Origin of the sequence: Tardiphaga sp. OK246 (genome assembly GCF_900188215.1) — a bacterium.
In the GTDB taxonomy this organism is placed as follows: Bacteria; Pseudomonadota; Alphaproteobacteria; order Rhizobiales; family Xanthobacteraceae; genus Tardiphaga; species Tardiphaga robiniae.
Window position 1 is genome coordinate 1 of sequence record NZ_FZOX01000013.1, and the last position, 46,375, is coordinate 46,375.

Genomic DNA, 46,375 nt, shown 5'->3' on the forward strand with positions numbered 1-46,375 from the left:
ATCGCCATGGAAGTGCACCTGATCGTGCCGATCGCGATGGAAGAGAAGCTGCGCTTCGCCATCCGTGAAGGCGGCCGCACCGTCGGTGCAGGCGTCGTCGCTAGCATCATCGAGTAAGGACGCGAACAGGAAGTCGTGAGTAGCGGGTCTCGCTACTCGCTACTCGCAACAACCATTCGCTTTCAAAGAAAGACACGGCAATGAACGGCCAGAATATCCGCATTCGTCTCAAGGCGTTCGATCATCGTATCCTCGATGCATCAACCCGTGAGATCGTAAGCACCGCGAAGCGCACGGGTGCACAGGTCCGTGGACCCATCCCGCTGCCGACGCGCATCGAGAAGTTCACGGTCAACCGTTCGCCGCACGTCGACAAGAAGAGCCGCGAGCAGTTCGAGATGCGCACTCATAAGCGTCTTCTCGATATCGTCGATCCGACCCCGCAGACAGTCGATGCTTTGATGAAGCTCGACCTGGCCGCCGGTGTCGACGTCGAGATCAAGCTCTAAGTATTTAGGTCCCGTCCGGTCAAACGGACAGAAAGAACAGGAAGCACGCCGATGCGCTCCGGAGTGATCGCACAAAAGGTCGGGATGACCCGGGTCTTCACAGACGCCGGTGAACATATCCCTGTGACCGTGCTCAAGCTGGGTAACTGCCAGGTGGTTGGCCACCTCACCAGCGAGAAGAACGGTTACGTCGCGCTGCAGCTCGGATCGGGCTCGCGCAAGACCGTGTATTTGCCCAAGGCTGAACGCGGCCAGTTCGCGGTCGCCAAGGTTGAACCCAAGCGGAAGGTCGCGGAATTCCGCGTGTCGGAAGACGCGCTGATCCCGGTCGGCGCCGAGATCCAGGCAGACCACTTCGTGGTTGGCCAGTTCGTCGATGTCACCGGCACCTCGGTCGGTAAGGGCTTCGCCGGTGGTATGAAGCGCTGGAATTTCGGCGGTCTTCGCGCCACGCACGGTGTGTCGGTTTCGCATCGTTCGATCGGTTCGACCGGTGGTCGTCAGGATCCCGGCAAGACCTTCAAGAACAAGAAGATGCCCGGTCACATGGGTGTCGATCGTATCACCACGCTCAACCTGCGCGTCGTGCAGCTTGATGTCGAGCGCGGCCTGATCCTCGTCGAAGGTGCCGTTCCCGGCTCCAAGGGCGGTTGGATTTCGGTTCGCGATGCGGTGAAGAAGGCTCTGCCGAAGGACGCGCCGAAGCCCGGCAAGTTCAAGCTGGCAGGAGAGGGTGCGACCGTTGAAGCACCTGCGGCCGAGCAGGAAGGAGCGTGAGATGAAACTGAACGTCACCACGCTTGAGGGCAAGGACGCCGGCTCGATCGAGCTGTCGGATGCCATCTTCGGTCTCGATCCGCGCGCCGACATCATCCAGCGTTGCGTCAACTGGCAGCTCGCAAAGCGCCAGTCGGGCAACCACAAGGCTAAGGGCCGCGCCGAAATCTGGCGCACCGGCAAGAAGATGTACAAGCAGAAGGGCACCGGCGGTGCTCGTCACGGTTCGGCTCGCGTTCCGCAGTTCCGCGGCGGTGGTCGTGCCTTCGGTCCGGTCGTTCGCTCCCATGCGTTCGATCTGCCGAAGAAGGTCCGTGCACTCGCGCTGAAGCATGCTCTGTCGGCGAAGGCCAAGGACGGCGGCTTGATCGTGATCGAGAACGCCAATTTGGAAGCCGCCAAGACCAAGGCTCTGCTCGGTCACTTCACGGGTCTCGGCCTGACCAACGCGTTGATCATCGATGGCGCCGAGGTTCATGTCGGTTTCGCTCAGGCGGCCCGTAACATTCCGAACATTGACGTGCTGCCGATCCAGGGCATCAACGTCTATGACATTCTGCGTCGTCAGAAGCTGGTTCTGACCAAGGCGGCGCTTGATGCGTTGGAGGCGCGCTTCAAATGAAGAATATCGACCCGCGCCATTACGACGTGATCGTTGCCCCTGTGGTGACGGAAAAGGCCACTGTCGCTTCTGAATTCAACAAGGTTGTTTTCAAGGTCGACGGCAAGGCCACCAAGCCGCAGATCAAGGAAGCCGTCGAAAAGCTGTTCGACGTCAAGGTAAAGAGCGTGAACACGCTGGTTCGCAAGGGCAAGACGAAGATCTTCCGTGGCAACCTCGGTTCACAGTCGAACGTCAAGCGTGCGATCGTGACCCTCGAAGAGGGCCACCGCATCGACGTTACGACCGGACTGTAAGGGCGATCAACGATGGCACTTAAGACATTCAACCCAACGACACCCGGCCAGCGTCAGCTGGTCATGGTGGATCGTTCCGCGCTGTACAAGGGCAAGCCTGTCAAGGCTCTGACCGAAGGCAAGCACTCGGCTGGCGGTCGTAACAACACCGGTCGCATCACGGTGCGCTTCCGTGGCGGTGGCCACAAGAAGTCCTATCGTATCGTCGACTTCAAGCGTTCCAAGGTCGACGTTCCGGCCGTGGTCGAGCGTCTGGAATACGATCCGAACCGCACCGCGTTCATCGCGCTGATCAAGTATACCGATGGCGAGCAGGCTTATATCCTGGCGCCGCAGCGTCTGGCCGTTGGCGATACCGTCATCGCCGGCAGCTATGTCGACGTGAAGCCGGGCAATGTCATGCCGCTCGGCAACATGCCGATCGGCACGATCATCCACAACGTCGAGATGAAGATCGGGAAGGGCGGCCAGATCGCTCGTTCCGCCGGCACCTATGCCCAGCTCGTCGGTCGTGACCATGATTACGTGATCATCCGTCTGAACTCGGGCGAACAGCGCCTGGTTCACGGTCGTTGCACCGCCACCATCGGCGCTGTGTCGAACCCGGATCACATGAACATCTCGATCGGCAAGGCCGGTCGTACCCGCTGGCTCGGCTGGCGTCCGCATAACCGCGGCGTCGTCATGAACCCGATCGACCATCCGCACGGTGGTGGTGAAGGTCGTACCTCGGGTGGTCGTCACCCGGTTACGCCCTGGGGCAAGCCGACCAAGGGCAAGAAGACCCGGTCGAACAAGTCGACCAACAAGTTCATTCTCATCAGCCGCCACAAGCGGAAGAAGTAAGGATCGCCGGACATGGTTCGTTCAGTCTGGAAAGGCCCGTTCGTCGAGGGTTCGCTGCTCAAGAAGGCAGATGCCGCTCGTTCGTCTGGTCGTCATGATGTGATCAAGATCTGGAGCCGTCGCTCGACGATCTTGCCGCAGTTCGTGGGTCTCACCTTCGGCGTTTACAACGGCCAGAAGCATGTACCTGTCGCTGTGAACGAGGAAATGGTTGGTCACAAGTTCGGCGAGTTCTCGCCGACCCGTACCTTCCATGGCCACGCCGGCGACAAGAAAGCCAAGAAGGGCTGAGGACTAAGTCATGAGCAAGCCAAAGCGCGAACGGAGCCTCCCGGATAACGAGGCCAAGGCGATCGCCCGCATGTTGCGCGTGAGCCCGCAGAAGCTGAACCTGGTTGCGCAGATGATCCGCGGCCGCAAGGCTTCGGCTGCACTCGCCGACCTGCAGTTCTCGCGCAAGCGGATCGCGGTCGACGTGAAGAAGTGCCTGGAATCGGCGATCGCTAACGCCGAGAACAACCATGACCTCGACGTTGACGCACTGATCGTCTCCGAGGCGCATGTCGGCAAGGGCATCGTGATGAAGCGTTTCAGTCCGCGCGGCCGTGGCCGTTCGGGCCGTATCTTTAAACCGTTTGCGCAGCTGACGATTGTCGTTCGTCAGGTCGAAGCAGAAGCAGCAGCGTAAGCAGGCGCAGGAGAATAAGATGGGTCAGAAGATCAATCCAATCGGTCTGCGTCTTGGCATCAACCGTACGTGGGATTCACGTTGGTATGCCGGCAAGAACGAATACGGCAAGTTGTTGCACGAAGACGTCAAGATCCGCGAGATCCTGCATAAGGAGCTCAAGCAGGCTGCCGTCGCCAAGATCATCATCGAGCGCCCGCATAAGAAGTGCCGCGTGACCATTCAGTCGGCTCGTCCGGGTGTTGTCATCGGCAAGAAGGGCGCCGACATCGACAAGCTTCGCAAGAAGGTTGCCGACATCACCTCTTCGGACGTGGTGATCAACATCGTCGAAATCCGCAAGCCGGAGCTCGATGCGACCCTGGTCGCCGAGTCGATCGCACAGCAGCTCGAGCGCCGCGTTGCGTTCCGCCGTGCGATGAAGCGGGCAGTGCAGTCGGCCATGCGTCTCGGCGCCGAAGGCATTCGTATCAACTGCTCGGGTCGTCTGGGCGGTGCGGAAATCGCGCGTATGGAATGGTATCGCGAAGGTCGCGTGCCGCTGCACACGCTGCGTGCGGATATCGATTACGGCGTAGCCACCGCGTTTACGACGTTCGGCACCTGCGGCGTCAAGGTCTGGATCTTCAAGGGCGAAATCCTCGAGCACGATCCGATGGCTCAGGACAAGCGCATGGCCGAGGGTGACAATTCCCGGCCGCGTCGCGACGCTGCTTGAGCGTTTAATTAGAAGGTTTGAGGGCGTAAGCCATGATGCAACCAAAGAAGACCAAGTTCCGGAAGGCGCATAAGGGCCGGATCCACGGCGTTGCGACTTCGGGCGCCACGCTGGCTTTCGGTCAGTTCGGCCTGAAGGCAATGGCGCCGGAGCGTCTGACCGCGCGTCAGATCGAAGCTGCCCGTCGCGCGCTGACCCGTCACATGAAGCGTGCCGGCCGCGTCTGGATCCGGGTGTTCCCGGATCTTCCGGTTTCGAAGAAGCCCGCTGAAGTCCGAATGGGCTCCGGCAAGGGTACCCCGGAACTGTGGGTTGCGCGCGTCAAGCCAGGCCGAGTGATCTTCGAGATCGACGGTGTCACCACGCAGATTGCCAAGGAAGCGATGACCCTCGCTGCCGCCAAGCTGCCGATCAAGACGCGTTTCGTTACGCGCATTGCGGAGTAGAGCCATGGCCGAAATGAAAACCAGCGATATCCGCGCAATGAGCCCCGATCAGATGGACGACGCCGTCCTCAATCTGAAGAAGGAGCGTTTCAACTTGCGCTTCCAGCGCGCCACCGGGCAGCTGGAAAACACCTCTCGCCTTCGTGAGGCGCGTCGTGATATTGCACGAATCAAGACCATCGCCGCGCAGAAGCGCGACGGTAAGTCGAAGTAAGGGGCCGAACATGCCGAAACGTACTCTGCAGGGCGTGGTCGTCAGCGACAAGCAAGCCAAGACGGTTGTTGTTCGCGTTGACCGTCGCTTTACGCACCCGATCTACAAGAAGACCATTCGCCGTTCGAAAAACTACCATGCCCACGACGAGAACAACGAGTTCAAGCCGGGCGACATGGTGTGGATCGAAGAGAGCAAGCCGATGTCGAAGCTGAAGCACTGGACGGTTGTCCGGGGCGAACAGAAGAAGACTGCCTAAAAACGCGCAATAGCGCATAATCAGAGGACGAGGTGCATCAATGATTCAGATGCAGACCAACCTCGACGTGGCCGATAATTCAGGCGCACGCCGTGTCATGTGCATTAAGGTGATTGGTGGATCCAAGCGCCGTTATGCATCCGTTGGCGACGTAATTGTCGTATCGATCAAGGAAGCCATCCCACGCGGGAAGGTGAAGAAGGGCGACGTCATGAAGGCGGTCGTCGTGCGCGTCCGCAAGGACATTCGCCGCCCGGATGGCTCTGTCATCCGCTTCGATCGCAACGCTGCCGTGCTGATCAACAATCAGTCCGAGCCGATCGGTACCCGTATCTTCGGGCCCGTGCCGCGTGAGCTGCGCGCCAAGAACCACATGAAAATCATCTCGCTTGCGCCGGAGGTGCTGTAATGGCTGCCAAAATTCGCAAGGGTGACAAGGTCATCGTGCTGAACGGTCGCGACAAGGGCCGTACCGGCGAAGTGTTTGAAGTGCGCCCGACCGAGGGCAAGGCGCTGGTTCGCGGCGTCAACCTGGTCAAGCGTCACCAGAAGCAGACCCAGGCACAGGAAGGCGGCATCATCTCGAAAGAGGCGCCGATCCAACTGTCCAACATCGCGATCGTCGGCAAGGACGGCAAGCCGACTCGCGTTGGTTTCAAGATCCAGGCTGATGGCACCAAGGTGCGCATCGCCAAGCGTTCGGGAGCAGAGATCGATGTCTGAGACCGTCTACATTCCGCGCCTGCGCGTCGAATACGACAAGTCCATTCGTGCCAAGCTGACTGAACAGTTCGGCTACGAAAACGTCATGCAGGTTCCGCGCCTCGACAAGATCGTCCTGAACATGGGCGTTGGCGAAGCTGTGAACGACCGCAAGAAGGCCGAAACCGCTGCCGGCGACCTGTCGCTGATCGCCGGTCAGAAGGCCATCGTGACCTATTCGCGCGTTGCTATCGCGACCTTCAAGCTGCGTGAAAACCAGCCAATCGGCGCCAAGGTGACTCTCCGCAAGACGAAGATGTACGAGTTCATCGATCGTCTGGTGAACGTCGCTCTGCCGCGCGTGCGAGATTTCCGTGGCCTGAACGCCAAGAGCTTCGACGGCCGTGGCAACTACTCGCTCGGTCTCAAAGAGCACATCATTTTCCCGGAAATCGATTTCGACAAGGCCGGGGATACGCCGCTGGGCATGGACATCACGGTGTGCACCACTGCGCGCACCGACGACGAGGCCCGCGCTTTGTTGACCGCTTTCAATTTCCCGTTCCGGCAGTGAGTAGCTGAAAAGCTTCTCAAACGCGGTAACCCAGGAGCCAAGCATGGCAAAGAAGAGTTCGATCGAGAAGAACAACCGTCGGAAGAAGATGTCCGCGAACGCTGCGCCGAAGCGCGCGCGTCTCAAGGCCATCATCGCCGACAAGACCAAGCCGATGGAAGAGCGGTTCGCCGCAACGTTGAAGCTCGCCGAGCTTCCGCGCAATTCATCGCCCGTTCGGATCATGAACCGTTGCGAAATCACCGGTCGTCCGCATTCGGTCTATCGTATCAACAAGCTCAGCCGTATCGCGCTGCGTGAACTCGGCTCGAAGGGCCTGGTTCCCGGGCTCGTGAAGTCCAGCTGGTAAGGGGGGCGGAACATGTCGACCCACGATCCAATCAGCGATCTCATCACCCGTATCCGCAATGCGCAGATGCGTACCAAGTCCAAGGTTTCGACCCCGGGCTCCAAGATGCGCGCCAACGTGCTCGAAGTGCTGAAGAACGAAGGCTACATCCGTGGCTTCGCCAGCGTCGAGCATTCGTCGGGCCGTTCGGAACTCGAGATCGAACTCAAGTATTTCGATGGCGAACCGGTCATCCGCGAAATCGAGCGTGTTTCGAAGCCAGGACGTCGCGTTTACGTCTCGGTGAAGAACCTGCCGCGCGTGAAGAACGGCCTCGGTATCTCCGTTTTGTCGACGCCCAAGGGAATTATGGCCGACCACGACGCGCGCGACGCGAATGTGGGCGGTGAAGTTCTCTTCACGGTGTTCTGAGGAAGGATCAGTCATGTCACGAGTTGGCAAGAAGCCAGTGGCGGTGACCGCGGGAGTTACCGCGTCCGTCGAAGGCCAGACCGTCAAGATGAAGGGCCCCAAGGGCGCTCTTCAGTTCGTCGTGCACGACGACGTGGTGGTGAAGATGGAAGAGGGCGCAATCAAGGTTGCTCCTCGCGTCGAAACCAATCGCGCCCGTGCACTGTACGGTACTGCTCGCGCGCAGATCGCGAATCTGCTCGAAGGCGTTACCAAGGGTTTCGAGAAGAAGCTCGAGATCACCGGCGTCGGTTATCGTGCGGCCCTGCAGGGCAAGAACCTGCAGCTGGCGCTCGGTTACAGCCACGATGTCGTCTACGCGATCCCGGAAGGCATCACCATCACGGTGCCGAAGCCGACCGAGATCAACGTCGCCGGCAACGACTCGCAGCGCGTCGGTCAGGTAGCAGCGGAGATCCGCAGCTATCGTCCGCCAGAGCCCTATAAGGGCAAGGGCGTACGTTATTCCGACGAGTTTATCTTCCGCAAGGAAGGCAAGAAGAAGTAACGGAGCCGGTCATGTCGAAACTCAAGATTACGAATGCCCGGCGCAAGCAACGCGTGCGGCTGTCGCTCCGCCGGACTGCCAATGGCCGTCCGCGCCTGTCAATCTTCCGCTCGTCGAAGCACATCTACGCGCAGGTCATCGACGACCTGAAGGGCGAGACGCTCGCTTCCGCGTCGTCGCTGGAGAAGGCGATGCGCGAAACCGGGAAGACCGGTGCGGACGTCGATGCGGCGCAGGCTGTCGGCAAGCTGCTGGCAGAGCGCGCGGTCAAGAATGGCGTCAAGGAAGTGGTGTTCGACCGTGGTCAGTATCTGTACCACGGCCGCGTCAAGGCGCTGGCAGATGCAGCTCGCGAAGGCGGGCTCAGCTTCTAAGCGATTTCACTTTCGTTGATTTGCAAGTTGCAGATTTGAACGGACACAGGGTTAGAAGCGAAAGCTTCGCAAGGATTGGAAAACACCATGGCAGGTGAACGCGAACGCGGCGGACGCGACCGGGGCCCCCGGGAAGAGCGTGATAGTGAGTTCGTCGACAAGCTCGTCCACATCAATCGTGTGGCGAAGGTCGTCAAGGGCGGTAAGCGCTTCGGCTTTGCAGCTCTGGTCGTCATTGGCGATCAGAAGGGCAGGGTCGGGTTCGGTCACGGTAAGGCCCGTGAAGTTCCGGAAGCAATCCGCAAGGCAACCGAGTCGGCCAAGCGCAACCTGACGCGCGTCGCTCTGCGCGAAGGTCGCACGCTGCATCACGACATCGCTGGCCGTCATGGCGCGGGTCGCGTGTATCTGCGTGCCGCTCCGGCTGGTACCGGCATCATCGCCGGCGGTCCGATGCGCGCTGTGTTCGAAACGCTGGGTATCCAGGACGTGGTGGCCAAGTCGATCGGTTCGTCGAATCCCTACAACATGGTTCGCGCCACTTTCGACGCGCTGAAGCATCAGGATTCGCCGCGTTCGGTTGCTGCTCGCCGCAACATCAAGGTGTCCACCCTGCAGTCGCGCCGCGTTGGCGGTGACGCCGAGCTGGTTGCCGAATAACAGGCATGATTCGGAAAAGTGGATCTCCACTTTTCTGATAAGGATCATGCCCTCTAAAAAGACTTTTTGGAGTTATCACGATGGCCAAGGCCGCAAAGATGATCAAGGTCGAGCAGGTCGCCAGCGCAATTCGCCGGCACCACTCGCAGCGTTCTACGCTGATCGGCCTCAAGCTCAACAAGATCGGTCGCGTTAGCGAATTGCAGGACACTCCTGAAGTTCGCGGCATGATCACCAAAGTGCAGCACCTCGTCCGCGTGGTCGAGGATAAGTAAGTTCACGTCGTCTCACTGCGGCCGCCAGGTTGCCGCAGGGATGACACTGTTGACCTTCGAGGTCCGGATCTGCCGGTAAGCCTCGGGAAGACAGGGCGAAACAGGGAAAAGAACGATGAAGCTCAGCGATATCGCCGATAACGCCGGCTCCCGTAAGAAGCGTATGCGCGTCGGCCGTGGCATCGGCTCCGGCAAGGGCAAGACCGCGGGCCGCGGCGGCAAGGGCCAGACCGCACGTTCGGGCGTCCGCATCAAGGGCTTCGAGGGCGGCCAGATGCCGTTGCATCGTCGTCTGCCGAAGCGCGGCTTCAACAACATCTTCCGTCTCGATTACGCCGAGATCAACCTGGACCGCCTCCAGGACGCGATCGATGCGAAGACCATCGACATCAAGGCCGTGATCAATGCTGAATCGCTGGTGAAGGCTGGCGTTCTGCGCCGCTTGAAGGCTGGTGTGCGTGTTCTCGGCCGTGGCGAGATCAAGGCCAAGATCAACATCGAAGTGCACGGCGCCACCAAGACGGCGATCGAAGCCATCGAGAAGGCTGGCGGTTCGGTGAAGATCATCGCGCCGAAGAAGGCCGACGGCGAAGCTGCGTAACATCTGCGGCATCGCCTGCGTCTGTGGGCGGCCTTGCGTGATGTGGCAGTAGATTTTATCAATGCCGAGCACCAAATAATGTCCGGCCTCCGCTGCATGCCCCGCTCTTTCGGGGCATGATGGCGAAAGGGGCGCGGGAGAAAGCCAAACATGGTCTCTGCAGCAGAGCAATTAGCAGCAAACCTCAACTTTTCGGCCCTCGGCAAGGCCGATGAACTGAAGAAGCGCATCTGGTTCACACTGGGTGCGCTGCTTGTTTATCGGCTCGGCACCTATATTCCGCTGCCCGGCATCGATCCGGCCGCGTGGGAGCAGGTGTTCAAGCAGCAGGCCGGCGGCATCCTCGGCATGTTCAACATGTTCGCGGGCGGCGGCATCAACCGCATGGCGATTTTCGCGCTGAACATCATGCCGTATATTTCGGCATCGATTATCATTCAGCTGCTGACCACTGTGTCGCCCCAGCTCGAAGCTCTCAAGAAAGAGGGTGAGGCGGGCCGCAAGACGCTGAACCAGTATACCCGTTACCTGACTGTCATCCTCGCCGCGTTCCAGTCCTATGCCATTGCGGCGGGTCTGCAGGGCGCCGGCAATGTCGTCAGCGAACCCGGCATGTTCTTCCTGATCTCGACCTCGGTCACGCTGACCGGCGGCACGATGTTCCTGATGTGGCTGGGTGAGCAGATCACCTCGCGCGGCATCGGCAACGGCATCTCGCTGATCATTCTTGCCGGCATCGTGGCCGAGCTTCCGTCGGCGATCGCCAATATGCTCGAACTGGGTCGTCAGGGCGCACTGTCGACCGGTCTGATCCTGGTCGTCATCGTGATGGCCGTGGTCGTGATCGCCTTCATCGTGTTCATGGAGCGCGCCCAGCGCCGCCTGCTGATCCAGTATCCGAAGCGCCAGGTCGGCAACAAGATGTTCGAGGGCCAGTCCTCGCATCTGCCGCTGAAGCTCAACACCTCGGGCGTGATCCCGCCGATCTTCGCGTCATCGCTGCTGTTGCTGCCAGCGACCATCGCGAGCTTCAACGCAGGCAAGGGGCCGGAATGGTTCCAGTGGCTGACCACGCAGCTCAGCCATGGTCGTCCGCTGTTCCTGATCATGTATGTGTCATTGATCGTGTTCTTCGCGTTCTTCTACACGGCGATCGTGTTCAACCCGACCGAGACTGCCGACAATCTGAAGAAGCACGGCGGCTTCATCCCGGGCATTCGCCCGGGTGAGCGGACCGCAGAATACATCGACTATGTGCTCTCGCGCATCACTGTACTCGGCGCTGCCTATCTCGCCGTGGTCTGCTTGATCCCCGAGATCCTGATTTCCTACGCCTCGGTGCCGTTCTACTTCGGCGGCACGTCGCTGCTGATCGTGGTCAGTGTCACCATGGACACTGTGGCGCAGGTGCAGGGCTATCTGCTGGCGCACCAGTATGAAGGTTTGATCCGCAAGTCGAAGCTGAGGGGCCGGCGCAAATGAGGTTGATTCTTCTCGGGCCGCCGGGGGCGGGCAAGGGAACTCAGGCACATCGTCTTGTCGAACGTCACAACATCGTTCAGCTGTCCACCGGTGACATGCTGCGTGCTGCCGTGGCTGCCGAGACCGAAGTTGGCCTCAAGGCCAAGGACATCATGGCCGCTGGCGGCCTGGTGCCCGATGATATTGTGATCGGGATCATCTCGGATCGCATCGAGGTGCCGGATGCCGCCAACGGCTTCATCCTCGACGGCTTCCCGCGTACCGTGCCGCAGGCTGAAGCGCTGGATGCACTGCTGAAGTCCAAGGGGCTTCATCTCGATGCTGCCGTTGAGCTCCGCGTCAATGAGAGCGCGCTGTTGCAGCGTGTCGAAGCCCGTGTCGCGCAGATGATGGAGCGCGGCGAGACCGTGCGCATCGATGATACGCCGGAAGTGCTGTCGAAGCGTTTGGCGAGCTACCGCACCTCGACCGAGCCGCTGGTGCATTATTATTCGGAGAAGCGGAAGCTGGTGACCATCGATGGCATGATGACCATCGAAGAGGTGACGGCTGAGATCAACCGCGTGCTGGCAGCGATTCTCGCCGCCGATGAGTCGGCGAAGAAGTCGGCCCGCAAGCCCGCCAAGAAGGCTGCTGCCGCCAAGCGTGGATCTGCTCCGGCCAAGAAAGCGGCCAAATCGGCCAAAAAAGCTGCGAAGGCAGTCAAGAAGGCCAAGAAGGCGCCAGTAAAGGCCGCCAAGAAGGCAAAGGCGGCCAAGAAAGCCGTAAAGAAGACTGTCAAGAAAACGGTCAAAAAGGCGGTAAAAGCGGCCAAAAAGGCTGTAAAATCGGCTTCGAAGGCCAAAACCAGCAAGTCGGCCAAAAAGCCAGCCAAGAAAGCCGGTAAAGTGGCCAAGAAAGCCGGCAAAAAGCGCGTCAAACGCTAGAGCAGGTTGACGAAACGAAGTCGAATACTTTAATAAGGCCCTCATCCAGTCGGAAGATTCCAACGATGCCGGGCCCCACTGAAATCCAGGGGACGGGCGTCGTGTTCGCGTTTGTGAATACCCGCCCGACAAATGATGATAATGCCGGTTCGTGATGGACTGGTGACAGGAGAGAAGTTGTGGCCCGTATCGCCGGTGTAAACATCCCGACCAACAAGCGCGTGCTGATCGCGCTGCAGTACATTCATGGCATCGGCCAGAAGAACGCCGCCGATATCATCGAGAAGGTGAAGATCACTCCGGAACGCCGCGTCAATCAGCTCAGCGACGCGGAAGTTCTGCAGATCCGTGAAGTCATCGACCGCGACTATCTGGTCGAGGGCGATCTTCGTCGCGAGACGGGCATGAACATCAAGCGTCTGATGGACCTCGGCTGCTATCGCGGCCTGCGTCATCGTCGCGGTCTGCCGGTTCGTGGCCAGCGCACGCATACCAATGCGCGCACCCGCAAGGGTCCGGCCAAGTCGATCGCCGGCAAGAAGAAGTAAGCTTTCGAATACGAGTTTGCGGAAGCGGATGATCATCCGCTTCTGCAATTATTTTTGGTGTAGCCGCTGGCATTACGGCGGCGTTGAGATCCTCAGAAAGGTTAGAGATGGCAAAGGAAGCCGGACGTATTCGTCGCCGCGAGCGCAAGAACATTGCATCGGGCATCGCGCACGTGAATTCGTCGTTCAACAACACGACCATCACCATCACCGACGCGCAGGGCAACACGATTGCCTGGTCGTCCGCTGGCACGATGGGCTTCAAGGGCTCGCGCAAGTCGACACCGTACGCAGCGCAGGTTGCTGCTGAAGACGTGTCGAAGAAGGCGCAAGAACACGGCATGCGCACGCTGGAAGTCGAAGTCGGCGGTCCGGGCTCGGGTCGTGAATCGGCTCTCCGCGCTCTGCAGGCCGCGGGCTTCACGGTCACCTCGATCCGCGACGTGACCTCGATCCCGCACAACGGTTGCCGCCCGCGCAAGCGTCGGCGCGTTTGATACTTTTTGATCGCGGGTGGCTCGGCTGCCCGCGATCGCTTTTGCGATGCGACTTACGCGGACTGATCCGCGATCTCCAACGCCAGTGAGTTTGATGGCATGGGTGACACAGTGACGATCCAGAAAAATTGGCAAGAACTTATCCGGCCGAACAAGCTGCAGGTAACCCCTGGCAGCGATCCAACCCGTTTTGCGACCCTGGTCGCCGAACCGCTCGAGCGCGGTTTCGGCCAGACCCTCGGTAACGCACTCCGCCGCATCCTGCTGTCCTCGCTGCAGGGCGCTGCCGTGCAGTCGGTGCACATCGACGGCGTGCTGCATGAATTCTCCTCGATTGCCGGCGTGCGTGAAGACGTCACCGACATCGTGCTGAACGTGAAGGACATCTCGATCAAGATGCTGGGCGAAGGCCCGAAGCGCATGGTCGTGAAGAAGCAGGGCCCGGGCGTCGTGACAGCCGGCGACATTCAGACTGTCGGCGATGTGACCGTTCTCAATCCCGACCTGCAGATCTGCACCCTCGACGAGGGCGCCGAGATCCGCATGGAATTCACCGTTGCCGGCGGCAAGGGCTACGTCGCTGCCGAGCATAACCGTCCGGAAGACGCGCCGATCGGCCTGATCCCGATCGACAGCCTGTACTCGCCGGTTCGCAAGGTGTCGTACAAGGTCGAGAACACCCGTGAGGGCCAGATCCTCGATTACGACAAGCTGACGATGACCATCGAGACCAACGGCGCGCTCACGCCGGATGACGCGGTCGCTTATGCCGCGCGCATCCTGCAGGACCAGCTCAACGTGTTCGTGAACTTCGAAGAGCCCCGCAAGGAAGTTGCTCAGGAAGTCATTCCGGATCTCGCTTTCAACCCGGCTTTCCTCAAGAAGGTCGACGAACTCGAGCTCTCGGTGCGTTCGGCAAACTGCCTGAAGAACGACAACATCGTTTACATCGGCGACCTCGTTCAGAAGTCGGAAGCAGAAATGCTCCGCACTCCGAACTTCGGCCGCAAGTCGCTGAACGAAATCAAGGAAGTGCTCGCCCAGATGGGTCTGCACCTCGGCATGGAAGTGCCCGGTTGGCCGCCGGAAAATATCGACGAGTTGGCCAAGCGCTTCGAAGATCACTACTGAGCATAACGAGCGGCGTGGCCGGGGTCTAACCCGGCCATGGCGTTATGGGCGAACGCAGGCAGCCCACCTGCAACATGATGTCCGACGAACCGTCGCGGCAAACTGAAATATAAGGAATATTCCAATGCGTCACGGCAAGGTTCATCGCAAGCTCAACCGCACCGCAGAACATCGCAAGGCGATGTTCGCCAACATGTGCGCGTCGCTGATCAAGCACGAGCAGATCATCACCACGCTTCCGAAGGCCAAGGAGCTCCGCCCGATCGTGGAGAAGCTCGTCACCCTCGGCAAGAAGGGCGGCCTCCACATGCGCCGCCAGGCCATCAGCGAGATGAAGGACCAGGATCAGGTCCGCAAGCTGTTCGACGTGCTGGCCAAGCGCTACGCTGATCGCCAGGGCGGTTACACCCGCATCATCAAGGCCGGCTTCCGCTACGGCGACAACGCCCCGATGGCGCTGATCGAATTCGTCGATCGCGACGAAGATGCCAAGGGCAAGGATTCGGGTCCGGTGCAGGGCGCTTCCGAAGCGGCGTAAGCCACGTCATATCAGAATTCGGAAAAGCGGCGCCTTGAGCGCCGCTTTTTTGTTGTGCTTCGTCTTTTGGATGCAGTTGCATCTTTCAATCCGCGTTCCGATATCAGCTCCGTCATTCAAACGGGAGTACGCATATGAAAATCGATCTGACGGGCAAGACAGCACTCGTGACGGGCTCGACCTCGGGCATTGGTCACGCCATTGCCAAAGGACTAGCTGCAACCGGCGCTCAGGTTGTTGTGAATGGCCGCAGTCAGGGCAAGGTGGACGCGGCAATCGCCGCGATCACCAAGGCCGTGCCCGGGGCCAAGGTGAAAGGCGTCGTTGCCGACGTGTCGACAGTCGAGGGCTGCAACGTGCTCGCTTCGGCACTCCCCGAGGTCGATATCCTCATCAACAATGCCGGTATCTTCGAGCCCAAGGGCTTCTTCGACATTCCCGATGAGGACTGGACGCGCTTCTTCGAGGTCAATGTCATGTCGGGCATCCGTCTGTCGCGCGCCTACATGCAGGGTATGTTGAAGCGCAACTGGGGCCGCATCGTTTTCATCTCATCGGAGTCCGGACTGAACATTCCCGGCGAGATGATTCACTACGGGATGACGAAGACAGCACAGCTCGCGATCTCGCGTGGCCTCGCGGAGCTCACCAAGGGCACGGCCGTGACGGTCAATTCCGTGCTGCCGGGACCGACCATGTCGGAAGGCGTGGAGACCTTCGTCAAGGATCTCGCCAAACAGAATGGGCAATCGGTCCAAGAGGCTGCTTCCAACTTCGTCAAGCAGCACCGCTCGACATCGCTGATCCAGCGCTTCGCCACCGTCGAGGAGATCGCGAACATGGTCGTCTATGTCTCGTCGAAGGAGGCGGCCGTGACCAACGGTGCAGCGCTGCGTGCAGAGGGCGGGATCGTCCAGACCATCGCATAAGCGTACGCCCCGCAAAGATAAAAAGGCGGCGCCGAAGCGCCGCCTTTGTTCGTTGTGGGACCGTGGGCATGCAGCCCCGAACCTGGAGGATTACAGAAGCGTTTTGCGCTTAGAAGGCTACCTGGGTGCGCATCGCGAACACGTCGTAGTCAGCACCGGTGTTCACGTTGCTGTTGACGGCGAACTTGTCGACGGTGCCGTGGATCCAGTTGAACATGAAGCGCATGTTCTGGTTCACATACCAGTTCACGCCGACCGTGGTGTTCTTCAGCTCACCGCCGCGAATGACACCGTCATTCAGGCTGGCATAGCTGTAGCGCACCGCGAGTTCCCACGCACCGAGATCGCCGGTCGCGAAGTTGACCGGGCGAGCCGGGTTGATGCCGCCGAAGGCACCGGCCGATGTGTTGTACTTGTGCTGTTCGCCGGTGATGACGTAGCTGGCCTGGCCGTAACCGCCGTTGAAGCTCAGGTCGGACAGACCGTTGCTGCGCTGGATGTTGTAGTCGAAGTATTCGCCCGATGCCATGAAGCTGCCGAACTTGGCGGCGGCTTCACCGCTCAGCACGCGGGCATTGTTCACGAAGTTCATGGTGCCGGTGTTGAGCAATGCGTTAGTCGCCGGATCGACGCGAACTTCGATGCGATCGGACACGCCGAGTGTGTTGTTGGTCACTCCACCGGTCTGGGCGAGATACAGCGCGTCGAAACCGACGAGGACGGTGCCGACTTCGTTGTTGATCGGCAGACCGACGGCGCGGAAGGTGGCGCCGAGCGGCTGCGGCTGGCTGTGATTGACGTTGAGGCCGGTCGTCGGACCGGTCACGTAAGCGCCGACCCAGTATTGATCGCCGAATACCTGACCACCGAACGCGGCGCGGTTGTCGCCTGCCGCGAGGCTGGTCGCGAGAACCTGCGAAGCTGCGCGTTCCATGAACATGATGTTGTTCGAGCTGGTCGCTTCGTCCAGCGTATAAGGGACGTCGATGTAACCGCCCTGGATCAACAGGCCCTTGATGCCCTTATAGGCGACATAGGCGTTGTTGAGCGTGACGTCGCCATCGGTGGTGCCGCCGGCATCGACGATCACGCCGTATTCCCAATCCTTGTTGAAGGTGCCGATCAGGCCGAGACGTGCGCGACGGGCATTGATGCCGTCATTCACGCTCTGCGGGCTGGTTCCGGCTGACTTCGGCGAGAACGAATATGCGGCGGTGTCGAGGTGCAGACGGCCGGTGATGGCGATGCAGTTCAGACCGTCGTCGGTGCAGAAGGTCGGACGGTTGCCGGGCATCGTCAGGTTCGCGTTGATGAAGGGCACAGCCTTCTTGTGCATGGCAGCGTTGGCGTTCGCAAAGTTCTGCTTGACGGTTTCCGTCTGCTTTTGCGTGGTGTTGGCCTGCTTCTGAACGTTATCGAGCTTCTTTTCCAGCGCGCGGAGCTGCGCTTTCAATACGGCAATCTCATCATTCGATGACTGCGCATGCGCCGGGCCTGCGGCCAGCGCGCCGATCACGCCGAGCGTGCCCAGGATTTTGTGTGTCGTGAAAGACATGGAGTACCCCTGTAGAAGACACAATCCGACACGCCCCGCGAATTGCTCCGCAGGTGATGGACGCGTATGGATCTGTGTTTGTGATCTTGCGAAAGAGAACGTCCGGAGGCTCTCGCCAGGCGCCGTTCACATTTAACAAGCGAGCTACCGTTGAGCTCGCGGGCAAACTAGGCAAGCTTTGCGACAGTTCTGTAAAACCCGCATCGCATTGTAGTGAACGACACCGCGGTGTCGCTTTTCGATCACAAGCGATTTAGATAATTAGCTATCTTAATTAGCTATTATATGAGAAGAGCGCATCCATGGATGCGCTCTGTTATCGTAGGTGTCTCCAGGCGGGAATTTCGTGGGTAGCAGTTCCGTGATCACCAGCCTTCGAGCACGATCTTGCCGTGCGACTTGCCGGATTCGAGCAACGCATGCGCGCGCTTGAGATTCGCGGCATTGATGGTGCCGAAGGTCTTGTCGAGCGTGGTGCGCAGCACGCCCTTGTCGATGAGATCTGCGACGTCGTTGAGGAGGTAATGCTGCGCGATCATGTCAGGCGTCTGGAATGACGATCGCGTGAACATGGATTCCCAGTGCACCGAGACGGCCTTGCCCTTGAACGCGGACATGTTGAATTCAACGGGATCGTCGATCAGCCCCAACTTGCCCTGCGGTGCGATCAGGTCGGCAAGCGCCTTGTAGTGCTGTTCCGTCCCCGTGAGGCTGGCGACGAGTGAGACCGGCGGCAGTTTCAATGCGTCGATCTGCTCCTTCAGCGGCTTGCTGTGATCGATCACCGCATGTGCGCCGAGATCCTGGCACCACTTGATCGTCTCGGGCCGCGATGCCGTTGCCACAACGGTGAGGCCGGTGAGGCGGCGTGCAAGCTGGATGAGAATGGAACCGACACCGCCGGCGCCACCCATGATGAGCAGCGTGCGTGGATCGTGGCTCTTGCCAGGCGCGACGCCGAGTCGGTCAAACAGCAATTCCCACGCCGTGATCGTGGTGAGCGGCAGCGCCGCAGACTGTGCGAAGGAGAGCGAGGAGGGCTTGCGGCCGACAATGCGCTCATCGACCAGATGGAACTCGGCATTAGTGCCCTGGCGCTGGATCGAGCCGGCATAGAACACCTCGTCGCCCGGCTTGAACATCGTGACGTCGGGGCCGACAGCATCGACGACACCGGCAGCGTCATAGCCGAGGATCTTGGTTTCGCCGGCGGTTGGCGCCGCGCGCTTGCGCACCTTGAAATCGACGGGGTTGGCCGAGATCGCCTTCACCGATACGCGGATGTCGCGACCGGTAGGTTCTGGCTTCGGAGCCTCAAAATCGACCAGTGCGTCAGTTGCGTCGATCGGGAGGGATTTGGTGTAGCCGACTGCCTTCATTGGGTGCGCTCCATGCTCCTGGCGGGAATGTCCCGAAGAGGTGTCCCGAGGCGACAATAATTGCAAGTACTGTCATTTCAGGGATATAGTCACCGAATGGATACTATTGGGTATTTGCGATGAAACGGCGTGATTTCGGCAATGGGCCGGGCTGTCCGGTCGAGGTGACGCTCGATCTGATCGACGGCAAATGGAAGGGCGTGATCCTGTATCATCTGCAGCAGGGGCGGCTGCGTTTCGGCGAGCTGCGCAAGCTGATGCCACGGATCACCCAACGCATGCTGACCAAACAGCTGCGCGCGCTCGAGGAGGATGGGCTGATCGTCCGGACGGTCTATGCCGAGGTCCCGCCGCGGGTCGAATATGCACTGTCGGAAACCGGGCTCGGATTGCGCCCGGTCATCGATGCCCTCAAGGCGTGGGGTGACGCGCACAAGATGCGCCAGAAGTCGGTCGCTGCCGCATCGCCCCAGCCGCGCAAAAAAGCGCCGGTGGAGAAGGATGTGCCGGCGGACGCAAGCTAGCTCCTGCCCTTCTATTGCCCCGCTCAGCAGCCTATATTCGCCGCGATTTCCTCAAAGAGGCCCCGATGATCCCATTTTTCCGCAACGCTGCGACCGCTTCCGCTCTGTGCGTCATTGTCCTGTCGTCCGCACTCGCGCCGGCTGTTGCACAAGATCGCCGGGTCCCGACATCGCCGACGGAAATGAAGCTGTCCTACGCGCCGATCGTGCAGCGGGTGCAGCCAGCCGTGGTGAACGTCTATGCAGCCAAGACGGTGCAGAACCGCAATCCGCTGCTGGACGATCCGGTGTTCCGCCGCTTCTTCGGCGGCCAGGGCATGCAGCCGGAGCAGATGCAGCGTTCGCTCGGTTCGGGTGTGATGGTCGACGCATCGGGCCTCGTCGTTACGAACAACCACGTCATCGAAGGCGCCGACCAGGTGAAGGTGTCACTGGCGGACAAGCGTGAGTTCGAGGCCGAGATCGTGCTCAAGGACAGCCGCACCGATCTGGCGGTGCTGCGCATCAAGGACAGCAAGGAGAAATTCCCGACGCTGGACTTCTCCAACTCCGACGATCTGTTGGTTGGTGATGTCGTTCTCGCCATCGGCAACCCGTTCGGCGTCGGCCAGACAGTGACCCACGGTATCGTGTCGGCGCTCGCGCGCACGCAGGTCGGTATCACCGACTATCAGTTCTTCATCCAGACTGACGCTGCGATCAATCCCGGCAATTCCGGCGGCGCGCTGGTCGACATGACCGGCAAGCTGGTCGGCGTGAACACCGCGATCTTCTCGCGCTCCGGCGGCTCGCAGGGCATCGGCTTTGCGATCCCGGCGAACATGGTGCGCGTCGTCGTTGCCTCCGCCAAGAGCGGTGGCAAGGCCGTGAAGCGTCCGTGGCTCGGCGCGCGGCTGCAGAACATCACGCCTGAAATTGCCGAGACGCTCGGGCTCAAGACACCGTCTGGCGCGCTGGTCGTCAATGTCACGGCGAACAGCCCGGCTGCGAAGGCCGGTCTCAAGGTCTCCGATCTCGTGACTGCCATCGATGGCCAGACCATCGAGGATCCAAATGCGTTCGAATATCGCTTCGCGACGCGGCCGCTCGGCGGCACTGCGCAGCTCGATGCACAACGCAGCGGCAAGCCGGTGAAGCTGACCGTTGCGCTCGAGGCGGCCCCTGACACGGGCCGTGACGAGATCACGCTGACGGCGCGTTCGCCATTCCAGGGCGCCAAGGTCGCCAATATCTCGCCGGCTGTTGCCGACGAGTTGCGGCTGGATTCCAGCACCGAAGGCGTTGTCATTACAGAGCTGACCGATACGGCTACAGCGGCTGGCGTCGGTTTCCAGAAGGGCGACCTGATCATCGCGGTCAACGGCACCAAGATCGGCAAGACCAGCGATCTCGACAAGGTGACGCGCGAGGGCGCGCGGCTGTGGCGCATCGTGGTGGTACGCGGCGGTCAGCAGATCAACGTTACACTCGGCGGATGAGCCCGAAACAACCCACGCCTTCTGCAAACCTGTTTGCCGCAGCCGGGCTGGAGCAGGACGCGCCGCGTCCGCTCCCGGAACGGCTGCGGCCGCGCGTGCTGTCCGATGTGGTCGGGCAGGATCACATCCTCGGGCCCGATGGTGCGCTGACGCGCATGCTGGAAACCCGCACGCTGGGTTCGCTGGTGTTCTGGGGGCCGCCCGGCACCGGCAAGACCACCGTCGCGCGCCTGCTGGCCGATGCCACTGAGTTGCAGTTCGAGCAGATTTCGGCGGTGTTCTCCGGTGTTGCCGATCTGAAGAAAGTGTTCGAAGCCGCGCGTGCCCGCCGCGAGATGGGCAAGGGCACGCTGTTATTCGTCGACGAGGTGCATCGCTTCAACAAGGCGCAGCAGGATTCTTTCTTGCCGGTCATGGAAGACGGCACCGTGGTATTGGTCGGCGCCACCACCGAGAATCCATCCTTCGAACTCAACGCCGCTCTTCTGTCGCGCGCGCGCGTGCTGGTGTTCCAGTCGCTGGATGCCGCGGCGATCGAGAAGCTGTTTGCGCATGCGGAGAGCGTCGTCGGCCGCACATTGCCGCTCGATGCGGAGGCGCGCGCCGTACTGGTGCGCATGGCCGATGGCGATGGCCGCGCCGCGCTGACTTTGGTGGAAGAAGTCTGGCGCGCCGCGCGGACCAATGAAGTATTTAACGCGGCGCAACTGCAGGACATCCTGCAACGCCGTGCGCCGATCTACGACAAGTCGGCCGATGGCCATTACAATCTGATCTCGGCGCTGCATAAGTCGGTGCGCGGCAGCGATCCCGACGCAGCGCTGTATTACCTGTGCCGCATGCTCGATGCTGGCGAGGATCCGCTGTTCCTGGCGCGCCGCGTGGTGCGGATGGCGGTGGAGGACATCGGTCTCGCCGATCCCCAGGCGCTGGTGATCTGCAACGCCGCCAAGGATGCCTATGATTTTCTCGGCCATCCCGAAGGCGAACTCGCCATCGCCCAGGCCGTGATCTACATCGCCACCGCGCCGAAATCGAATGCCGCCTATATGGCCTACAAGGCCGCGATGCGGACCGCGAAAGAGGGCGGCTCGCTGCTGCCGCCGAAGCACATCCTGAACTCGCCGACCAAGCTGATGAAGTCCGAAGGCTATGGCGACGGGTACCAATACGACCACGACACGCCCGAAGCTTTCTCCGGCCAAGACTATTTCCCGGAAGCCTTGGGGCGTCAGACCTTCTATGATCCGCCGGAGCGCGGGTTCGAACGCGAGATTCGCAAGCGGCTGGATTACTGGACCAGACTGAGGAACGAGAGACAATCATGAGCCGTCGCGACAAGAAGCCTCTCGCCAAGCGTGGTCCCGGTGGTGAGCGCAGCAAGGCGCCGCGTGGCAAGGGTGCTGCGCCGAAGGGGGCTGCCTCCAAGGCCGCGGCGTCGAAGGGCGAGCGGCCGTCATTCGGTAAGGCTGGCCGCGTGAGCAGCGATCGCCCGATGAGTGCGCGTCCGCCGCGTGCGCGTGCCGGTGAACGCTCAGAGTGGGCCGAGCGGCCGGAACGTGCCGAGCGATCCGAACGCCCTCAGCGTGCCGAACGAGCCGAGCGCTTCGATGCGCCGCAGCGCTCCGAACGTCCGGCCGGCAAGCGTCCACCAAGCCCGCGTCCTTCCGGTTCGCGTCCGGGCGGCAAGGCCGCGCCGCGTTATGGCAACGCGCCACTGCGTGAGCCGCGACCACCTGCGCCTTATCTCGACGAAGAACCGGCGAAGCCGGAAGTTGCGCCAGCGCCGCTGCCCACCGCCGTGCAGAACGTCATCGTCACGCCTGATGAGAACGGCATGCGCGTCGATCGCTTTCTCGAAGCGCATTTCCCCGGCCTGTCATTCTCCCATATCCAACGCATCGTCCGCAAAGGCGAGCTGCGCGTGAACGGCAAGCGTGCTGACAGCAAGGATCGGTTGGAAGAGGGACAGACCGTCCGCATTCCGCCGCTGAAGCTCGATGCGCCGAAGGTCGTCGGTGAGCTCTCCGAGGCTGCCAACAAGACTCTGCAGGCGCTCAAGGAGATGACGATCTACGAGGACGCCGACGTCATGGTGCTGAACAAACCTGCCGGCCTTGCCGTGCAGGGCGGCTCGGGCATGACACGTCACGTCGACATGATGCTGGAAGTGATGCGCGACGCCAAGGGACAGAAGCCGCGCCTGGTGCACCGTCTCGACCGTGAAACGTCGGGCTGCCTGTTGATCGCCAAAACGCGCTTCGCCGCCACCAAACTCACCGGCGCGTTCCGCGAACGCTCTGCGCGAAAAATCTATTGGGCGCTGGTTGCCGGCGTACCGAAGCCCAAGCAGGGACGCATCTCGACCTATCTGGCCAAGGAAGAGAACGAGGAAGACACCATCATGCGCGTCGCCAAGCATGGCGACGAGGGCGCAAGCCACGCGGTGACCTATTACGCCGTGGTGGAGACCTCGGCGCAGAAACTCGCCTGGGTGTCGCTGAAGCCGGTGACGGGGCGTACGCATCAGTTGCGCGCGCATATGGCGCATATCGGCCACGCGATCGTCGGCGACCCGAAATATTTCAACATCGAGAACTGGCAGTTGCCGGGCGGCATTCAGAAGCGTTTGCATCTGCTGGCGCGCCGCATTGTGATCCCGCATCCGCGTGGCGGCGTGATCGACGCGACGGCGCCGCTGCCGCCGCATATGCTGCAATCGTGGAACTTGCTCGGTCTCGAACACGACCGGTTCGATCCGATCGAGAACGCACCGGAAGAGTAGGGCGTTGTCGGGCTCCGACAACATCCCGTGCGCGACGTCGGCAACCGCCGACGTGCCCGATTTCGACGCCGCGTTTCGCGCGCGTCTGCATGATCTGTTTGTGTGGCGCCGCGATATCAGGCGCTTCAAGTCCGATCCACTGCCTGCGGGCTTTCTCGATCGCCTGCTCGATACTGCGTGCCTCGCGCCTTCGGTGGGCCTGAGCCAGCCATGGCGCTTTGTCATCGTCGACGGTGCGTCACGTCGTCAGGCGGTGCTGGAGAATTTCAGCGCCTGCAATGCCGAGGCGTTGAGCGCCTATACCGGCGAACTCGCGCAGAGCTATGCGACGCTCAAGCTCGCCGGTCTGCGCGAAGCGCCATGCCACCTCGCGGTATTTGCAGACCACGCGACGGATGTTGGCCACGGCCTTGGCCGCCGCACCATGCCGGAGATGGCGGACTATTCGGTGGTGACGGCGATCGCAACCATGTGGCTCGCCGCGCGCGCTGAAGGCATCGGCATGGGCTGGGTCTCGATCCTCGATCCTGCTGCGATTGCCGTGACACTCGATATACCCCGTGACTGGCGGTTGATCGGCTATTTCTGCATCGGTTATCCGGAGATCGACGACGATCGGCCGGAACTCGAGCGCGCCGGATGGGAACGCCGTCATTCGGCAGCGGATCACATTGTCCGGCGCTGACACTTGATGTGATGCGGGATCGTGACAACATGAGACGAATGAGACATCGCTCTATCCCATTCGCTGTGTTGGTCGGCATTGCGGCGCTCTCTGCTGCGCCTGTGGTCGCGCAGGTGATCGGTGTGCCCGGCAATCCGGCGCTGATCACGCCGCTGCCGCCTGCACCGCCACCGCCGCGGATCGAAGTACCTGTCGTGCCTCAGCTCGGCGATCTGCCGCGGCAGCAGAATGTGCCGCAGGCGCGGAGGTCTTTCAGCGATCGTATCACCGACTGTTTGCAGGATGGCGCCGCTGCGGGTCTCGGCCCGAATGATCGTGCGACCTATTCGCGGGCCTGCGCCAATCGTTGATACGAGCGATTTGGTCTCGCGTGGCGCCCGTCTGTCGCGTAAATTGACGGCTGGCGAACAGGAATTGAGACCCTCGATGCGTGAATTGTTTGACGAAGTGTACGGCCAGTCGCAGCTCGATCCGCAAGAGGCGGTGCGACGGTCGACGCGAGGTCCACAGCGCAAGCGTTTCTACAAGACCGTTGGGATGAGCGAGACGCCGGATGGCTTTGCCATCATGCTCGACGACAAGACCGTACGCACGCCATCGCGCCATCTGCTGGTCGTTCCTACATCAGCCATTGCCGAGGTCATGGTTGCGGAATGGGATGCGCAGCAGGATGTCATCGACCCCACGAGCATGCCGGTGACACGCCTGGCCAATAGCGTGATCGACGCGATCCGCGACGAGGCGCAGACCCAGGCAGTGGCTGACGATATCACCAAATACTTCAGCACCGATCTGCTGTTCTATCGCGCCGGCTATCCCGAGGCGCTTATCGCGCGCGAGGCTGCGGCATGGGACCCTGTCTTGTTCTGGGCTGCCGATGATCTCGGCGCGCATTTCATCCTGGCTGAGGGCATCGTGCATGTCAGCCAGCCCGAACAGGCGATCGCATCTGCCCGCGCGGCGCTGCCGAGCGATCCATGGGCGATCGCCGCGCTGCATCTGGTGACGACGATCACCGGCTCGGCGCTGCTCGCGCTGGCGCTGCTCCATGGCCATCTGAATGCCGATCAGGTCTGGACCGCCGCCTTTGTCGACGAGGACTGGAATATCGAGAAGTGGGGCCTCGATGAGGAAGTCGCTGCGCGGCGCGCGGCGCGGCAGGTGGATTTCAAGGCTGCCGTGCTGGTACTGAAGGCGGTCGTTCCGTCAGCGGGTTAATTGGAAGTTAACGACCGTTAACTAGCGTAGCTGCACCATTGTCCGGTGCCGCTCACCATGCCGACTCCCGTCAACTCAATCTTACCGGTTGTCTCCGCGCAGGGCGTGGCGAGCGAAGTCGCGTTTCAGCCCGGCAGCGTGATTGCCGGCCGCGTGCTCTCGGTCTCGCCAGACAATCAGATCCGTATCGCCATCGGGCACAGCACGATCGACGTGCAATCGCAGGTGCCGTTGCAGGCCGGGCAGGTGCTGCAATTCGCAGTGTCGAAGACGGACAACGGCAACGTCCAGCTTGCCATCGTCACACCGCAGAATACAGGTGCGGGGCAGGCGGGCGGTACGTCCTCCGGCGACGTGACCCTCGCGCCAGACGTGCCAATCAATCTCGCCAATGCCATCGCGACCTCCAAGATCCGGCTGACATCGCTGGAAGCACAGGCGGTCTCCACCGCCACGCAAAGTGCCGTGACGCAGCAGGCGAGCCTGGCCACGCTATTTGCCAATCTCGGAGCCGCGACCTCGCTGACGGGTCTGCCGCCGCAGCTCCAGCAGGCGGTCGCGCAGGTGCTGGCGCAGCGCCCGCCGCTCGATGCCCAGCTCACCGGCGAGGAAGTCAAATCGGCGTTCCAGAATTCCGGCCTGTTTCTGGAGTCATCGCTGGCCAAGGGATCGCTGCCGCAAGGCCGGCTGCCCGACATGAAAGCGGCATTGATCGTATTGCGCCAGGCGTTGGCGACGACGCTCGCCACCGCGAGTCCGACCCAGAGCACGACGCCAGCGACGGCGAATGCAGCGACACCGGTGGCTACGCTGGAGCAGCCTGCATCGGCATTGGCAAACGCGCTTCCCAGTGTCGTGGCGCAGGTCGCCGCACAGCAGGCGCAAACTGCTGCAGCGACAGTGGTCATGCTGCCCAAGACCGGCATCAAGAACGATCCGCTGCAGCAGGCTGGACTTCTCGCCGCAGACGAGCACGTGCTCGATGTCCCGGCTCAAGCCGCACCGGGCGTGGCAAAAGCTCCCGAAGCGGCTGCACGGTTGGCGACCAATGGCGCAGCGCTCAACCTGCTTCGGGAAGCGCTGCAGACGGCTCCCAAGGGCATGGGAAGCGCAGCATCGCTGGTGTTCGACGACAGCATGATGATGGATCTGCTGCCCGCTACGAAGGCGCCAGCGGGCCAGCCGGGTGCCGAAACGAACATCGCGCGCAACACCCTTCCGCCGCCGCCGTTACGCGGCGCGCTGCCGACGGCACAGCCGATGGCTTTGCCGACACTCCCGGCAAATGCGCCGCTGGGCACCACCGTGCATCATCTGCTCGCGGATACCGATGCGGCGCTGGCGCGCCAGACCCTGCTGCAGGTGGCATCCTTGCCGGATCGTGCGGACGGACTTGCGACGCCGCGGCTCGATCAGGCATCGCCGCGCTGGAGTTTCGAAATTCCATTTGCGGTGCCCGCCGGCACGGCCATGGCGCAGTTCGAGATTTCGCGTGATGGCGGCAATGGCAGCGAGGCTGAAGCGGCCAAGCAAGTCTGGCGGGCGCGCTTTTCGCTTGATGTCGAACCGGCCGGCCCGGTCCATGCGCTGGTCTCGCTGACCGGCGACAAGACGTCGGTGCGGATGTGGGCCGAGCGTCCGGCGACAGCGCTGCAATTGCAGGCCGGTACGGCGCAGCTCAATCAGGCGCTGATCCGCGCCAATCTGCAGCCCGGCGATATCGTGGTCCGCGAGGGCGCACCGATGCAGCCCGCGCCGGCGTCGGCCGGGCACTTCCTGGATCGCGCGCTATGATCGTGCAGCCCAAAAGATCGCTCGCGGTCGCGCTGCATTACGACAAGACCGGCGCGCCTGTTGTCACCGCGAAAGGCAAGGGCGCGATCGGTGAGAAAATCATCGAGGTCGCCAAGGCCCACGACATTCCCATCGAGGAAAATGAGGTACTCGCCGGCGCACTCTCGAATGTCGAAATCGGTGATGAGATTCCAGCCGAGCTCTACAAGGCTGTCGCGGAAGTGTTGGTCTTCGTGCTGCGGCTGTCGGGCCGCGCGCACTAGCCGCGCTATCCGGCGACGATAGTCTTCAACGCGTTGGTGACTGTTCTGCGTCGACCTCAAGGCTGGTGATCTCGCATCCGCGAGCTATCAACCCTCAGTCCGCCCGGCATGAATGTAGATTTGTTGCAGCGCATTTCCTATCGCGCACAAGCTGATGCTTGCCAAGTTCCAGCTTTGTGCAACTATGAAACTCGGGAGAGGCTAGTGCTCGCCTGACGCTGTTGGAATGGGGGATCACGTGAGTGAGACGCTGCATCCGAACGCTCCGCATCATCTGCCTGGCTTCATTACCGCTCCCGGTGAGACTGACACGCTCATGGTTGTGGTCGGAATCGTTCTGATCGGCTCCATCATGATGGTCGGCAATCTGTACCTGCGCCTGCACAGCATGCCGGAACGGATGGCGCACAAATCGCAGAAGCTGCAGTTTGAAATCGTCGCCGTGTTGGGCCTGATCGCATTGTTCACCCATAACCATCTGTTCTGGATAGTCGGGCTGTTGCTGGCGATGATCGATCTGCCGGATTTCAGCACGCCACTGCGCAGTATCGCAGGATCGGTGCGGAAGATTGCCGACGGCGATGCTACCAGCGAAACCACCGAGCTGTCCGGTGAACCACCACCGCTCCCTGTCACGGCGGAAACATCGAGCCGCCCCGGCGAAGCCGGAGGGCACGGTCATGCTTGAGCTACTCCTCTGCTCGCTGCTGACGGTTGTTCCGGATTATCTCTATCGTCGCTATGGACAGGGCAAGCGCCTGGGGCGGGAGATCACGTTCGCGCGCAATCCCGGCATGGCGCCGCAACGTGATATCGAGAAACTTGAGGTGCTGCTGACCGGTCGCCAGGGCGCGCTCGACGCGGCCATGGCCGCGCGACAATCCGCGATGACGCGTATCTCCGCGCTGCTGCCGGCGGAGAAGGCCAGCGCGCAGGCGGCACTTGCGGAGGCGCAAGTCGATCTCGACAAGACGTTCATTCGCGCAGGCGTGGACGGGCGCGTCGAGCAGTTCACGCTTCGCGTTGGCGATGTCGTCAATCCCGTCATGCGATCGGCGGGCATTCTCATTCCGGAGAATGCGGGCCGCGTGCTCTCTGCAGGATTCGGGCAAATCGAAGCGCAGGTGATGAAGGTGGGCATGGTTGCCGAGGCGACCTGTATTTCGAAGCCGTGGACCGTCATCCCGATGGTGGTGACCGGCGTTCAGAACTATATCGCGGCTGGCCAGTTTCGCGGCGGCGAGCAGTTGGTGGAAGCGCAGCAAGTCCGCGCGCCGGGCACCATCCTCACATTACTGGAGCCAATCTATCAGGGCGGTCTCGACGGCGTGACGCCCGGCAGTAGCTGTATCGTCAATGCCTATACCAGCAATCATGACGCCATCGCCGCGAAGGGGATCGGTTCTTTCAGGTGGCTGGCGCTTCATGCCGTCGATGCCGTTGGGGTCGTCCACGCGATGTTGCTGCGGATCCAGGCGTTGTTGCTTCCTGTCAAGACGCTGGTGATGAGCGGTCACTGAGCTCCGCGCGTTCTGCGGGGCGAGGCGGTCGTTCTGGGACGCTCCTGAACTGGCGCTGCTATGCCCGTTGAACTAGCCTTCGTGAACAAGAAAAAAGCTCACGGAGGAAATCATGAAGTCCCCATCACTCTGGATGTCGTCCATCGGACTGTCGTCGCTCGCGCTTGCAGCGGCCAGCGGCTGGTTTGCCGCCACCATGTTTGCGCAGCCTGCCACCAGCAAGGAGCCGCGTTTTCCGCAGCTCACCATGGATCAGCTCGACGCCAGCCAGAAGCCGCTCGGCGAGCAGGTGATGAAGGTCTCAAGCGTGGGGCTCGCCGGCCCCTATAATCCGATGATGCGCAGCCCGGTGCTCGGGCAAAAGCTGTTCGACCTGTTCGCCTATCTGCGGTGGGACACGTCCGTTCCGGTCAAGCTCAATGAATTCGCGATCATCATCATCGGCCGGCAATGGCGCTCGCAGGTCGAGTGGTTCGCGCATGCGCCGCTCGCGCAGAAGGCGGGGCTGTCGCCCGATATTATCGCCGATCTCAAGGCCAACAAGCGGCCGGCAAACATGGCTGAAGACGAGGCGACGGTATATGACTTCGTCACTGAGCTGACGAGCACGCACAAGGTCTCCGACGCGACCTATGCGCGTGCCAAGAAGATCTTCAACGATCAGCAGATCGTCGATCTCACGGCCGTGGCCGGCAACTACGTGATGGTGGCGATGTTGCTGGCGATGGCGGAAGAGAGCACGCCGCCCGGCAAGGAGGCGCCGTTCAAGCCGGGCGAGCCGTGAGGCCGCGGATCAGGCAGCCTTGATCGGATTGCCGGTGGTCGGGTTTTCCGCGCTGGCGACCGGCAATGTCGCATCCTTGCCGATGCGACCAAGATGGGTGAAGCGAAAGCCGGCGTCGTATTTCAGCCCGTAGCCGAGTGCGCGGTCGAAGCCGATATGGGCGAACCAGACCAGTGCGATTGAACCGGCGATCGGCTCGGCGGTGGCGATACCGGCCAGCGCGAGCAGCAGCGGCGCGATGGTCGCATGCACCAGATTATAGACCCCTGCGCCGATCCGCGGGCCGGCCAGATAGGCCAGCATGCTGAGGTCCGGCACGAAGAAAAACAGGGCGTAGATCTGCCAAGGCCCACCCGAGATCCAGTAGAACAGCGTCATTCCGACAAACAGTGCCGCGCCTTCCCAGCGCAGCAGATCGCGTACGCCACCCGTGGCTGCGCCACTGTTTTCATTGATCACGATATTGGTCATCCGGCGCTCTCCCTTGTCTGACCCCGATATAGGCAGGATCGTCGCCGGCGCCATGCGATTTTGGGGGATTCAACCCTTCCTGATGGGCGTTTCCACCGCCGAAAACCCCATGCTAGAACCTCGCCCAAACCCTGCGACTGCCGCGGGCGATAACACGTGACATTGACGGGCTGGAGCACATGAAAGACATCCTGGACACCCTCGAAGCGCGGCGTGCAGGCGCCAAACTGGGCGGCGGCGAGACGCGCATCGAGTCGCAGCACAGCAAGGGCAAGCTGACCGCCCGCGAGCGCATCGAGCTTTTGCTCGACAAGGGGTCGTTCGAGGAGTTCGACATGTTCGTCGAACACCGCTCCGTGGAATTTGGCATGGAAAAGTCCAAGATTCCGGGCGATGGCGTCGTCACCGGCTGGGGCACCGTGAACGGCCGCAAGACCTTCGTCTTCGCCAAGGATTTCACCGTGTTCGGTGGCTCGCTGTCCGAGACCCACGCGCTCAAGATCACCAAGCTGCAGGACATGGCAATGAAGGCGCGGGCGCCGATCATCGGCCTCTATGACGCCGGTGGCGCACGCATCCAGGAAGGCGTCGCAGCCCTTGCAGGTTACTCCTACGTGTTCCGCCGCAACGTCCAGGCCTCCGGCGTGATCCCGCAGATCTCCGTCATCATGGGACCCTGCGCCGGCGGCGACGTCTATTCGCCGGCCATGACCGACTTCATCTTCATGGTGAAGAACACCAGCTACATGTTCGTCACCGGTCCCGACGTTGTGAAGACCGTGACCAACGAGGTCGTCACCGCCGAAGAACTCGGCGGCGCCAGCGTGCACGCCACGAAATCTTCGATCGCCGACGGCGCCTTCGAGAACGACGTCGAGACGCTGCTGCAGATGCGCCGGCTGATCGACTTCCTGCCGGCCAACAACACCGAAGGCGTGCCGGAATGGCCGAGCTTCGACGACATCGAGCGCCAGGACCTGTCGCTCGACACGCTGATCCCCGACAATCCGAACAAGCCCTACGACATGAAGGAGCTGATCCTCAAGGTCGTGGACGAGGGCGATTTCTTCGAGATCGCCGAGACCTTCGCCAAGAACATCGTCACAGGTTTTGGCCGCATCGCCGGCAAGACCGTGGGCTTCGTCGCCAACCAGCCGATGGTGCTGGCCGGCGTGCTCGACAGTGACGCCTCGCGCAAGGCCGCGCGCTTTGTGCGTTTCTGCGACGCCTTCAACATTCCGATCGTCACTTTCGTCGACGTGCCGGGCTTCCTGCCGGGCACCGCGCAGGAATATGGCGGCCTCATCAAGCACGGCGCCAAGCTGCTGTTCGCCTACAGCCAGTGCACCGTGCCATTGGTGACCGTGATCACCCGCAAGGCCTATGGCGGCGCGTTCGACGTGATGGCCTCGAAGGAAATCGGCGCCGACATGAACTACGCCTGGCCGACGGCGCAGATCGCCGTGATGGGTGCCAAGGGCGCCGTGGAAATCATCTTCCGTCAGGATATCGGCGACGCCGACAAGATCGCCGCGCGCACCAAGGAATATGAAGACCGCTTCCTGTCACCCTTCGTCGCTGCCGAGCGCGGCTATATCGACGACGTGATCATGCCGCACTCCACCCGCAAGCGCATCGCGCGCGCGCTGGCGATGCTGAAGGACAAGCATTTGGAAGTGCCGATGAAGAAGCACGACAATATGCCGTTGTGAGGGGACTAGGTTCATCAATGACGCCATAGCGGTTGACGTTGATGTCCTTTCTTTATGGTAGCATTCGTCTCTGACAAGGACCTGCGAGGATGCGCATGATGATGAAAGCCCGTAGCCGGATCTTCAGCATTCTTGCCATGCTCGTTGGCCTCGCGAGCACCGGCGCTCTTGCCGACGAAACCGTCACCGTCGGTGGCTCACGCGCCGTGCTCATCAAACCCGCATCGCCGCGCGCCAGCGTGATCCTGATGCCGGGCGGCAGCGGCGCCATCAGCCCGGGAGAGCATGGCGAGATCAACGGGCTGAAGGGCAATCAGCTGGTGCGGACCCGCGGCGCCTATGCGGCGCGGGGGCTGGCGGTGCTGGTGGTGGATGCTGGGACCGATCTGTCGAGCGCGGTGCAATACATGGCCGCGATCAAGCGTCCGGTGACGGTGGTGGCGACCAGTCGCGGCACCCAGCGTGCCGCCGAGGGGATCGCGCGGGGCGCGCGGCCGGATGCGCTGGTGCTGACCTCGGGCTTTCTCAGTGCGGAATCGGGTAGTGGCAGCAATGTGATGTCGATTATCGGCTCGCCCTCGGCATTGCCGCGCACGCTGGTCATCCATCATCGCAATGACGGCTGCAAGTTTACCGCGCCGGCCGGCGTCGATCCGTTCGTCAAATGGTCGGTCGGGCGCGCTCGCGTGGCGTGGCTGAGCGGCGGACGCAATGACGGTGATCCGTGCGAGGCGCGGGGATATCACGGCTTCAGCGGCCTCGACGGTCAGGTCGTCGGATTGGCCGTCGGCTTTCGATAACGGCGAGATGCCGAATGTGTGAGTTCCCACGCACATTCAGTTTCCATTCATGCCGCGGGTCCGATCCTGATCTCCTCACGGATATCAGGAGGGATCGCGATGGAACGCCGTCATTTTCTGAAGATCGCCTTCGGCTTTGCCGCGGGCGTCGGCTTGGCCGCTCAGGCCATCACGCAGGCTCAGGCCGCGCCGCTGCTGCCGACCAATCCACTCGATAACCACAAACCGGACACAGAACCTCAAGCCGCAGTGGCGTCGCAGGACGACGTCGATCGTCTCCAGCCTGAGCAAGTCCAGTGGCGTCGCCGCGGCTGGCGTCGGCGTCGTTTTTGGGGTTATCGCCGCCGGCATTGGGGCTGGCGTCGCCGTTATCGGGTCCGTCGTCGGTACTGGCGCCGCCGCTACTGGTAGGTAAAGCCCGTTTGTGCTGACGCTCAGTCTCTCCAGGGCGTCAGCGGTTTGGTCTGACCGGGTTCAATGCCGCTCAGGTGACGACGCACGTTGTCATAGCTGCGATCGCCGGGGGCGAAGGTCTGCGAGCCGTCAGCCGGCTTGCCGTCCACCGTGCGGGTGAAATGCAGCACCAGGCTGTCATCGGCATTCATGGTGGCGCTGCCGTAATAGGGCATCGACAGCCGCGCGTCCTCCGCCATGGCCGCGCCAGCCATGAGCAGAATGGGGAGGGTGAGAAACAGACGGGTCATGACACCTCCTGCTGTGAGGTTGTGATGGAGGCTCAGGAAGATGGCGGGGATTTGTCCGCCGCCGGTCATCGCATGCACGGATTTGTGTTACAGGTCGCCGTCATCCGCTACCGACGAGTCCCATGCCCCATACCGAAGCCCTGCTGTTTCCGCTCGCCATGATCGCGCTCATTGCCGAGGCGATGACGGCGGCGCTCGCGGCCGGGCGGCGCAAGATGGACTGGCTCGGCGTCGCCATGCTCGGTTGCATCACTGCGCTCGGCGGTGGTTCGGTGCGCGACATGCTGCTCGGGCATTATCCGTTGTGGTGGGTGAAGAGCCCTTATCTGCTGCTGCTGACCGGCGGTGCGGCGCTGGTGACCATCGGGCTTGCGCGCGTGGTGCATCGCTTCCACGCGCTGTTTCTGGTGCTCGATGCCATCGGCCTCGTGGTCTTCACCATCATGGGCTGCAACATCGCGCTCGCCATGGATCAGCCGCTGCTGATCGTGGTCGTGGCCGGGATGATCACCGGCTGCGTCGGCGGCGTGCTCCGCGACGTGCTGTGCAACGACGTGCCGCTGCTGTTTCGCGCCGAACTCTATGCGAGCGTCTCGATCGTCACGGGGCTTCTCTATATCGGCGGCATCAAATACGGATTCAGTCCCGATCTGGTGACGCTCGTTGCCGCCGTTATCGGACTGGCGTTCCGCCTGCTGGCAATCCGGCTGAAGCTGGAAATGCCGAAATTCGTCTATGACAGCGACACCAAATAGCGCCTGCTATCAGCGCAGTCCCATGCAGCTGGCATAGAAGGTCGTGGTCGCCGGCCAGTCGGAAAACACGCCGCGGACGCCGACGTCCTTCGCCAGTACGTCCAGCACCGTCAGCGTGTCGCCATCGCGGTCGATGGCGGGTTTGACCGAGCGATGGAAGAAACCGCCGCCATTGGCCAGCGGTCCGTCGCGCTCGAGCGACCAGGTGATCAGGTCGAGCTCGGCGTCGCGCGCTGCCTTGGCATAAGGGGAGGGCACGATCTGACCGCTGCCATCAAGCGTCAGCAGCATGTAGATCGGCGGCGCGAGAATCTTGACGCCGGCAGCCTTGAGTTCGGCCATCGACGGTTTCCACGTTTCCGCGCGCATGTGATCGAAACCCGGTGTTTCATAGCGGCCGTCGAGATAGACCGCCTGCGCGCCGAATTCCGGCGCGGTGCGGATCCAGAACTTGATGTCGTTGAGATCGAAGCTCTGGGCAAATACGTCGCCAGGCGGAATGCCGGCGGCACGATATTCGTCGAGCATCTGGGTTGCGTATTTCTCCTGGCTGTAATCGCCGTCGAACGGCATCGGCACTTCCGGCGCCTTCAGCTCCGGCGTGAATTTGGCGCCGAGGCTCTTGATCAGCGCGATGCTTTGCGCGTGGGTCATCAGCGTGCCCGAGCTCGCATAAAGATCGGTGCGCCAGTGCGGCGTGCCGTTCTGATAATCAGCGATGGTCGTGGCAGAGGTGTTGGCGGAATCCATCTTCGCCGTCAGCGTCCTGAACTCCGCCAGCGTGATGTCGCTGGTACAGCATTTCGCCGATGCCTTCTTGCCGGTGGCGGGATCGGCAGGGCTGAAAGGTTGCGTGCACTTGTTCGCCAGCGCCGGCACCGACAGGATGTTCGTTGTCGTGTGCAGGTCGCATTGCGAATGCCGGCAGACCAACTGGCGGTCCTTGGTGAAGGTCACGTCGCATTCGATCACGCCGGCGCCCATGCGCGCCGCAGCGAGATAGGACTCGCGGGTATGCTCGGGGAATTGCAGCGGCGCGCCGCGATGGGCGATGGAGAAATCGCTCTTGCGAAACGGCCCGGTGCAGGTGCTGAGCTTTGCCTTCAGCGGGCCGTCTTTCATCTTGTCGACAAGATAGAACGGCCGCGGGCCGAGCTGTGGCTCGGGCAGTGCGATGGTGTCGGCGCGGCCGGTCGTCAGCGATGAGAGGCCGAGCAGCCCGGCCAGTATGAGACGACGCAAAGCGCGCGACATGACGATCTCCAGAATAGCGAAGTGCCATTCTGTCATCTTCGTGTGACGGCTGTAACCGGCGCGTGGGCAACAAAAAACCCCGCCATAGGCGGGGTCTTCGTCGTCAGGATGATGCAGCGATCACCAGCGGCGGATGCAGCGGCCGTAGGGATTGCGGAAAAAGCCGGGGGGGCAGTAACCCGGGCCGCGCGGCGGCGGACCACGGAACATCGGGCGGCAACCGCCATAGGGACCGCGGGCATAGCCGGGGCCGCAGCCCTGAGCGACTTGGATCACGCCTGCCGTGTCTGCAGCGCTCAGCGGAGCCAGAGGCATGGCGCTGGCGGCACCGATGCCCCCGACGCTAACGGCAAACAAGGCTGCCGCAAAGATCGTCTTCATTCGTGTTCTCCCTCGATGGTGCCGCGATGCGGCGCAGAGAATAATGATGGCATCGCATCACCCGCTGCAGGACTCTTACGGGCAAGAAAATTGCTGGGGATCAACGCTGCACAGCACGATTAAGCCGATTCGATCTGAATACAGCATGAATGTTTCGGGATATCCGCGTAGCAGGGCGCGGCAGTTGCTACTTCGCCGCGAGGAAGCCCAGCATCAATTCGTTGAATTTGGCCGGTGCATCGAGAAACACGATATGGCCCGCGTCCGGAAGCACCTCGGCCTTCGCGTTCGGCATCTTCGCCGCCAGCGCCTTGGCGAGATCGGCGTTCTGCCCCATCTTCGGCCGCAACGCCTCCGGCGCATTCGGCTTACCCGGTGCGTTGTGATCGTCGGCGCCCATGATGAACAGGGTCGGCAATGCGATCAGCGGAATTTCGTGGACCACGGGCTCGCGATAGATCATCTGCGCCGAACTGACGAAGGCGCGCAGCCAGCGCGGATATTCCGGCGATCCCTTGATGTTGAAACGCGCGTCGATAAAGGGCGTTACCTGGTCGGGCTGCATCTTCAGCGAATAGTTCACCTCGAGCTGTTTGCGGTAACCTTCCGCCGTCAGCTTGTCTTCGTTCTCCAGAATCTTTTCGGTCGGCGTCGGTGGCACATAGAGCCGATAATCCTCAAGTCCGATCGGCGCCGCGAGCAGCAGGTGATCGATGCGATCGGGATAAGCGCGGGCAATGCGCACGCTCAACATGCCGCCCAGGGAATGCGCGACGATGTCGAATTTCGCGATCCCGAGGTGATCCATCAGCGCCACGGTGTTACGGGCGAGGGTGTCGAAATGCAGGTCACCCGACGGCTTCGACGATTTGCCGAAGCCGATCTGGTCGGGGACCACGACGCGGTAACCTGCATCGTTCAACGTGCCGATCACCGGCGCCCAGTAGCTCGACGGGAAATTGCGGCCATGCAGCAGCACCACAGTCCGACCATTGGGCTTGGTCGATGGCACGTCCATATAGGCCATGCGCAGCTGCTCGCCGTCATTGACCAGCGGCAGCATATTGACGGGATAGGGATAGGGGAAACCTTCGAGGCCTATGCCGTAAGGCTCGCGCGCCGCAGGAGGCTCGGCCGCCTGCGATGAGGTGAACGGTAATGTTGCAATCAGCGCAGCGAGCAGCAGGCGGTTCATCGAGAAAGCTCCGGGAGAAGGAAGGTCCGGCGCGGTTTCAGGCTGCATTGCGGCGAAGGTAAGCCGGCGTCTTCACGTTTTGCGGATGGCGTCGCCGGTGGTGCCGAACAATGCCTCGAAGCGTTTCTCGCCGCTGCGGGTGAAATGCACCACGCGGCTGCCGGGCGAGGGGTCTCTAGCCGCCCATTTCATGGCAGTAAATGAGGTCATGATGGTAGCGCCGAGTGTCCCGGCCAGATGGTGGCGCCGCTCGCTCCAGTCGAGGCAGGCCTTGCAGACCGGCCGGCGCGGATGCGCCAGCGTGGCCGGATCTATCCTCAATTCTTCAGCAACGAACCGGCTGCCCTGAGTTGTGAGTTCGATGACCTGCTCGGTCTGCCGGATCAGCTTCTGTGCCCGCATACTGTCGAGCATTTGCACGCCGAGATCGCCGGCGAGATGATCGTAGCAAATCCGTGCGCGGCGCAATGCGGGTTCTTTCGGCCCGGTGCGAACGCGGAGATGGCCCGCGCGGGCTGCCAGGCCGGCCAGACCTTCCAGCACACCGGCGACATCGGGGCCGGTGAGGCGATAATAGCGATGGCGCCCTTGTTTTTCCGGCTCGACCAAGCCGCCTGCTTCGAGTTTGGAGAGGTGTGAACTCGCGGTCGGCGCCGTAATCCCGGCTTCCTGGGCGAGTTCGCTCGCGGTCAGCGCGCGGCCCGTCATCAGCGCCGTCAGCATATTGGCGCGTGCAGGGTCGCCAACAAGTGCAGCAACCATGGCGATGTCCGGACCTGCTTTCATACTTCGACGCTAATCAAAGTATTGCAGTCGATCAAGCGGCTATATCCAGGCATCTGCAGAGGGAGCCGTCATGACGATCACTGTCTTCATTCGCTATCAGATCGATCCGTTCAAACGCGGATTGTTTGAAGCTTACGCCAAGCGCTGGCTGACGATCATTCCCAAATGCGGTGGTGATCTGCAAGGCTATTGGATGCCCCATGAAGGAACGAACAACATCGCATTCGGCCTGATCTCGTTTCCGAATTTGGCAGCCTATGAGGCCTACCGCGCCAGACTGCGCACTGACGCCGACGGCGTCGCGAATTTCGCGTCGGCCGAGGAGCACCAGTTCATCCTGGCGGAAGAGCGCACATTCCTGCGTCAGGTGACACCATAGCCCATGCGCAACAAAGCCGCGGGCATTGATGCCCGCAGCCTTGTCTGCCCGGTCGCGCCTTACTTCGGCGCGCCGCCCTTCGAGCTGTCGATCTCGGTGCCGGTCGGAGCCGATTGCGGAGCTTGCGGCCGTGCCGGTGCCGCACCGGTGGTGACGCCGGGCTGATTGTTGGTCGGCGTCACGTCCCGCACGCCGGGAGCCACTGGCGGCTTCGAATAGGAATCCGCGATGTTGTTGGTTGGCGCCGGCGCCTTTGGCGTGCTGTCCTGCGTCGCCGGCGCGGATTGGGATGCGGTCTTCGTCGCGTCGCCCGGATTCATCGATGTATTGTTCAGGCCGTAGAATACGGCGCCGAGCAAGACAACAACGCCAAGTGCATAAATAGCCATGCGGCTACCGCTCGCTGGCCCTTCCGCGAGTTCAGGATCGGCCTGCAGCTCATTGTCGAGCCGCGCAGGGTTGCGGATGTCATCATCGGCGGGATTTGGACGATACGGATCATTGGGATTGGGAATGTTCGCCATGTCGTGTCCTCCTGTGCGGCCAGACAACCGTCAGATGAGGTGCATGTTCCAGAGATTGTGCATTCCAGAGCCACGTCCTATGTGGCAACGCAGCGTGATCGGGCCTGCTCATCAGATGTTAAGGCCTGGCTGCGACGCTGGGGCGATTATTGATTCGCAGAAGCGCGTGGCAGCCCGAATGTTCGATACGATTATCCTCCTGACGGGTCCTGCTGAGCACTCGGTCTTCACAACTTTGCTCCGTGGTCACAATCCGGCCCTCACGGTCCTTCCTGTTTTCACAGCTGAAGATCTGGCGGCGATCGAGCCCGACTGGCTTGGCCGGGCGCGGATGATTTCGTTCACCACTGGCGTGATAGTCCCCGGCGCGGTGCTCGATCAACTTGGCTTTGGCGCCTACAATTTCCATCCCGGCCCGCCGCAATATCCCGGCTGGGCCCCGGCACATTTTGCGCTCTACGATCACGCGACCGACTTCGGCTGCACGGTCCATCGCATGATTGCACGTGTCGATGCCGGACCGATCGTGGATGTCGAGGCGTTCCCAATTCCGGCGGACATCAGTGTCGCGGGTCTGGAAGAGATTGCCTATACGAAGCTGGTGCAGACTTTCTGGCGGATGGCACGCGTCCTGGCCACACAGCCGGAGCCGCTGATCGAGCGGGCGCTGCGCTGGGGCAGCACGCGTCACACGCGTAAGGCCTATGAGCAGATCTGCGATATCCCGGTAAGCATCGAGAAAGACGAATTGCAGCATCGGGTCAAAGTCTTCGGCACCGACCATTTCGGCATCGTGCCGGCCATCGGTCTGCATGGCTTCCAGTTTCGGGTCGTCGTGCCCGAGACTGAAAGCGCTATTGCGGACGAAGCTGTCGAAGCCTAGCGGTTAGCCGCGAAGCTCTGGTGCTGCGCGGGCGGCGTCGCTGACGTGTGCGTCTTGGACACCTTGCCGTTGAATTCATAGAGCAGGAAACTCAGCACCACGAGTAGTCCCACGCCGATGATGGCCTTGGTCGGCTTGTGATCATGCTCTTCGCCGCAATCCGGATGATAAGAACCGTCATTGGTCGATGCCATATCGTTGCCGGCGAGTTCAGGCTGCGACGTCCAGGTATTCAGCTTCTGATCCATTTCCGTCCTCCATGCCTGATGTTGTCAGGGTGACCGGACAGCAATGGCCCGTAAAGGCCGATGTTCCGTTTCGGGTGCGCTATTAGCGGGATGCTGCCTTGCTGAGAGGCAGCGTTTCGAAATATTTCTGAAAAAGCTTTGGAACCCATCGCTCCCCGACACGTTTCAACATCTCACCGGTATAGGTGACACGTTAGGGGCAGTTTCGGAATGAGTGGCGATAACGGCCGGTTTGCAACCGGCGTACCGGGTCTCGATGCGATCCTGGGCGGGGGCGTTTTCGACGGCGGCATCTACATCATTCAGGGCGCCCCGGGCGCCGGAAAGACGATTCTGGGCAACCAGATCTGTTTCGCGCAGGCCGCGCAGGGGCGGAACGCGCTTTACATCACGCTGCTTGCCGAAAGCCACGCCCGCATGATCGGACACATGCGGCGGATGACCTTCTTCGATGAAGCAGCAATTCCCGACCGCATGTCCTATGTCGGCGCCTTCAAGACGCTGGAAGACGACGGGCTGCGCGGACTGCTGGACGTGGTCCGCCGCGAGGTCCGCACCCGCAAGGCCAGCATCCTCGTGCTCGATGGTCTCATCACCGTGCACGAAAAGGCGCGCTCCGAGCTTGAGCTGAAGAAGTTCATCCACGAATTGCAGACCCAGGCCGCCTTCAGCAACTGCACCATGTTCCTTCTGACCAGCGCCTTCGACGCCGATGCGCATCCGCCTGAGCATACGATGGTGGACGGTCTCATCGAGCTGCAGTCGGCACTGCATGGCCGCCGCGCCGAGCGGTCGCTTCAGGTCCACAAGCTGCGTGGCACTTGGTTCATGGGCGGCAAGCACTCCTATCGCATCACCGAGAATGGACACGCCATCTATCCGCGTATCGAGGCGCTGCTGGAGACACCGAGCGTTTGGGACAGCGCCGATGGTCCGATGGTCTCGGTCGGTATCGGCGGCGTCGACAAGATGCTCGGCGGCGGCGTCGATACGCATTCGGTGACCGTCGTGCTCGGACCATCGGGTTCGGGCAAGACCACGGCCGGCCTTCAATTCCTGACCGGCGGTCCCGCCAATGAACCGGCGATGCTGTTCGGGTTTCACGAGAATCCGATGGCGCTGCGGATCAAGGCCGACAGCCTCAAGCTGCCGCTGAAATCGCGGGCCGACAAGGTCACGCTGATGTGGCGCCCGCAGACAGAAGCGGTGCTCGACGAGGTCGCAACCGAGCTGCTCTCGACCATCAGGCAGAACGGCGTGCGCCGTCTGGTGATCGATGGCATCGAAGGCTTCTCGAAGCTCACCGACGAAAAGGAGCGCATCGGCTCTTTTTTGTCGGCGCTGTGCAACGAGTTGCGCGCACTCGGTGTTACCACGCTGGCGACGGCAGAAACCGATCACGCTGGCATGACACCCGGGCAGCCGCTCAAGGGCGTCAACCAGACGGGTCTCTCCGCGGTTGCCGAGAACATCATCGCGCTGCATCTCGCAGCCTTGCGCTCGGAAAACCATCGTCTGATGACCATTCTGAAATCGCGTGACCGCCGGACCGATATGCGCATGCGCCGCTTTGAAATTCTCGACGGCGGCATCGTTCTTGATGCCGATTTCCACAGCGCGGAGCGCATCCTCAGGGACATTTCTAGTCAGGGACCTGCACCAACTCCATCGACGGATCTTAAGTTGACTGGAGAATAGCGGTGCGAACTGTCCTGATTGTCGAGGACGAATGGGCGATCGCCGACTGGCTCGAAGTCCTGTTGAGCGAATATGCCTTCAATGTCCTCGTAGCCGGCAACGGCCGTGAGGCGCTCGACATTCTGCATCGGGACACGCCCGATCTGGTGCTTACCGATTTCATGATGCCGTTCCTCGACGGCGCCGGCCTGATCGCAGCGATGGGGCAGGACGAGCGGCTGAGCGGAATTCCGGTGGTCGTCATGACCTCGTTGCTGGAGCATGTCGTGCGCGACCGAGCAGGGCGTTTTCGCGCCTATCTGCGCAAGCCGTTTCGCGAGGCCGATCTGATGAAGATCATCAGCGAGATATTCCCGGGCGAGGCCTGAGCCTCCTTTGGCAGTTTGTGCTGCATCGCACTGCAGCGTGAAGCCGTTACGTCCTTGCGCCAAAGGCCTTTGCGGCGACACAACGTGACAAGTCTACCGGCCGCATTCATCACGAAATTGCGTTCTTTGGACGCGGGGCTCCATTGCCCAGAATTGTGGTGCGCCCCGTTCAAAATCCAACATAGACTGTTTCTAAGGGAGTCGAACGACCCCAGATAATAGGCGCGAGCAGGCCGGACGGTGCAGTCCGGGGCGATAGCCCCGGGCGACAGCTCAGAGGCCGCAGTGACGAGGGTGGGAATGGGAATTAATCAAGGCGCGATCAGTCTCGATCAGAAATATACCCAGGGCTCCGGCCACATCTTCCTGACCGGCATTCAGGCGCTGGTGCGACTGCCGATGGCGCAGGTCCGCAGGGACCGCGCGGCGGGTCTGAACACGGCAGCCTTCGTGACCGGCTATCGCGGCTCGCCGCTCGGCGGCTATGACCAGCAGCTTGTGGCGGCGCGGAAACATCTCGATCAGTACGGCGTCAAATTCCAGCCCGGCGTCAATGAGGACCTCGCAGCCACCGCGATCTGGGGCACCCAGCAGCTCAATCTCTCGCCCGGCGCCGAATATGATGGCGTGGTCGGCATCTGGTACGGCAAGGGCCCTGGCGTCGATCGCTGCGGCGACGTCTTCCGTCACGGCAATGCTGCCGGCTCCGCGAAATTCGGTGGCGTGCTCTGTCTCGCTGGCGACGATCATGGCGCCAAGTCGTCGACCGTGCCGCATCAGTCCGACCATGCCTTCATCTCGGCGCTGATGCCCTATCTCTACCCGTCGTCGATCCATGAAATGATCGAGATGGGCCTGCTCGGTATCGCGATGTCGCGCTATTCCGGCTGCTGGGTCGGCATGAAGGTGATCACCGAAACCGTGGAGACCACGGCGGAGATCAACCTCAACGACGAAATGACGCCGTTCAACATTCCGACCGATTTCGAACTGCCGCCGGATGGTTTGAACCTGCGATGGCCCGACGACCGCTATGTGCAGGATCGCCGCTTGCAGGACTACAAGGGCTTCGCGGCGATTGCCTTTGCCCGCGCCAACAACATCAACCGTGTCACCATGGACTCGCCGAATGCGCGCTTCGGTATCATGGCGTCCGGCAAGAGCTATGAGGACGTGCGCCAGGCATTGCGTGAGCTGGGTATTACCGAAGAGGTCGCCGCCAAGATTGGTCTTCGGTTGTACAAGATCGGCATGCCGTGGCCGCTGGAGCCGGAAGGCGTGCGCAAGTTCGCGGTGGGTCTCGATGAGATCTTCATCGTCGAGGAGCGCCGCGAGATCGTCGAGAACCAAGTCAAGCAGGAGCTGTTCAACTGGCGCGACGATGTGCGGCCACGCATCGTCGGCAAGATGGATTCCCACGATCATCGCTTCCTGCCATTCGCCGAAGAGCTGAGCGTCGCCAAGGTCGCGACCTCGCTGGTGGATCGCCTGCTGGCGATGGAGATCGACCCGGAGATTGCAGCACTCCTGCGCGCCAAGGCCGACTGGTTTCATGGACGCGAAGCCTCGCAGGTGCAGAACGTCGTGCCGATCACGCGCACGCCGTATTTCTGTTCGGGCTGTCCGCACAATACTTCCACCAAGGTCCCGGAGGGCTCGCGCGCGCTGGCCGGCATCGGCTGTCATTTCATGACGCTGTGGATGGATCGCTCCACCGAGACCTTCACCCATATGGGCGGCGAGGGCGTGCCATGGACCGGCATTGCGCCGTTCACCAAGGAGAAGCATATCTTCGCCAATCTCGGCGATGGCACATACTTCCATTCCGGCTCTCTGGCGATCCGTCAGTCGATCGCCTCCAAGGCCAACATCACCTACAAGATCCTCTACAACGATGCCGTGGCGATGACCGGTGGTCAGCACCATGACGGTGACCTGTCGCCGCAGAAGATCACGTTCCAGCTCCACAGCGAGGGCATCCGCGACATCTACCTCGTGTCCGAGAATCCCGATGCCTATCCCGCCAACACCATTGCGCCGGGCGTGAAGCTGGCGCATCGCGACGAACTCGACAACGTGATGAAGACGCTACGCGACGTGCCGGGCTGCTCGGCCATCGTGTTCGTGCAGACCTGCGCGGCCGAGAAGCGTCGCCGCCGCAAGAAGGGCATTCTGGAAGACCCGCAGCGCCGCGTGCTCATCAACCCGGCAGTCTGCGAAGGCTGCGGCGATTGCTCGGTGCAGTCGAACTGCATTTCGGTGGAGCCGCTGGAGACCGCACTAGGTCGCAAGCGCACCATCAATCAGTCGTCCTGCAACAAGGACTATTCGTGCCTCAAGGGCTTTTGCCCGTCCTTCGTCACGGTCGATGGCGGCAAGCTGAAGCGCAAGGCGCCGGTCGAACTCGGCGCCATCGGTATATTGCCGGAGCCGGCCACGCGGCCAACGCTCGACAAACCCTATAATGTCGCCGTCGGCGGCGTCGGTGGCACCGGCGTGCTGACCATTGGTGCACTACTTGGCATGGCCGCGCATATCGAGGGCAAAGCCTCGATGATCCTCGACATGTCCGGCCTCGCGCAGAAGGGCGGCGCGGTGCTCAGCCATGTGCGTCTCGCCAACGACACCGGCGACGTCACCTGCTCGCGCATCGTCACCGGCACGGCGGATGTCCTGATCGCGGCCGATGAAGTGGTGGCCATCGCCAAGGACACGATCTCGCTCTGCGAGAGCTCGCGCACCACTGGCATCGTCAACACCCATCTCATTCCGATCGCGGATTTCGTGCGCAACCGCGACTTCAATTTCCAGTCCCGCAAGGTCAACAACGTGCTGGAAATGTCGCTGCGCAAGGAATCGACATTCCTCGATTTCACCAAGGCGGCCGAAGCGCTGCTTGGCGATTCCATCGCCACCAACATGATGATGATGGGCTTTGCCTATCAGCAGGGGCTGCTGCCGCTGCAGGCAGCGTCGATCGAGCAGGCCATCGAGCTCAATGGCGTCTCGATCAAGATGAACATGCTGGCGTTCCAGCTTGGCCGTCTTGCCGCCGCCGATCCGGCACGGCTCGCCGATATGCTCAAGGGCGCTGATGAGACCATCGGGCCAAAGACGCTGGACGAGATGAGCCTCGATGAGATCGTCGCCCATCGCAGCGGATTGCTGACGGACTATCAGAACAGCAAGCTCGCCGAGCGCTATCAGGCGATGGTCGATCTGGTGCGCGAAGCCTCCATGCGCGGCGGCTATGACGATGAACTGCCGCGTGCGGTGGCGATCAACTACGCCAAGCTGCTTGCCTACAAGGACGAATACGAAGTCGCGCGGCTCTATACCGACGGCAAGTTCGAAAAGCAGTTGCGCGATCAGTTCGAGGGCGACGTCAAGATCAGCTTCAATCTCGCGCCGCCGATGCTGCCGGGTACCGATGCGTCGGGCCGCCCGAAGAAGCGCGCCTTCGGCGCCTGGATGCTGCCGCTGTTTCGCATTCTGGCGAAGCTGCGCACCTTGCGCGGCACGCCGCTGGATGTGTTCGGCTACAGCGCCGACCGCAGACTGGAGCGCGACCTGATCGCCGGCTATGAGAAGGACGTGGCCACAGTGTTGAACCTGCTGTCGCCGCTCACGGTGGATACGGCCGTGCAGCTCCTCTCGTTGCCGGACAGCATTCGTGGCTACGGCCCGGTGAAGGAAGCCTCGGTCGTGGCGGCGAAGGTACGTTACGCCGAACTCGCCAAGGACCTCGCCAATCCGCCGCCGGCGCCGCGGCAGATCGCGGCGGAGTAGGGCTTTCTTTTCTCTCCCCCAAGCGGCGCGCGGTGGGGAGGGGGCGCGTTTGAGAGCGAAGCGAACAAACGTGACGGGGGGGGCCGCACGTGAGGGCGTCGCTCGTGGCACCCCCACCCCGGCCTATCGGCCGACCCATGGCGGACGAATTCGTCCGCCAGACCCCGCAAGGGGGAGGGACACCATTGACGCCTGCGCGTCATCGCGGATGTGAATGTCAAACAGCCACTGCTCTTCAGACATGCGTCATCACCCCCATTGTTTGCGGCGCGGGGGCGCCGTCGTGCTTCGCATTCCCGCCCCCTTGTGAGAGGGCGTGCGGAACGCCGGGTGCCCGTTGCACCCTTGGGCCTGATGCGATGCGGTCTTCCGCAATTTAGAGTGCATCAGGACTTTCGGAGGCGCCAAGCAAGTGCCCGACGTTCCGCCTGCGGTGTTTTTTCGGTTGCTTGCACTTTGCCTCGACGAACGCTCCGATCGCGAATTAAAGTCCCAAGGCGATGGGAAGGGAGCCTCAAGCGACT

Annotated in this window: 60 protein-coding genes; 50 read left to right on the plus strand and 10 right to left on the minus strand. The window is 61.7% G+C overall.

The features are described 5' to 3' along the window. The 29 genes from CHC01_RS30895 to CHC01_RS31035 all read left to right on the plus strand — a co-directional run. On the plus strand, positions 1-117 hold a 117-nt coding region (locus CHC01_RS30895; protein ID WP_502695694.1), incomplete at its 5' end, for an EF-Tu C-terminal domain-related protein. Positions 118-200: 83 nt separating this feature from the next. Beyond that, complete coding sequence (gene rpsJ, locus CHC01_RS30900) at positions 201-509, plus strand: 30S ribosomal protein S10 (RefSeq protein WP_013166261.1); 309 nt, start codon at positions 201-203, stop codon at positions 507-509. 51 nt (positions 510-560) lie between these two features. After that, a complete protein-coding gene (gene rplC / locus CHC01_RS30905; RefSeq protein ID WP_068731496.1) occupies positions 561-1,286 on the plus strand; it encodes a 50S ribosomal protein L3 in 726 nt (241 codons plus the stop codon). Between the two features lies 1 nt (position 1,287). Beyond that, positions 1,288-1,908 carry a 50S ribosomal protein L4 gene (gene rplD / locus CHC01_RS30910; protein ID WP_089268169.1) on the plus strand — a complete coding sequence of 207 codons (621 nt, stop codon included), beginning with the start codon at positions 1,288-1,290 and terminating at the stop codon, positions 1,906-1,908. After that, positions 1,905-2,204 (plus strand): 50S ribosomal protein L23, encoded by a 300-nt coding sequence (locus CHC01_RS30915; protein ID WP_068731492.1) that lies wholly within the window; start codon positions 1,905-1,907, stop codon positions 2,202-2,204. The genes rplD and CHC01_RS30915 overlap by 4 nt, the downstream gene beginning before the upstream one ends. 12 nt (positions 2,205-2,216) lie before the next feature. Then, on the plus strand, positions 2,217-3,050 hold the full coding sequence (rplB, locus tag CHC01_RS30920) for a 50S ribosomal protein L2 (protein ID WP_068731490.1): 834 nt from the start codon (positions 2,217-2,219) through the stop codon (positions 3,048-3,050). 12 nt (positions 3,051-3,062) lie between these two features. Continuing rightward, positions 3,063-3,341 carry a 30S ribosomal protein S19 gene (gene rpsS / locus CHC01_RS30925; RefSeq protein WP_089268170.1) on the plus strand — a complete coding sequence of 93 codons (279 nt, stop codon included), beginning with the start codon at positions 3,063-3,065 and terminating at the stop codon, positions 3,339-3,341. Between the two features lie 10 nt (positions 3,342-3,351). Next, on the plus strand, positions 3,352-3,738 hold the full coding sequence (rplV, locus tag CHC01_RS30930) for a 50S ribosomal protein L22 (RefSeq protein ID WP_068731486.1): 387 nt from the start codon (positions 3,352-3,354) through the stop codon (positions 3,736-3,738). A 19-nt stretch (positions 3,739-3,757) separates the two neighbouring features. Beyond that, positions 3,758-4,456: a 30S ribosomal protein S3 gene (gene rpsC / locus CHC01_RS30935; protein ID WP_068731624.1), complete on the plus strand. Its 699-nt coding sequence runs from the start codon at positions 3,758-3,760 to the stop codon at positions 4,454-4,456. A gap of 32 nt (positions 4,457-4,488) precedes the next feature. Next, the gene (rplP, locus tag CHC01_RS30940) at positions 4,489-4,902 is read left to right on the plus strand and encodes a 50S ribosomal protein L16 (RefSeq protein WP_089268171.1); all 414 of its coding nucleotides are present in this window, start codon (positions 4,489-4,491) and stop codon (positions 4,900-4,902) included. A 4-nt stretch (positions 4,903-4,906) separates the two neighbouring features. Beyond that, on the plus strand, positions 4,907-5,116 hold the full coding sequence (gene rpmC / locus CHC01_RS30945; protein ID WP_089268172.1) for a 50S ribosomal protein L29: 210 nt from the start codon (positions 4,907-4,909) through the stop codon (positions 5,114-5,116). 10 nt (positions 5,117-5,126) lie between these two features. Continuing rightward, on the plus strand, positions 5,127-5,375 hold the full coding sequence (rpsQ, locus tag CHC01_RS30950) for a 30S ribosomal protein S17 (RefSeq protein WP_089268173.1): 249 nt from the start codon (positions 5,127-5,129) through the stop codon (positions 5,373-5,375). A 40-nt stretch (positions 5,376-5,415) separates the two neighbouring features. After that, positions 5,416-5,784 (plus strand): 50S ribosomal protein L14, encoded by a 369-nt coding sequence (rplN, locus tag CHC01_RS30955; RefSeq protein ID WP_068731479.1) that lies wholly within the window; start codon positions 5,416-5,418, stop codon positions 5,782-5,784. Beyond that, complete coding sequence (gene rplX / locus CHC01_RS30960; RefSeq protein ID WP_068731477.1) at positions 5,784-6,098, plus strand: 50S ribosomal protein L24; 315 nt, start codon at positions 5,784-5,786, stop codon at positions 6,096-6,098. Before rplN ends, rplX begins: the two co-directional genes overlap by 1 nt. After that, complete coding sequence (gene rplE, locus CHC01_RS30965; protein ID WP_089268174.1) at positions 6,091-6,651, plus strand: 50S ribosomal protein L5; 561 nt, start codon at positions 6,091-6,093, stop codon at positions 6,649-6,651. The genes rplX and rplE overlap by 8 nt, the downstream gene beginning before the upstream one ends. Before the next feature lie 43 nt (positions 6,652-6,694). Next, positions 6,695-7,000, plus strand: a complete 306-nt coding sequence (gene rpsN, locus CHC01_RS30970; RefSeq protein ID WP_089268175.1) for a 30S ribosomal protein S14 — start codon at positions 6,695-6,697, stop codon at positions 6,998-7,000. 12 nt (positions 7,001-7,012) lie between these two features. After that, the gene (gene rpsH / locus CHC01_RS30975) at positions 7,013-7,411 is read left to right on the plus strand and encodes a 30S ribosomal protein S8 (protein WP_089268176.1); all 399 of its coding nucleotides are present in this window, start codon (positions 7,013-7,015) and stop codon (positions 7,409-7,411) included. Positions 7,412-7,424: 13 nt separating this feature from the next. Then, positions 7,425-7,958, plus strand: a complete 534-nt coding sequence (gene rplF, locus CHC01_RS30980) for a 50S ribosomal protein L6 (protein WP_089268177.1) — start codon at positions 7,425-7,427, stop codon at positions 7,956-7,958. Between the two features lie 11 nt (positions 7,959-7,969). Next, entirely contained in the window at positions 7,970-8,332 is a 363-nt protein-coding gene (rplR, locus tag CHC01_RS30985) for a 50S ribosomal protein L18 (RefSeq protein ID WP_068731467.1), read from the plus strand. Between the two features lie 87 nt (positions 8,333-8,419). Continuing rightward, positions 8,420-8,992, plus strand: a complete 573-nt coding sequence (gene rpsE, locus CHC01_RS30990; RefSeq protein WP_068731465.1) for a 30S ribosomal protein S5 — start codon at positions 8,420-8,422, stop codon at positions 8,990-8,992. An 80-nt stretch (positions 8,993-9,072) separates the two neighbouring features. After that, positions 9,073-9,267 (plus strand): 50S ribosomal protein L30, encoded by a 195-nt coding sequence (gene rpmD, locus CHC01_RS30995; protein ID WP_068731463.1) that lies wholly within the window; start codon positions 9,073-9,075, stop codon positions 9,265-9,267. A 115-nt stretch (positions 9,268-9,382) separates the two neighbouring features. Next, positions 9,383-9,868 (plus strand): 50S ribosomal protein L15, encoded by a 486-nt coding sequence (rplO, locus tag CHC01_RS31000; RefSeq protein ID WP_089268178.1) that lies wholly within the window; start codon positions 9,383-9,385, stop codon positions 9,866-9,868. 150 nt (positions 9,869-10,018) lie between these two features. After that, positions 10,019-11,350: a preprotein translocase subunit SecY gene (gene secY / locus CHC01_RS31005; protein ID WP_089268179.1), complete on the plus strand. Its 1,332-nt coding sequence runs from the start codon at positions 10,019-10,021 to the stop codon at positions 11,348-11,350. Then, positions 11,347-12,276: an adenylate kinase gene (locus CHC01_RS31010; RefSeq protein ID WP_089268180.1), complete on the plus strand. Its 930-nt coding sequence runs from the start codon at positions 11,347-11,349 to the stop codon at positions 12,274-12,276. Before secY ends, CHC01_RS31010 begins: the two co-directional genes overlap by 4 nt. 179 nt (positions 12,277-12,455) lie before the next feature. Next, the gene (gene rpsM / locus CHC01_RS31015; RefSeq protein ID WP_068731455.1) at positions 12,456-12,824 is read left to right on the plus strand and encodes a 30S ribosomal protein S13; all 369 of its coding nucleotides are present in this window, start codon (positions 12,456-12,458) and stop codon (positions 12,822-12,824) included. A gap of 107 nt (positions 12,825-12,931) precedes the next feature. Beyond that, complete coding sequence (gene rpsK / locus CHC01_RS31020; protein ID WP_068731453.1) at positions 12,932-13,321, plus strand: 30S ribosomal protein S11; 390 nt, start codon at positions 12,932-12,934, stop codon at positions 13,319-13,321. Between the two features lie 99 nt (positions 13,322-13,420). Next, on the plus strand, positions 13,421-14,452 hold the full coding sequence (locus tag CHC01_RS31025; RefSeq protein ID WP_089268181.1) for a DNA-directed RNA polymerase subunit alpha: 1,032 nt from the start codon (positions 13,421-13,423) through the stop codon (positions 14,450-14,452). Positions 14,453-14,576: 124 nt separating this feature from the next. After that, positions 14,577-14,990, plus strand: coding sequence for a 50S ribosomal protein L17 (gene rplQ, locus CHC01_RS31030; protein ID WP_089268182.1), 414 nt, complete (start codon positions 14,577-14,579; stop codon positions 14,988-14,990). A 134-nt stretch (positions 14,991-15,124) separates the two neighbouring features. Next, positions 15,125-15,919 (plus strand): SDR family NAD(P)-dependent oxidoreductase, encoded by a 795-nt coding sequence (locus tag CHC01_RS31035; RefSeq protein WP_089268183.1) that lies wholly within the window; start codon positions 15,125-15,127, stop codon positions 15,917-15,919. A gap of 109 nt (positions 15,920-16,028) precedes the next feature. Here CHC01_RS31035 and CHC01_RS31040 read toward each other — a convergent pair whose 3' ends face one another. Then, positions 16,029-17,474, minus strand: coding sequence for an OprO/OprP family phosphate-selective porin (locus CHC01_RS31040; protein ID WP_244558587.1), 1,446 nt, complete (start codon positions 17,472-17,474; stop codon positions 16,029-16,031). A gap of 365 nt (positions 17,475-17,839) precedes the next feature. Then, positions 17,840-18,853, minus strand: coding sequence for a zinc-binding alcohol dehydrogenase family protein (locus CHC01_RS31045; RefSeq protein WP_089268184.1), 1,014 nt, complete (start codon positions 18,851-18,853; stop codon positions 17,840-17,842). A 119-nt stretch (positions 18,854-18,972) separates the two neighbouring features. Between CHC01_RS31045 and CHC01_RS31050 the strand changes: the two genes are divergently transcribed. From CHC01_RS31050 to CHC01_RS31105, 12 genes are all read left to right on the plus strand, one after another. After that, on the plus strand, positions 18,973-19,377 hold the full coding sequence (locus CHC01_RS31050) for a winged helix-turn-helix transcriptional regulator (RefSeq protein ID WP_089268185.1): 405 nt from the start codon (positions 18,973-18,975) through the stop codon (positions 19,375-19,377). Positions 19,378-19,442: 65 nt separating this feature from the next. Further along, the gene (locus CHC01_RS31055) at positions 19,443-20,855 is read left to right on the plus strand and encodes a DegQ family serine endoprotease (protein ID WP_089268186.1); all 1,413 of its coding nucleotides are present in this window, start codon (positions 19,443-19,445) and stop codon (positions 20,853-20,855) included. Then, entirely contained in the window at positions 20,852-22,183 is a 1,332-nt protein-coding gene (locus CHC01_RS31060) for a replication-associated recombination protein A (protein ID WP_089268187.1), read from the plus strand. The genes CHC01_RS31055 and CHC01_RS31060 overlap by 4 nt, the downstream gene beginning before the upstream one ends. Further along, positions 22,180-23,640 (plus strand): RluA family pseudouridine synthase, encoded by a 1,461-nt coding sequence (locus CHC01_RS31065; RefSeq protein WP_089268188.1) that lies wholly within the window; start codon positions 22,180-22,182, stop codon positions 23,638-23,640. Before CHC01_RS31060 ends, CHC01_RS31065 begins: the two co-directional genes overlap by 4 nt. A 52-nt stretch (positions 23,641-23,692) precedes the next feature. Then, entirely contained in the window at positions 23,693-24,325 is a 633-nt protein-coding gene (gene bluB, locus CHC01_RS31070; RefSeq protein WP_244558591.1) for a 5,6-dimethylbenzimidazole synthase, read from the plus strand. Positions 24,326-24,363: 38 nt separating this feature from the next. Beyond that, positions 24,364-24,675 carry a hypothetical protein gene (locus CHC01_RS31075; protein WP_244558588.1) on the plus strand — a complete coding sequence of 104 codons (312 nt, stop codon included), beginning with the start codon at positions 24,364-24,366 and terminating at the stop codon, positions 24,673-24,675. A gap of 76 nt (positions 24,676-24,751) precedes the next feature. Continuing rightward, entirely contained in the window at positions 24,752-25,543 is a 792-nt protein-coding gene (locus CHC01_RS31080; protein WP_089268189.1) for an ATP12 family chaperone protein, read from the plus strand. A 57-nt stretch (positions 25,544-25,600) separates the two neighbouring features. After that, positions 25,601-27,337, plus strand: coding sequence for a flagellar hook-length control protein FliK (fliK, locus tag CHC01_RS33250; RefSeq protein ID WP_141137216.1), 1,737 nt, complete (start codon positions 25,601-25,603; stop codon positions 27,335-27,337). Then, a complete protein-coding gene (locus CHC01_RS31090; protein ID WP_093761235.1) occupies positions 27,334-27,600 on the plus strand; it encodes an EscU/YscU/HrcU family type III secretion system export apparatus switch protein in 267 nt (88 codons plus the stop codon). Before fliK ends, CHC01_RS31090 begins: the two co-directional genes overlap by 4 nt. A 238-nt stretch (positions 27,601-27,838) precedes the next feature. Next, complete coding sequence (locus CHC01_RS31095; protein WP_244558589.1) at positions 27,839-28,288, plus strand: hypothetical protein; 450 nt, start codon at positions 27,839-27,841, stop codon at positions 28,286-28,288. Then, on the plus strand, positions 28,281-29,120 hold the full coding sequence (locus tag CHC01_RS31100) for an HlyD family secretion protein (protein WP_089268191.1): 840 nt from the start codon (positions 28,281-28,283) through the stop codon (positions 29,118-29,120). The genes CHC01_RS31095 and CHC01_RS31100 overlap by 8 nt, the downstream gene beginning before the upstream one ends. A 112-nt stretch (positions 29,121-29,232) precedes the next feature. Continuing rightward, entirely contained in the window at positions 29,233-29,904 is a 672-nt protein-coding gene (locus CHC01_RS31105; protein ID WP_089268192.1) for a carboxymuconolactone decarboxylase family protein, read from the plus strand. Positions 29,905-29,913: 9 nt separating this feature from the next. On the opposite strand, the gene CHC01_RS31110 is transcribed toward CHC01_RS31105, so the two are convergent. Beyond that, a complete protein-coding gene (locus CHC01_RS31110) occupies positions 29,914-30,375 on the minus strand; it encodes a DUF4260 domain-containing protein (protein ID WP_089268210.1) in 462 nt (153 codons plus the stop codon). Positions 30,376-30,554: 179 nt separating this feature from the next. Between CHC01_RS31110 and CHC01_RS31115 the strand changes: the two genes are divergently transcribed. The 3 genes from CHC01_RS31115 to CHC01_RS31125 all read left to right on the plus strand — a co-directional run bounded on the left by CHC01_RS31115 (position 30,555) and on the right by CHC01_RS31125 (position 33,298). Then, complete coding sequence (locus tag CHC01_RS31115; protein WP_089268193.1) at positions 30,555-32,087, plus strand: acyl-CoA carboxylase subunit beta; 1,533 nt, start codon at positions 30,555-30,557, stop codon at positions 32,085-32,087. Positions 32,088-32,224: 137 nt separating this feature from the next. Next, the gene (locus CHC01_RS31120) at positions 32,225-32,887 is read left to right on the plus strand and encodes an alpha/beta hydrolase (RefSeq protein ID WP_244558592.1); all 663 of its coding nucleotides are present in this window, start codon (positions 32,225-32,227) and stop codon (positions 32,885-32,887) included. Between the two features lie 99 nt (positions 32,888-32,986). Continuing rightward, positions 32,987-33,298, plus strand: a complete 312-nt coding sequence (locus CHC01_RS31125) for a hypothetical protein (RefSeq protein ID WP_089268194.1) — start codon at positions 32,987-32,989, stop codon at positions 33,296-33,298. A 23-nt stretch (positions 33,299-33,321) separates the two neighbouring features. Here the strand turns inward: CHC01_RS31125 and CHC01_RS31130 are convergent, their stop codons facing one another. Further along, on the minus strand, positions 33,322-33,591 hold the full coding sequence (locus CHC01_RS31130) for a hypothetical protein (RefSeq protein ID WP_139212566.1): 270 nt from the start codon (positions 33,589-33,591) through the stop codon (positions 33,322-33,324). 122 nt (positions 33,592-33,713) lie between these two features. Between CHC01_RS31130 and CHC01_RS31135 the strand changes: the two genes are divergently transcribed. Next, positions 33,714-34,346: a trimeric intracellular cation channel family protein gene (locus CHC01_RS31135; RefSeq protein WP_089268196.1), complete on the plus strand. Its 633-nt coding sequence runs from the start codon at positions 33,714-33,716 to the stop codon at positions 34,344-34,346. A gap of 9 nt (positions 34,347-34,355) precedes the next feature. Here CHC01_RS31135 and CHC01_RS31140 read toward each other — a convergent pair whose 3' ends face one another. The 4 genes from CHC01_RS31140 to CHC01_RS31155 all read right to left on the minus strand — a co-directional run bounded on the left by CHC01_RS31140 (position 34,356) and on the right by CHC01_RS31155 (position 37,962). Then, entirely contained in the window at positions 34,356-35,600 is a 1,245-nt protein-coding gene (locus CHC01_RS31140) for a glycerophosphodiester phosphodiesterase family protein (RefSeq protein ID WP_089268197.1), read from the minus strand. A 120-nt stretch (positions 35,601-35,720) separates the two neighbouring features. After that, positions 35,721-35,981 (minus strand): GCG_CRPN prefix-to-repeats domain-containing protein, encoded by a 261-nt coding sequence (locus CHC01_RS31145; RefSeq protein WP_089268198.1) that lies wholly within the window; start codon positions 35,979-35,981, stop codon positions 35,721-35,723. 187 nt (positions 35,982-36,168) lie between these two features. Continuing rightward, positions 36,169-37,176, minus strand: a complete 1,008-nt coding sequence (locus CHC01_RS31150) for an alpha/beta fold hydrolase (protein ID WP_089268199.1) — start codon at positions 37,174-37,176, stop codon at positions 36,169-36,171. Between the two features lie 72 nt (positions 37,177-37,248). Then, positions 37,249-37,962, minus strand: coding sequence for an ArsR/SmtB family transcription factor (locus CHC01_RS31155; protein ID WP_089268200.1), 714 nt, complete (start codon positions 37,960-37,962; stop codon positions 37,249-37,251). Between the two features lie 70 nt (positions 37,963-38,032). Here CHC01_RS31155 and CHC01_RS31160 point away from each other — a divergent pair, with 70 nt between their 5' ends. Beyond that, the gene (locus CHC01_RS31160; protein WP_089268201.1) at positions 38,033-38,341 is read left to right on the plus strand and encodes an NIPSNAP family protein; all 309 of its coding nucleotides are present in this window, start codon (positions 38,033-38,035) and stop codon (positions 38,339-38,341) included. A gap of 59 nt (positions 38,342-38,400) precedes the next feature. Here CHC01_RS31160 and CHC01_RS31165 read toward each other — a convergent pair whose 3' ends face one another. Further along, a complete protein-coding gene (locus tag CHC01_RS31165) occupies positions 38,401-38,865 on the minus strand; it encodes a hypothetical protein (protein ID WP_089268202.1) in 465 nt (154 codons plus the stop codon). A gap of 79 nt (positions 38,866-38,944) precedes the next feature. Here CHC01_RS31165 and CHC01_RS31170 point away from each other — a divergent pair, with 79 nt between their 5' ends. Next, complete coding sequence (locus CHC01_RS31170; protein ID WP_244558590.1) at positions 38,945-39,748, plus strand: formyltransferase family protein; 804 nt, start codon at positions 38,945-38,947, stop codon at positions 39,746-39,748. Here CHC01_RS31170 and CHC01_RS31175 read toward each other — a convergent pair. Continuing rightward, positions 39,745-39,996: a hypothetical protein gene (locus CHC01_RS31175; protein WP_068731407.1), complete on the minus strand. Its 252-nt coding sequence runs from the start codon at positions 39,994-39,996 to the stop codon at positions 39,745-39,747. The two genes, CHC01_RS31170 and CHC01_RS31175, sit on opposite strands and share 4 nt — an antisense overlap. 210 nt (positions 39,997-40,206) lie before the next feature. Between CHC01_RS31175 and CHC01_RS31180 the strand changes: the two genes are divergently transcribed. The 3 genes from CHC01_RS31180 to CHC01_RS31190 all read left to right on the plus strand — a co-directional run bounded on the left by CHC01_RS31180 (position 40,207) and on the right by CHC01_RS31190 (position 45,851). Continuing rightward, entirely contained in the window at positions 40,207-41,694 is a 1,488-nt protein-coding gene (locus CHC01_RS31180) for an RAD55 family ATPase (protein ID WP_089268204.1), read from the plus strand. 2 nt (positions 41,695-41,696) lie between these two features. Continuing rightward, the gene (locus tag CHC01_RS31185; RefSeq protein WP_068731403.1) at positions 41,697-42,062 is read left to right on the plus strand and encodes a response regulator; all 366 of its coding nucleotides are present in this window, start codon (positions 41,697-41,699) and stop codon (positions 42,060-42,062) included. 300 nt (positions 42,063-42,362) lie between these two features. Continuing rightward, entirely contained in the window at positions 42,363-45,851 is a 3,489-nt protein-coding gene (locus CHC01_RS31190) for an indolepyruvate ferredoxin oxidoreductase family protein (protein ID WP_089268205.1), read from the plus strand. The last annotated feature ends 524 nt before the right edge of the window (positions 45,852-46,375 follow it).

Bases quoted from the DNA above. Each gene is read 5' to 3' on its own strand.
- rpsJ (WP_013166261.1), top strand. From the start codon at position 201: ATGAACGGCCAGAATATCCGCATTCGTCTCAAGGCGTTCGATCATCGT.
- rplC (WP_068731496.1), top strand. From the start codon at position 561: ATGCGCTCCGGAGTGATCGCACAAAAGGTCGGGATGACCCGGGTCTTC.
- rplD (WP_089268169.1), top strand. From the start codon at position 1,288: ATGAAACTGAACGTCACCACGCTTGAGGGCAAGGACGCCGGCTCGATC.
- CHC01_RS30915 (WP_068731492.1), top strand. From the start codon at position 1,905: ATGAAGAATATCGACCCGCGCCATTACGACGTGATCGTTGCCCCTGTG.
- rplB (WP_068731490.1), top strand. From the start codon at position 2,217: ATGGCACTTAAGACATTCAACCCAACGACACCCGGCCAGCGTCAGCTG.
- rpsS (WP_089268170.1), top strand. From the start codon at position 3,063: ATGGTTCGTTCAGTCTGGAAAGGCCCGTTCGTCGAGGGTTCGCTGCTC.
- rplV (WP_068731486.1), top strand. From the start codon at position 3,352: ATGAGCAAGCCAAAGCGCGAACGGAGCCTCCCGGATAACGAGGCCAAG.
- rpsC (WP_068731624.1), top strand. From the start codon at position 3,758: ATGGGTCAGAAGATCAATCCAATCGGTCTGCGTCTTGGCATCAACCGT.
- rplP (WP_089268171.1), top strand. From the start codon at position 4,489: ATGATGCAACCAAAGAAGACCAAGTTCCGGAAGGCGCATAAGGGCCGG.
- rpmC (WP_089268172.1), top strand. From the start codon at position 4,907: ATGGCCGAAATGAAAACCAGCGATATCCGCGCAATGAGCCCCGATCAG.
- rpsQ (WP_089268173.1), top strand. From the start codon at position 5,127: ATGCCGAAACGTACTCTGCAGGGCGTGGTCGTCAGCGACAAGCAAGCC.
- rplN (WP_068731479.1), top strand. From the start codon at position 5,416: ATGATTCAGATGCAGACCAACCTCGACGTGGCCGATAATTCAGGCGCA.
- rplX (WP_068731477.1), top strand. From the start codon at position 5,784: ATGGCTGCCAAAATTCGCAAGGGTGACAAGGTCATCGTGCTGAACGGT.
- rplE (WP_089268174.1), top strand. From the start codon at position 6,091: ATGTCTGAGACCGTCTACATTCCGCGCCTGCGCGTCGAATACGACAAG.
- rpsN (WP_089268175.1), top strand. From the start codon at position 6,695: ATGGCAAAGAAGAGTTCGATCGAGAAGAACAACCGTCGGAAGAAGATG.
- rpsH (WP_089268176.1), top strand. From the start codon at position 7,013: ATGTCGACCCACGATCCAATCAGCGATCTCATCACCCGTATCCGCAAT.
- rplF (WP_089268177.1), top strand. From the start codon at position 7,425: ATGTCACGAGTTGGCAAGAAGCCAGTGGCGGTGACCGCGGGAGTTACC.
- rplR (WP_068731467.1), top strand. From the start codon at position 7,970: ATGTCGAAACTCAAGATTACGAATGCCCGGCGCAAGCAACGCGTGCGG.
- rpsE (WP_068731465.1), top strand. From the start codon at position 8,420: ATGGCAGGTGAACGCGAACGCGGCGGACGCGACCGGGGCCCCCGGGAA.
- rpmD (WP_068731463.1), top strand. From the start codon at position 9,073: ATGGCCAAGGCCGCAAAGATGATCAAGGTCGAGCAGGTCGCCAGCGCA.
- rplO (WP_089268178.1), top strand. From the start codon at position 9,383: ATGAAGCTCAGCGATATCGCCGATAACGCCGGCTCCCGTAAGAAGCGT.
- secY (WP_089268179.1), top strand. From the start codon at position 10,019: ATGGTCTCTGCAGCAGAGCAATTAGCAGCAAACCTCAACTTTTCGGCC.
- CHC01_RS31010 (WP_089268180.1), top strand. From the start codon at position 11,347: ATGAGGTTGATTCTTCTCGGGCCGCCGGGGGCGGGCAAGGGAACTCAG.
- rpsK (WP_068731453.1), top strand. From the start codon at position 12,932: ATGGCAAAGGAAGCCGGACGTATTCGTCGCCGCGAGCGCAAGAACATT.
- CHC01_RS31025 (WP_089268181.1), top strand. From the start codon at position 13,421: ATGGGTGACACAGTGACGATCCAGAAAAATTGGCAAGAACTTATCCGG.
- rplQ (WP_089268182.1), top strand. From the start codon at position 14,577: ATGCGTCACGGCAAGGTTCATCGCAAGCTCAACCGCACCGCAGAACAT.
- CHC01_RS31035 (WP_089268183.1), top strand. From the start codon at position 15,125: ATGAAAATCGATCTGACGGGCAAGACAGCACTCGTGACGGGCTCGACC.
- CHC01_RS31040 (WP_244558587.1), bottom strand. From the start codon at position 17,474: ATGTCTTTCACGACACACAAAATCCTGGGCACGCTCGGCGTGATCGGC.
- CHC01_RS31045 (WP_089268184.1), bottom strand. From the start codon at position 18,853: ATGAAGGCAGTCGGCTACACCAAATCCCTCCCGATCGACGCAACTGAC.
- CHC01_RS31050 (WP_089268185.1), top strand. From the start codon at position 18,973: ATGAAACGGCGTGATTTCGGCAATGGGCCGGGCTGTCCGGTCGAGGTG.
- CHC01_RS31055 (WP_089268186.1), top strand. From the start codon at position 19,443: ATGATCCCATTTTTCCGCAACGCTGCGACCGCTTCCGCTCTGTGCGTC.
- CHC01_RS31060 (WP_089268187.1), top strand. From the start codon at position 20,852: ATGAGCCCGAAACAACCCACGCCTTCTGCAAACCTGTTTGCCGCAGCC.
- CHC01_RS31065 (WP_089268188.1), top strand. From the start codon at position 22,180: ATGAGCCGTCGCGACAAGAAGCCTCTCGCCAAGCGTGGTCCCGGTGGT.
- CHC01_RS31075 (WP_244558588.1), top strand. From the start codon at position 24,364: ATGAGACATCGCTCTATCCCATTCGCTGTGTTGGTCGGCATTGCGGCG.
- CHC01_RS31080 (WP_089268189.1), top strand. From the start codon at position 24,752: ATGCGTGAATTGTTTGACGAAGTGTACGGCCAGTCGCAGCTCGATCCG.
- fliK (WP_141137216.1), top strand. From the start codon at position 25,601: ATGCCGACTCCCGTCAACTCAATCTTACCGGTTGTCTCCGCGCAGGGC.
- CHC01_RS31090 (WP_093761235.1), top strand. From the start codon at position 27,334: ATGATCGTGCAGCCCAAAAGATCGCTCGCGGTCGCGCTGCATTACGAC.
- CHC01_RS31100 (WP_089268191.1), top strand. From the start codon at position 28,281: ATGCTTGAGCTACTCCTCTGCTCGCTGCTGACGGTTGTTCCGGATTAT.
- CHC01_RS31105 (WP_089268192.1), top strand. From the start codon at position 29,233: ATGAAGTCCCCATCACTCTGGATGTCGTCCATCGGACTGTCGTCGCTC.
- CHC01_RS31110 (WP_089268210.1), bottom strand. From the start codon at position 30,375: ATGACCAATATCGTGATCAATGAAAACAGTGGCGCAGCCACGGGTGGC.
- CHC01_RS31115 (WP_089268193.1), top strand. From the start codon at position 30,555: ATGAAAGACATCCTGGACACCCTCGAAGCGCGGCGTGCAGGCGCCAAA.
- CHC01_RS31120 (WP_244558592.1), top strand. From the start codon at position 32,225: ATGCTCGTTGGCCTCGCGAGCACCGGCGCTCTTGCCGACGAAACCGTC.
- CHC01_RS31125 (WP_089268194.1), top strand. From the start codon at position 32,987: ATGGAACGCCGTCATTTTCTGAAGATCGCCTTCGGCTTTGCCGCGGGC.
- CHC01_RS31130 (WP_139212566.1), bottom strand. From the start codon at position 33,591: ATGACCCGTCTGTTTCTCACCCTCCCCATTCTGCTCATGGCTGGCGCG.
- CHC01_RS31135 (WP_089268196.1), top strand. From the start codon at position 33,714: ATGCCCCATACCGAAGCCCTGCTGTTTCCGCTCGCCATGATCGCGCTC.
- CHC01_RS31140 (WP_089268197.1), bottom strand. From the start codon at position 35,600: ATGTCGCGCGCTTTGCGTCGTCTCATACTGGCCGGGCTGCTCGGCCTC.
- CHC01_RS31145 (WP_089268198.1), bottom strand. From the start codon at position 35,981: ATGAAGACGATCTTTGCGGCAGCCTTGTTTGCCGTTAGCGTCGGGGGC.
- CHC01_RS31150 (WP_089268199.1), bottom strand. From the start codon at position 37,176: ATGAACCGCCTGCTGCTCGCTGCGCTGATTGCAACATTACCGTTCACC.
- CHC01_RS31155 (WP_089268200.1), bottom strand. From the start codon at position 37,962: ATGAAAGCAGGTCCGGACATCGCCATGGTTGCTGCACTTGTTGGCGAC.
- CHC01_RS31160 (WP_089268201.1), top strand. From the start codon at position 38,033: ATGACGATCACTGTCTTCATTCGCTATCAGATCGATCCGTTCAAACGC.
- CHC01_RS31165 (WP_089268202.1), bottom strand. From the start codon at position 38,865: ATGGCGAACATTCCCAATCCCAATGATCCGTATCGTCCAAATCCCGCC.
- CHC01_RS31170 (WP_244558590.1), top strand. From the start codon at position 38,945: ATGTGGCAACGCAGCGTGATCGGGCCTGCTCATCAGATGTTAAGGCCT.
- CHC01_RS31175 (WP_068731407.1), bottom strand. From the start codon at position 39,996: ATGGATCAGAAGCTGAATACCTGGACGTCGCAGCCTGAACTCGCCGGC.
- CHC01_RS31180 (WP_089268204.1), top strand. From the start codon at position 40,207: ATGAGTGGCGATAACGGCCGGTTTGCAACCGGCGTACCGGGTCTCGAT.
- CHC01_RS31190 (WP_089268205.1), top strand. From the start codon at position 42,363: ATGGGAATTAATCAAGGCGCGATCAGTCTCGATCAGAAATATACCCAG.